Source organism: Pseudomonas sp. NFACC13-1 (assembly GCF_900104425.1).
GTDB lineage: Bacteria > Pseudomonadota > Gammaproteobacteria > Pseudomonadales > Pseudomonadaceae > Aquipseudomonas > Aquipseudomonas fluorescens_AA.
In genome coordinates this window covers 1-55,840 of sequence record NZ_FMXV01000031.1, presented here as the reverse complement: position 1 = coordinate 55,840, position 55,840 = coordinate 1, and the positions used below count along the sequence as shown (strand labels likewise).

Annotated in this window: 53 protein-coding genes (1 of these 53 cut by a window edge); 31 read left to right on the top strand and 22 right to left on the bottom strand. The window is 62.5% G+C overall.

Annotated elements, in window-relative coordinates:
* The 4 genes from BLQ55_RS27140 to BLQ55_RS27125 form a co-directional block, all read left to right on the top strand.
* Positions 1-66 carry the final stretch of a 7TM diverse intracellular signaling domain-containing protein gene (locus BLQ55_RS27140; protein WP_092258442.1) on the top strand. The gene continues 2,319 nt to the left of window position 1, outside the view, so only the last 66 of its 2,385 coding nucleotides appear in the window; its start codon lies beyond the left edge, outside the window; the stop codon is at positions 64-66.
* Between the two features lie 71 nt (positions 67-137).
* Positions 138-1,787 (top strand): acyl-CoA dehydrogenase family protein, encoded by a 1,650-nt coding sequence (locus tag BLQ55_RS27135; RefSeq protein WP_092258439.1) that lies wholly within the window; start codon positions 138-140, stop codon positions 1,785-1,787.
* A gap of 347 nt (positions 1,788-2,134) precedes the next feature.
* Complete coding sequence (gene amn, locus BLQ55_RS27130; protein ID WP_162491255.1) at positions 2,135-3,634, top strand: AMP nucleosidase; 1,500 nt, start codon at positions 2,135-2,137, stop codon at positions 3,632-3,634.
* Positions 3,635-3,773: 139 nt separating this feature from the next.
* Positions 3,774-4,340 carry a pseudouridine synthase gene (locus BLQ55_RS27125; protein WP_176814257.1) on the top strand — a complete coding sequence of 189 codons (567 nt, stop codon included), beginning with the start codon at positions 3,774-3,776 and terminating at the stop codon, positions 4,338-4,340.
* Here the strand turns inward: BLQ55_RS27125 and BLQ55_RS27120 are convergent.
* On the bottom strand, positions 4,335-4,544 hold the full coding sequence (locus BLQ55_RS27120; protein WP_003185724.1) for a DUF2788 domain-containing protein: 210 nt from the start codon (positions 4,542-4,544) through the stop codon (positions 4,335-4,337). The genes BLQ55_RS27125 and BLQ55_RS27120 overlap by 6 nt on opposite strands.
* A 240-nt stretch (positions 4,545-4,784) precedes the next feature.
* On the bottom strand, positions 4,785-5,264 hold the full coding sequence (locus BLQ55_RS27115; RefSeq protein ID WP_003185723.1) for an Lrp/AsnC family transcriptional regulator: 480 nt from the start codon (positions 5,262-5,264) through the stop codon (positions 4,785-4,787).
* A gap of 414 nt (positions 5,265-5,678) precedes the next feature.
* Between BLQ55_RS27115 and BLQ55_RS27105 the strand changes: the two genes are divergently transcribed.
* Positions 5,679-6,692, top strand: a complete 1,014-nt coding sequence (locus BLQ55_RS27105; protein ID WP_092258430.1) for a DUF6515 family protein — start codon at positions 5,679-5,681, stop codon at positions 6,690-6,692.
* Positions 6,693-6,870: 178 nt separating this feature from the next.
* On the opposite strand, the gene BLQ55_RS27100 is transcribed toward BLQ55_RS27105, so the two are convergent.
* Positions 6,871-7,764 carry a cation diffusion facilitator family transporter gene (locus BLQ55_RS27100; RefSeq protein WP_092205257.1) on the bottom strand — a complete coding sequence of 298 codons (894 nt, stop codon included), beginning with the start codon at positions 7,762-7,764 and terminating at the stop codon, positions 6,871-6,873.
* A 28-nt stretch (positions 7,765-7,792) separates the two neighbouring features.
* The gene (locus BLQ55_RS27095; protein ID WP_060740501.1) at positions 7,793-8,212 is read right to left on the bottom strand and encodes a hypothetical protein; all 420 of its coding nucleotides are present in this window, start codon (positions 8,210-8,212) and stop codon (positions 7,793-7,795) included.
* Between the two features lie 98 nt (positions 8,213-8,310).
* Here BLQ55_RS27095 and hrpB point away from each other — a divergent pair, with 98 nt between their 5' ends.
* On the top strand, positions 8,311-10,830 hold the full coding sequence (hrpB, locus tag BLQ55_RS27090; protein WP_092258427.1) for an ATP-dependent helicase HrpB: 2,520 nt from the start codon (positions 8,311-8,313) through the stop codon (positions 10,828-10,830).
* An 18-nt stretch (positions 10,831-10,848) separates the two neighbouring features.
* On the opposite strand, the gene BLQ55_RS27085 is transcribed toward hrpB, so the two are convergent.
* From BLQ55_RS27085 to BLQ55_RS27075, 3 genes are all read right to left on the bottom strand, one after another.
* Complete coding sequence (locus tag BLQ55_RS27085; protein WP_092258424.1) at positions 10,849-12,084, bottom strand: hypothetical protein; 1,236 nt, start codon at positions 12,082-12,084, stop codon at positions 10,849-10,851.
* A gap of 13 nt (positions 12,085-12,097) precedes the next feature.
* A complete protein-coding gene (locus tag BLQ55_RS27080) occupies positions 12,098-13,177 on the bottom strand; it encodes an endonuclease/exonuclease/phosphatase family protein (RefSeq protein ID WP_060740504.1) in 1,080 nt (359 codons plus the stop codon).
* A gap of 90 nt (positions 13,178-13,267) precedes the next feature.
* Positions 13,268-13,930: a YciC family protein gene (locus tag BLQ55_RS27075; RefSeq protein ID WP_092258421.1), complete on the bottom strand. Its 663-nt coding sequence runs from the start codon at positions 13,928-13,930 to the stop codon at positions 13,268-13,270.
* Between the two features lie 175 nt (positions 13,931-14,105).
* Here BLQ55_RS27075 and BLQ55_RS27070 point away from each other — a divergent pair, with 175 nt between their 5' ends.
* The 3 genes from BLQ55_RS27070 (at position 14,106) to BLQ55_RS27060 (ending at position 16,096) form a co-directional block, all read left to right on the top strand.
* Complete coding sequence (locus BLQ55_RS27070; RefSeq protein WP_092258418.1) at positions 14,106-14,855, top strand: DUF2076 domain-containing protein; 750 nt, start codon at positions 14,106-14,108, stop codon at positions 14,853-14,855.
* Positions 14,856-14,983: 128 nt separating this feature from the next.
* Complete coding sequence (locus BLQ55_RS27065; RefSeq protein ID WP_053182045.1) at positions 14,984-15,463, top strand: LabA-like NYN domain-containing protein; 480 nt, start codon at positions 14,984-14,986, stop codon at positions 15,461-15,463.
* Between the two features lie 21 nt (positions 15,464-15,484).
* Positions 15,485-16,096: a 3'-5' exonuclease gene (locus tag BLQ55_RS27060; protein WP_092205262.1), complete on the top strand. Its 612-nt coding sequence runs from the start codon at positions 15,485-15,487 to the stop codon at positions 16,094-16,096.
* Between the two features lie 117 nt (positions 16,097-16,213).
* Here the strand turns inward: BLQ55_RS27060 and BLQ55_RS27055 are convergent, their stop codons facing one another.
* On the bottom strand, positions 16,214-16,666 hold the full coding sequence (locus BLQ55_RS27055) for an Lrp/AsnC family transcriptional regulator (RefSeq protein ID WP_092205263.1): 453 nt from the start codon (positions 16,664-16,666) through the stop codon (positions 16,214-16,216).
* A gap of 161 nt (positions 16,667-16,827) precedes the next feature.
* Here BLQ55_RS27055 and yedA point away from each other — a divergent pair, with 161 nt between their 5' ends.
* Both yedA and BLQ55_RS27045 read left to right on the top strand, forming a co-directional pair.
* Complete coding sequence (yedA, locus tag BLQ55_RS27050; protein ID WP_060740508.1) at positions 16,828-17,730, top strand: drug/metabolite exporter YedA; 903 nt, start codon at positions 16,828-16,830, stop codon at positions 17,728-17,730.
* A gap of 58 nt (positions 17,731-17,788) precedes the next feature.
* Entirely contained in the window at positions 17,789-19,126 is a 1,338-nt protein-coding gene (locus BLQ55_RS27045; RefSeq protein ID WP_092258415.1) for an RNA helicase RhlE1, read from the top strand.
* A gap of 124 nt (positions 19,127-19,250) precedes the next feature.
* Here the strand turns inward: BLQ55_RS27045 and BLQ55_RS27040 are convergent, their stop codons facing one another.
* Both BLQ55_RS27040 and BLQ55_RS27035 read right to left on the bottom strand, forming a co-directional pair.
* A complete protein-coding gene (locus tag BLQ55_RS27040) occupies positions 19,251-20,495 on the bottom strand; it encodes a TIGR03862 family flavoprotein (RefSeq protein ID WP_092258412.1) in 1,245 nt (414 codons plus the stop codon).
* 281 nt (positions 20,496-20,776) lie between these two features.
* Entirely contained in the window at positions 20,777-21,697 is a 921-nt protein-coding gene (locus BLQ55_RS27035; RefSeq protein ID WP_092258409.1) for a histone deacetylase family protein, read from the bottom strand.
* A 73-nt stretch (positions 21,698-21,770) separates the two neighbouring features.
* Between BLQ55_RS27035 and BLQ55_RS27030 the strand changes: the two genes are divergently transcribed.
* From BLQ55_RS27030 to BLQ55_RS27020, 3 genes are all read left to right on the top strand, one after another.
* The gene (locus tag BLQ55_RS27030) at positions 21,771-22,340 is read left to right on the top strand and encodes a GNAT family N-acetyltransferase (RefSeq protein WP_092205279.1); all 570 of its coding nucleotides are present in this window, start codon (positions 21,771-21,773) and stop codon (positions 22,338-22,340) included.
* A 105-nt stretch (positions 22,341-22,445) separates the two neighbouring features.
* Entirely contained in the window at positions 22,446-23,315 is an 870-nt protein-coding gene (tesB, locus tag BLQ55_RS27025; protein WP_072411434.1) for an acyl-CoA thioesterase II, read from the top strand.
* On the top strand, positions 23,312-23,905 hold the full coding sequence (locus BLQ55_RS27020) for an HAD family hydrolase (RefSeq protein ID WP_092205280.1): 594 nt from the start codon (positions 23,312-23,314) through the stop codon (positions 23,903-23,905). The genes tesB and BLQ55_RS27020 overlap by 4 nt, the downstream gene beginning before the upstream one ends.
* A gap of 126 nt (positions 23,906-24,031) precedes the next feature.
* On the opposite strand, the gene BLQ55_RS27015 is transcribed toward BLQ55_RS27020, so the two are convergent.
* A complete protein-coding gene (locus BLQ55_RS27015) occupies positions 24,032-24,979 on the bottom strand; it encodes an alpha/beta fold hydrolase (RefSeq protein WP_092258406.1) in 948 nt (315 codons plus the stop codon).
* Positions 24,980-25,864, bottom strand: coding sequence for a KPN_02809 family neutral zinc metallopeptidase (locus BLQ55_RS27010; protein WP_092258403.1), 885 nt, complete (start codon positions 25,862-25,864; stop codon positions 24,980-24,982).
* A 252-nt stretch (positions 25,865-26,116) separates the two neighbouring features.
* Between BLQ55_RS27010 and BLQ55_RS27005 the strand changes: the two genes are divergently transcribed.
* On the top strand, positions 26,117-26,995 hold the full coding sequence (locus BLQ55_RS27005; RefSeq protein ID WP_092258400.1) for a DMT family transporter: 879 nt from the start codon (positions 26,117-26,119) through the stop codon (positions 26,993-26,995).
* Between the two features lie 177 nt (positions 26,996-27,172).
* Here BLQ55_RS27005 and BLQ55_RS27000 read toward each other — a convergent pair whose 3' ends face one another.
* On the bottom strand, positions 27,173-28,510 hold the full coding sequence (locus BLQ55_RS27000) for an MFS transporter (protein ID WP_092258397.1): 1,338 nt from the start codon (positions 28,508-28,510) through the stop codon (positions 27,173-27,175).
* 270 nt (positions 28,511-28,780) lie between these two features.
* Between BLQ55_RS27000 and quiC the strand changes: the two genes are divergently transcribed.
* Positions 28,781-30,682 carry a 3-dehydroshikimate dehydratase QuiC gene (gene quiC / locus BLQ55_RS26995; RefSeq protein ID WP_092258395.1) on the top strand — a complete coding sequence of 634 codons (1,902 nt, stop codon included), beginning with the start codon at positions 28,781-28,783 and terminating at the stop codon, positions 30,680-30,682.
* A gap of 103 nt (positions 30,683-30,785) precedes the next feature.
* On the top strand, positions 30,786-31,463 hold the full coding sequence (locus BLQ55_RS26990; protein ID WP_092258392.1) for a TetR/AcrR family transcriptional regulator: 678 nt from the start codon (positions 30,786-30,788) through the stop codon (positions 31,461-31,463).
* Between the two features lie 135 nt (positions 31,464-31,598).
* Here the strand turns inward: BLQ55_RS26990 and BLQ55_RS26985 are convergent, their stop codons facing one another.
* The 4 genes from BLQ55_RS26985 to BLQ55_RS26970 all read right to left on the bottom strand — a co-directional run bounded on the left by BLQ55_RS26985 (position 31,599) and on the right by BLQ55_RS26970 (position 35,556).
* Positions 31,599-32,450 carry a shikimate dehydrogenase gene (locus BLQ55_RS26985; RefSeq protein ID WP_371128553.1) on the bottom strand — a complete coding sequence of 284 codons (852 nt, stop codon included), beginning with the start codon at positions 32,448-32,450 and terminating at the stop codon, positions 31,599-31,601.
* Between the two features lie 5 nt (positions 32,451-32,455).
* Positions 32,456-32,896 (bottom strand): type II 3-dehydroquinate dehydratase, encoded by a 441-nt coding sequence (aroQ, locus tag BLQ55_RS26980; protein ID WP_092205478.1) that lies wholly within the window; start codon positions 32,894-32,896, stop codon positions 32,456-32,458.
* A 288-nt stretch (positions 32,897-33,184) separates the two neighbouring features.
* The gene (gene trmA / locus BLQ55_RS26975) at positions 33,185-34,264 is read right to left on the bottom strand and encodes a tRNA (uridine(54)-C5)-methyltransferase TrmA (protein WP_092205477.1); all 1,080 of its coding nucleotides are present in this window, start codon (positions 34,262-34,264) and stop codon (positions 33,185-33,187) included.
* Positions 34,261-35,556, bottom strand: coding sequence for an NCS2 family permease (locus BLQ55_RS26970; RefSeq protein ID WP_092205476.1), 1,296 nt, complete (start codon positions 35,554-35,556; stop codon positions 34,261-34,263). Before BLQ55_RS26970 ends, trmA begins: the two co-directional genes overlap by 4 nt.
* A gap of 204 nt (positions 35,557-35,760) precedes the next feature.
* Here BLQ55_RS26970 and BLQ55_RS26965 point away from each other — a divergent pair, with 204 nt between their 5' ends.
* The 5 genes from BLQ55_RS26965 to BLQ55_RS26945 all read left to right on the top strand — a co-directional run bounded on the left by BLQ55_RS26965 (position 35,761) and on the right by BLQ55_RS26945 (position 40,817).
* Positions 35,761-36,213 (top strand): DUF4879 domain-containing protein, encoded by a 453-nt coding sequence (locus BLQ55_RS26965; protein ID WP_092205475.1) that lies wholly within the window; start codon positions 35,761-35,763, stop codon positions 36,211-36,213.
* A 138-nt stretch (positions 36,214-36,351) separates the two neighbouring features.
* Positions 36,352-36,918 (top strand): DJ-1 family glyoxalase III, encoded by a 567-nt coding sequence (locus BLQ55_RS26960; RefSeq protein ID WP_092205474.1) that lies wholly within the window; start codon positions 36,352-36,354, stop codon positions 36,916-36,918.
* 178 nt (positions 36,919-37,096) lie between these two features.
* A complete protein-coding gene (locus tag BLQ55_RS26955; protein ID WP_072348445.1) occupies positions 37,097-37,618 on the top strand; it encodes a (2Fe-2S)-binding protein in 522 nt (173 codons plus the stop codon).
* Positions 37,615-38,616: an FAD binding domain-containing protein gene (locus BLQ55_RS26950; protein ID WP_092258389.1), complete on the top strand. Its 1,002-nt coding sequence runs from the start codon at positions 37,615-37,617 to the stop codon at positions 38,614-38,616. The genes BLQ55_RS26955 and BLQ55_RS26950 overlap by 4 nt, the downstream gene beginning before the upstream one ends.
* Positions 38,616-40,817, top strand: coding sequence for a xanthine dehydrogenase family protein molybdopterin-binding subunit (locus BLQ55_RS26945; protein ID WP_092258386.1), 2,202 nt, complete (start codon positions 38,616-38,618; stop codon positions 40,815-40,817). The genes BLQ55_RS26950 and BLQ55_RS26945 overlap by 1 nt, the downstream gene beginning before the upstream one ends.
* A gap of 139 nt (positions 40,818-40,956) precedes the next feature.
* Here the strand turns inward: BLQ55_RS26945 and BLQ55_RS26940 are convergent, their stop codons facing one another.
* Positions 40,957-42,195 carry an MFS transporter gene (locus BLQ55_RS26940; RefSeq protein WP_092205471.1) on the bottom strand — a complete coding sequence of 413 codons (1,239 nt, stop codon included), beginning with the start codon at positions 42,193-42,195 and terminating at the stop codon, positions 40,957-40,959.
* Between the two features lie 507 nt (positions 42,196-42,702).
* On the opposite strand from BLQ55_RS26940, the gene BLQ55_RS26935 reads away from it, so the two are divergent.
* The 3 genes from BLQ55_RS26935 to BLQ55_RS26925 are packed head-to-tail and all read left to right on the top strand — an operon-like array spanning position 42,703 to position 45,329.
* Positions 42,703-44,142 carry a cytochrome ubiquinol oxidase subunit I gene (locus BLQ55_RS26935; RefSeq protein WP_092258383.1) on the top strand — a complete coding sequence of 480 codons (1,440 nt, stop codon included), beginning with the start codon at positions 42,703-42,705 and terminating at the stop codon, positions 44,140-44,142.
* Positions 44,143-44,145: 3 nt separating this feature from the next.
* Positions 44,146-45,153 carry a cytochrome d ubiquinol oxidase subunit II gene (gene cydB, locus BLQ55_RS26930; RefSeq protein WP_053125566.1) on the top strand — a complete coding sequence of 336 codons (1,008 nt, stop codon included), beginning with the start codon at positions 44,146-44,148 and terminating at the stop codon, positions 45,151-45,153.
* An 11-nt stretch (positions 45,154-45,164) separates the two neighbouring features.
* Entirely contained in the window at positions 45,165-45,329 is a 165-nt protein-coding gene (locus BLQ55_RS26925; RefSeq protein WP_003205785.1) for a DUF2474 domain-containing protein, read from the top strand.
* A gap of 40 nt (positions 45,330-45,369) precedes the next feature.
* Here BLQ55_RS26925 and BLQ55_RS26920 read toward each other — a convergent pair whose 3' ends face one another.
* Together BLQ55_RS26920 and BLQ55_RS26915 are read right to left on the bottom strand one after the other, a co-directional pair.
* Complete coding sequence (locus BLQ55_RS26920; protein WP_092258380.1) at positions 45,370-46,509, bottom strand: methyltransferase; 1,140 nt, start codon at positions 46,507-46,509, stop codon at positions 45,370-45,372.
* A gap of 183 nt (positions 46,510-46,692) precedes the next feature.
* A complete protein-coding gene (locus BLQ55_RS26915) occupies positions 46,693-47,433 on the bottom strand; it encodes an autoinducer binding domain-containing protein (protein WP_256326653.1) in 741 nt (246 codons plus the stop codon).
* Between the two features lie 262 nt (positions 47,434-47,695).
* Here BLQ55_RS26915 and BLQ55_RS26910 point away from each other — a divergent pair, with 262 nt between their 5' ends.
* The gene (locus tag BLQ55_RS26910) at positions 47,696-48,472 is read left to right on the top strand and encodes a ferredoxin--NADP reductase (RefSeq protein ID WP_092258377.1); all 777 of its coding nucleotides are present in this window, start codon (positions 47,696-47,698) and stop codon (positions 48,470-48,472) included.
* Between the two features lie 2 nt (positions 48,473-48,474).
* On the opposite strand, the gene mscL is transcribed toward BLQ55_RS26910, so the two are convergent.
* A complete protein-coding gene (gene mscL, locus BLQ55_RS26905; RefSeq protein WP_003205779.1) occupies positions 48,475-48,888 on the bottom strand; it encodes a large-conductance mechanosensitive channel protein MscL in 414 nt (137 codons plus the stop codon).
* 282 nt (positions 48,889-49,170) lie between these two features.
* Between mscL and katB the strand changes: the two genes are divergently transcribed.
* From katB to radA, 3 genes are all read left to right on the top strand, one after another.
* Positions 49,171-50,712, top strand: a complete 1,542-nt coding sequence (gene katB / locus BLQ55_RS26900; protein WP_092205467.1) for a catalase KatB — start codon at positions 49,171-49,173, stop codon at positions 50,710-50,712.
* Positions 50,713-50,862: 150 nt separating this feature from the next.
* Positions 50,863-51,411 carry an ankyrin repeat domain-containing protein gene (locus tag BLQ55_RS26895; RefSeq protein ID WP_092258374.1) on the top strand — a complete coding sequence of 183 codons (549 nt, stop codon included), beginning with the start codon at positions 50,863-50,865 and terminating at the stop codon, positions 51,409-51,411.
* Positions 51,412-51,454: 43 nt separating this feature from the next.
* Positions 51,455-52,822: a DNA repair protein RadA gene (gene radA, locus BLQ55_RS26890; RefSeq protein WP_060740535.1), complete on the top strand. Its 1,368-nt coding sequence runs from the start codon at positions 51,455-51,457 to the stop codon at positions 52,820-52,822.
* Positions 52,823-52,960: 138 nt separating this feature from the next.
* On the opposite strand, the gene BLQ55_RS26885 is transcribed toward radA, so the two are convergent.
* A complete protein-coding gene (locus tag BLQ55_RS26885; protein WP_092205466.1) occupies positions 52,961-53,317 on the bottom strand; it encodes a PilZ domain-containing protein in 357 nt (118 codons plus the stop codon).
* A 158-nt stretch (positions 53,318-53,475) separates the two neighbouring features.
* On the opposite strand from BLQ55_RS26885, the gene BLQ55_RS26880 reads away from it, so the two are divergent.
* Both BLQ55_RS26880 and BLQ55_RS26875 read left to right on the top strand, forming a co-directional pair.
* Positions 53,476-55,542: a carbon starvation CstA family protein gene (locus tag BLQ55_RS26880; RefSeq protein ID WP_092258371.1), complete on the top strand. Its 2,067-nt coding sequence runs from the start codon at positions 53,476-53,478 to the stop codon at positions 55,540-55,542.
* A gap of 15 nt (positions 55,543-55,557) precedes the next feature.
* Positions 55,558-55,755 (top strand): YbdD/YjiX family protein, encoded by a 198-nt coding sequence (locus BLQ55_RS26875; RefSeq protein ID WP_003182142.1) that lies wholly within the window; start codon positions 55,558-55,560, stop codon positions 55,753-55,755.
* The last annotated feature ends 85 nt before the right edge of the window (positions 55,756-55,840 follow it).

Genomic DNA, 55,840 nt, shown 5'->3' with positions numbered 1-55,840 from the left:
GCATTGCAGGCCACGCTCCAGCGCCGGGTGCTTTGCCCGAGGCAGGGCGAAAGCGCCGATATTTAGGCGTATATGACACTTTGTTCGGCCTGGAGGCGGTGCTTAACTGAATCCCTGGCCGATCGAGGAGCCCTGTCATGAACCTGCACCAGTTCGCTGAAACCCACGACGTCACCAATCAACCGCCGTCTCTGGATGGCGCTAACCTGTACCGCATCGACCTGCCGTTGCAGCAGTGGTCGCAACGCTTTGGGGCTGGCTGGGCGCAGGCGCGGATCGATGCGTATGGGGCGCTGGCCGGCGGGCCGTTGATGGAAGCGGGCTTCCTGGCCAATCAGAACAAACCGGTTTTTTCCAGCCATGACCGCTACGGCCATCGCATCGACCTGGTGGAATTCCATCCCGCTTATCATCAGTTGATGCGCACCGCCGTCGAGCATGGCCTGCCGAGCTTGCCTTGGGCCCATCCACAGCCCGGCGCCCATGTCGCCCGGGCGTCGATGACCTATCTGCACAGCCAGGCCGAAGCCGGTACGGGGTGCCCGTTGACCATGACCTTCGCCAGCGTGCCGGCGCTGCGCCTGCAACCGGATCTGGCCGAACGCTGGCTGCCGAAGGTGCTCGCCACCGAGTACGACCCGCGCAACGTCGGCATGGCCCACAAGGCCGGGGTGACCCTGGGCATGGCGATGACCGAAAAACAGGGCGGCACCGATGTCCGGGCCAATACCACCAAGGCCTATCCGGTGGGTGCCAGCGGCCCGGGCCAGGCCTATGAACTGGTGGGACACAAATGGTTCTGTTCGGCGCCGATGTGCGACGCTTTCCTCACCCTGGCCCAGACCGACAAGGGCCTGACCTGTTTCCTGCTGCCGCGCCATCGCCCCGACGACACGCGCAATCAGTTCTACATCCAGCGCTTGAAGAATAAGCTGGGTAACTGTTCCAACGCCTCCAGCGAAGTCGAGTTCCGTGGCGCACTGGCCTGGATGATCGGTGAAGAAGGCCGAGGCGTGCCGACGATCATCGAGATGGTGGCCATGACCCGCTTCGATTGCATGGTCGGCTCCAGCGCCCTGATGCGCCAGGCGTTGACCCAGGCCAGCCATCACTGTGCGCACCGCAAGGTCGGTGGCAAGTTGTTGAGCGAACAGCCGCTGATGCAGAACGTCCTGGCTGACCTGGCGTTGGAAAGCGAGGCCGCCCTGGCCCTGAGCCTGCGCATGGGGCGGGCGCTGGACCATCTGAATGACGAGCATGAGGCCAGGTTCGCCCGGCTGGTGACGGCGGTGGGCAAGTACTGGATCTGCAAGCGCGCCCCCGCGATGATCAACGAAGCCGCCGAATGCATGGGCGGCGCCGGCTACGTCGAAGACAGCATCCTGCCGCGCCTGTACCGTGAAGCACCGGTCAACTCGACGTGGGAAGGCTCCGGCAACGTGCAGTGCCTGGATGTGTTGCGTGCCCTGTCCAAGGAGCCGGGTGTGCTGGAGGTCTTGTTCAGCGAATTGGGCGACGGCCACGGCGACAAGCGCCTGGCCGGCCACATCCACCAATTGCAGGCAGCTTTCAAGGATACCGACGACATCCAGTACCGCGCCCGGCAATTGACCGAAGACATCGCCGTGGGCCTGCAAGCCAAGCTGTTGCTGGAGGCGGGGAACAGTGAGGTCAGCGATGCTTTTATCGCCAGTCGCCTGGGTGCGACCGGCCGGGCGTACGGTGCCCTGCCTCGGGGTTTGAATGTCGAAGCCATCGTTACCCGCTCGACCCCGCACGCCCTTTAGAAACACCACATACCCCTGTGGGAGCGAGCTTGCTCGCGATGGCGTCGACCCATCCAGCCTCTATGGTGACTGACACACCGCTATCGCGAGCAGGCTCGCTCCCACAGTGGACCTGAGTTGTACACAACCTCTGATTACGCCATCGAACCTTGTGGGAGCGAGCTTGCTCGCGATGGCGTCGGTACATCCAGCCTCTATGGTGACTGACGCACCGCTATCGCGAGCAAGCTCGCTCCCACAAGGGCTGCGGTGAAATGAAAGTTCTGGGGCCACTGAAGATCAATTGTGGGTGAATGATCGAGCGCGCCAATACGCCACTGTTCCCGTCGGGCGGCGATGCAGGCAAGATGAAGGCCTGCAAGTCAGAACACAGGAAGCTGATCGTGACCGAAGCGTTTATTGTCGTTCAAACCGCCGAACAAGCCGTGGATCGTCTGGCGGCCCTGCACGAGCGTGCGACCACCGCGCTGAACCAGGCGCTGATGCGTTATCTCAAGGACCGCATCGAGCCGGATGCCGAACAGCGTGCATTGTTTCGCTACCCCGCCTTGCGCCTGACCTATCACTGCCACGGTGAAGTCCCGCAAACCACGCGGGCCTATGCCAAGGTCCAGTTGCCGGGCACCTACAGCGTCACCGTCACCCATCCCGCCGCGTTCCGTAAATACCTGCTGGAACAACTGGTCCCGCTGATGCACGACTTTACCGTCACCGTGGAGGTGGGCGTCAGCGAGCAGAACATCCCGTACCCGTACGTGGTGGAGCAGGGCGACGAACTGGCCGGTTCCGGCGTGACCGCCGCCGTACTGGCGCGGGTATTCCCCAGCACCGACCTGTCGGCCGCCACCGATGGCATCGCCGACGGCCTCTACGACTGGGAAAACACCGACCCGCTGCCCCTGGCGCTGTTCGATGCCGCGCGGGTGGACTTTTCCCTGCGCCGGCTGGTGCACTACACCGGCAGCGACTGGCGCCATGTGCAGCCGTGGATCCTGCTGACCAACTACCACCGCTATGTCGACCAGTTCATCGTCCATGGCCTGGAGCAGTTGCGCAGCGACCCGCGCTTTGTGCGCATGGTCCTGCCGGGCAACGTGATCATCGACAAGAACATGGACCATGGCGAAGCGTCGGCCATCGCTGCCGGCGTGGTCTGGCACCGTTACCAGATGCCGGCTTATCACCTGCAGACCAACGACGGCCATGGCGTGACGCTGGTGAACATCGGTGTCGGCCCGTCCAACGCCAAGAACATCACCGACCACCTGGCCGTGCTGCGCCCGCATTGCTGGCTGATGATCGGCCACTGCGGCGGGCTGCGGCAGTCCCAGACCATCGGTGACTACGTGTTGGCCCACGCCTACATGCGTCGCGATGGCATTCTCGACCGGGTAGTGCCGCCGAACATTCCGATTCCAGCCCTGGCCGAAGTGCAGATGGCGCTTCAGCAGGCGGCGGCGAACATCACCGGCGAGAAGGGCGATGAGCTGAAAAAGCGCCTGCGCACCGGCACCGTGCTCACGTACGACGATCGCAACTGGGAACTGCGCTGGGCCCAGGAGCGTCCGCTGATCAACCTGTCTCGCGCCGTGGCGGTGGACATGGAAAGCGGCACCATCGCCGCCCAGGGTTATCGTCTGCGGGTGCCCTATGGCACGTTGCTGTGTGTCTCGGACAAACCGCTGCACAGCGAGATCAAGCTGCCGGGCTCGGCCAACGCGTTCTATGAGCGAGCGGTCAACCAGCACCTGAAGATCGGCATCGAGGCGCTGGACCTGTTGCGCACCGAACTCAACTCGTTGCATTCGCGCAAACTGCGCAGTTTCGACGAGCCGCCGTTCCGCTGATCGGAGGGTGGTCATTTAACGGTCGGGCCACTAGCATGGTCGGCCCCGACCGTTAGATGTTGTATTCGCCATGCCCCGTCCTCCACGCCCTGCTTCCCGCCGCCCTGGCGCGAAGCTTCCCGCCGTTGCGCCGCGTCGTGTGGCCAAGGCTCCCCCGGCCGAGCCCAAGCTGATCCTGTTCAACAAACCCTTCGACGTACTGACGCAATTCAGCGACGGTGAGGGGCGGGCGACGCTCAAGGATTTTATCGACGTACCGGGCATCTACCCGGCCGGGCGGCTGGATCGCGACAGCGAAGGTTTGCTGTTGCTGACCAACGATGGGCAATTGCAGGCGCGTATCGCCGACCCCAAGCACAAGCTGGCCAAGACCTATTGGGTGCAAGTAGAGGGAGAGCCAAGTGCCGAACAGTTGCAGCGTTTGCGCGATGGCGTGGAACTGAACGACGGCATGACGTTGCCGGCCGAGGCGCGCCCATTGGACGAACCGCACTTGTGGCCGCGCAACCCGCCGGTGCGCTTTCGTAAAAGTGTGCCCACGAGTTGGTTGGAACTGGTGATTCGCGAAGGGCGCAACCGCCAGGTACGGCGCATGACCGCTGCGGTAGGCTTGCCGACACTGCGCCTGGTGCGGGTCAGGATCGGCGACTGGACGATCGAAGGGCTCGATCAGGGCCAGTGGAAGGAAGTGCCGGCGCGCTTATAACGCCCCAGACTCGATCAGGCCGATCACCACGCTCTTGATCACGAATGCTGCCACGCCAAGCCCCAGCACGAAAAACAGGATGAACGAGCCAAAACGCCCGGCCTTGGATTTCTTCGCCAGGTCCCAGACGATGAAGCCCATGAAAATGATCAGGATGCTGACCAGGCCGGTCATCATCCACTCTTCGAAAACAGCAGGATCCATCAGGACACTCCGGCGTGGGCGGGATTGAAAAGGCGCGGCGAGTATAAGGCATGGGCGGCGGGCGGGGGATTGGCCTGCGGCGGTGTGTCGCAGCTATTCATCGCCTTCTCGGTGGCGTGACTGCCCCGGACCCTGTGGGAGCCGAGCTTGCTCGCGATGGCGGCATTACGGCTGACAATGATTTGGCTGATCCACCGCCATCGCGAGCAAGCTTTGCTTCCACAGGGTTCATGGCGATATTCAGCTGCGCAGGTGAGTCAACGGCAACTCGGTGCTGTTGAGCACCTGGTTGAGCACAAAGCTGGAGCGCACGCTGGTGACGCCATCGATCCGGGTCAGGTGCCCCAACAGCAGTTTCTGATAATGGTCCATGTCCGGCACCACGACCTTGAGCTGATAGTCCGCGTCCATGCCAGTGACCAGGCTGCATTCCAGCACCTGCGGCAGGTTGCGGATGGCGGCCTCGAAGTTCTCGAAACGCTCGGGTGTGTGGCGGTCCATGCCGATCAGCACATAAGCCGTCAGGCTCAGGCCCAGTAGCTTGCGGTCGAGCAGGGCGACCTGGCGGGTGATGTAGCCGTCATCCTCCAACTGCTTGACCCGCCGCGAGCAGGGGGAGGGCGACAGGCCGATGCGTTCGGCCAGTTCCTGGTTGGAGATGCGCGCATCGCGCTGCAATTCCGCAAGAATGCTCAGGTCGTAACGGTCGAGTTTGCTCATCGGTCGGGCCTTTATCTTGATAATTGCGGAGGATTATCTATCCGGGGTTAAAAATTGCGCAAGTGATGTTTATTTCCGCAATCTTCGCAATCATCTGTCGGCACCCCTGGCTTATGCTTACCACCAAGATCACTGCTCGGACAAACAGTCCAGTGCGGCCCGCCCAATCAGGCCGGCTGCGGTCGCAGTACCCACCGGTACTGGCAGACCCCCGAGCTGCACACCGTCCAGAAGACGGCGTGAGGTGAGCCGACGTCATAAGCGTCGAGCACGGACGAAATTCTCAAGGGGAGGCCGACGGGTCTCCCTTTTTTAATGCCTGCGAAATAAACCCCGTGGCTGATAATCTGTCGCAGAACCGGCCTGGGCTTTCCCAGTCTTATCATCAGGCCCTGAACCGTTGTGAGGAATTTCATGAAGTCGCGCATCTGGCGTTTGGCAGGTGTTGGTCTGTTGTGGGCAAGTGTCAGTGCGCAAGGAATGGCCGACGATCAGCAAAACCGTGGCGGCCCGGACGGCGGTCGCGGCCAGGACGGGCGCGGCGGCAACGGCCAGGGTTACTCGGGCCAGCCGCGGCCGCAGAGCAACGAAATCATTCGGGGCGACAACAGTCGTCAGTTCGAGGTCACGCCGCAGAACCCGGGCGGACAACGCTACGATCGTCCACCGCAGGACCCTAACGCTCACGGGCGTCCGCCGCAGCCGTCGCCCGGCAACAACTTGCCCATCCAGGGCCGGCCCGACAGCGTGACCCAGACCCGCGACCCGCAACCGGGGTTTTACCGCGATATCCCTCGGCGCAACGATGGCTATCCGAATGCAGGTCCAGGTCCGCGACCAGACCATGACGGTCGTCCCGGCCAGCATTGGCCCGGTCGGCCGGATGGGCATGGCAACGGTTGGGGCCCTGGGCCGCAATACCGTCCGGGTTATGTGATCGACCGTTTCCCGGATCGCAACTACCGCGTGCCTTATCGCGGCCAGGACTATTTCTATTCCGGCGGCTACTGGTATCGCCCGCAAGGACCGCGTTACGTCGTGGTCGCGCCACCGCGGGGCATCCGTACCCGTTACCTGCCCGATTACGCCCGGGAAGTGTGGATCGGCAGTTCGCTGTTCTTCCTCGCGGCCGGCGCCTATTACATCTACGAAGCCAATACCCAGGATTATGTCGTGGTCGATGCGCCGGTCGCCAACCCGCAGCCGCAACCCCAAGGCAACAGTTTCGATGTGGTGGCCTATCCGGCCAACGGCCAGTCGCCCGAGCAGGTCAATCAGGATGGCTACGACTGCTATCGCTGGGCGGTGCAGCAGAGCGGCTTCGATCCGCGCAACTACACCTACCCGCCGGCACCGGAAGTGGTGCAGACCTATCGCCAGGCCCAGGGCAGTTGCTTGAGCAGTCGTGGGTATCAGGTGACGTACTGAGTCGCCACAACCGAATCAGTCGGACACCTTTTTTCTGTGGCGAGGGGATTTATCCCCGCTGGACTGCGCAGCAGTCCCAAAAGCAACCAACTCGATCTGGCAAACCGAGTGGTGAGGTTTCAGGACTGCTTCGCAGCCCAACGGGGATAAATCCCCTCGCCACGTTCTGTGTTCGGCATCACGCGCTGGCGCGCTTCACCACGTCCGACGGATCGGCATGCACCAGCACTTCGGCCTTCGGATAAGCGCGGTGGATGGCATCGGCGGCCTGGTCGCTGATGCCGTGGGCCACTGACAGGGTCAGGTCCCCCGGCAACTCCAGGTGCAGTTGCACGAACCAGTGGTTGCCCGAGACCCGCGTACGCAGGTCATGGGCGCCAAGCACGCCGGGCACGGCGCAGGCCAGTTCCAGCATGCGCTGGCTGACGTCCGGCGGCAGTTCTTCATCCATCAGCACCGCGAAGCTTTCCCGGGCGATCTGGATGGCGCTCCACAGGATGTACGCAGCGATCCCCAGGCCGAACCAGGCGTCGAGTTGATACCAACCGAACCCGGCCAGGACCAGCGCGACCAGGATGCTGCCGTTGAGCAGCAGGTCGGAGCGATAGTGCAGCGAATCGGCACGCACGGCGTTGGAGCCGGTGGCGCGGATGACCCGATGCTGCAACGCCAGCAGCGCCAGGGTCAGCCCCAGGGAAAACACAATCACACCGACGCTGAGCCAGGGCGCCTCCACCGGCACCGGGTTCTTCAGGCGTTCGAAGGCCTGCAAGGCAATCAATGTGGCACTGCCACCGATGAACAGTGCCTGGGCCATGCCGGCCAGGGATTCGGCCTTGCCATGACCGTAGCGATGGTCATCGTCGGCGGGGCGCAGGGCGTAATGCACCGCCAGCAGGTTGAGCAGCGAGGTGACGCCGTCCAGGGCCGAGTCGGTCAGGCCGGCGAGCATGCTCACCGAACCGCTGAGCCACCAGGCCAGGGCCTTGGCGATCACCAGTGTGAGGGCCACGGCCACCGAGGCGCGGGTGGCCAGGCGCAGCAGGCGAGCGTGTTCGGTGCTGGTGGTCATGGCGCGGTCGTTCCTTCAGTGGCGCCGGTCATGCGGCCGGTTTGAGGCCGAGGGTGGCCAGTTGCTGCGCGCTGCCTTTGTGCTGGATCAGTCGAGGATCGTCCAGCGGGAAGCTGCGGCCCAGTTCGCGCTCCAGGATCGCCTGCAGTTTTTGGTTATTGACCGTGCCGTCTGGGTTGATGGCCGGCTTGAGTTTCTCTGGCTCGATCTGGACGCTGCGGCCCGGTTCGAAATAGATGGCGCCGGTGGCAAAGTCCACCGCGAAGGCGATCAGGCCGGGGATGATGTAGAACAGCAGGCCGACGGCATCGAGGGCGGCGATGGCCGGGTCGATCTTGCCGTCGATCTGGCCGCGACGGTCCGGGTAGAAGATCGAGCCACAGGCGCTGATTTGAGTCAGCAGGGAGGCGACCAGCACGCCACCGATCACGCGAAAGGGAATACGCATAGCAATCTCCTGAACAGGTAGTAGAGGCGTTGCTGGTTGGAGTCCAGACCACGCTAAACAGTTCGCCGTTATACTCGGCCCTCTGTTTTGGAGCCAGCATGATTTCTTTGCCGATCGATGAAGTTTTACCCGCCCTGCGCCAAGCCTTGGCATCGCGCCACGAAGCCGTGCTCGAAGCACCGCCCGGTGCCGGTAAAACCACCCGTGTTCCCCTGGCCTTGCTGAACGAGCCCTGGCTGGCCGGACAGACCATCCTGATGCTCGAACCCCGGCGCCTGGCGGCACGGGCGGCGGCCGAGCGGCTGGCCAGCGAGCTGGGGGAAAAGGTCGGTGAAACCGTCGGCTACCGGATTCGTCTCGACAGCAAGGTCGGGCCCAGGACCCGCATTGAAGTGGTCACCGAAGGCATCCTCACCCGCCGCTTGCAGGACGATCCGGCGCTGGAAGGGGTGGGGCTGCTGATTTTCGATGAGTTCCACGAACGCAGCCTCGATGCCGACCTGGCCTTGGCTTTGAGCCTCAACGGTCGGGAGTTGTTTCGCGAAGAGCAGCCGCTGAAGATCCTGCTGATGTCCGCGACCCTGGAAGGCGAACGCCTGGCCGGGCTGTTGGACAACGCGCCGATCCTGCGCAGCGAAGGCCGCATGTTCCCGGTGACGGTACGCTGGGGGCGGCCGTTCCAGCCCGGCGAGTTCATCGAGCCACGGCTGGTGCAGACCGTGCTCGAAGCGCTGCACGATGAAGCCGGCAGTGTCCTGGTGTTCTTGCCCGGGCAGGCGGAGATCCGCCGGGTCCATCAGCAACTGGCCGAGGCCTTGGGCGAAGGCGGCAACGTCTTGCTCTGCCCGCTGCACGGCGAACTGGACCTCGCCGCTCAACGCGCCGCCATCGACCCGGCACCCGCCGGCCAGCGCAAGGTGGTGCTGGCCACCAACATTGCCGAAACCAGCCTGACCATCAATGGCGTACGGGTAGTGATCGACGCCGGACTGGCCCGGGTGCCGCGTTTTGACCCGGGCAGCGGCATGACCCGGCTCGACACCCAGCGCATTTCCCGGGCCAGCGCCACCCAGCGGGCCGGTCGCGCCGGGCGCCTGGAACCGGGGGTGTGCTACCGGTTGTGGTCCGAAGACCAGCATGAACAATTGGCCGCTTACGGTAGCGCGGAGATTCTGTCGGCGGACCTGGCCGGGTTGGCCCTGCAACTGGGGCGCTGGGGCGTGACGCCGCAGCAATTGGTCTGGCTCGACGTCCCGCCCGCCGCCGCGTATGCCCAGGCCCAGGACCTGCTGCAACGCCTGGGCGCGCTGGAGGGCGAGCAACTGACCCGCCACGGCCAGGCCATGGCCGAACTGCCGGCCCATCCGCGTATCGCGCATCTGCTGTTGCGCGGCCAGGCGCTGGGGCTGGCGGACATGGCCTGCAACGTCGCTGCGCTGCTGGGCGAGCGGGATATTCTGCGCGGTGCCGGCGCCGACCTGCACAGTCGCCTGGCCTTGCTGTCCGGCGAAGAACGAGCGGCGCGCGGCGCTCAGGGCGGGGTGCAGCGGGCGCGGCAATTGGCCCGGCAATATCGCGGCTATCTGCGGAGCAAGGCCGAAGAGGCCGTGGCCGATCCCGACCATCCGCGCTGGCTCGGCGCGTTGCTGGCGTTGGCCTACCCCGACCGCGTCGCCCAACAGCGCCGGCCCGGCGGTGCGGAATATCGCCTGGCCAACGGCCGGGCGGCGCTGTTTGCCGAGGCCGACAGCCTGATGAAACAGGCGTGGCTGGTAATCGCCGACCTGGGCAGCCGCCAGGGCCAGCGGGAAGAGCGGATCTACCTGGCGACGGATTTCGACCCGGCGCTGTTCGATTCGGTGCTGGCCGAACAGGTCCGTGTGGTGGATCAACTGGATTGGGATGAACGCGAAGGCGTGCTGCGGGCCGAGCGCCAGCGCAAGGTCGGCGAACTGGTGCTCAGCCGCGAACCGTTGACCGGCCTGGATGAGTCAGCCCGTAGCCAGGCCTTGGTGAACCTGGTGCGGCGCAAGGGCCTGGAATTGCTGCCCTGGACTCCGGAGCTGCGGCAATGGCAGGCGCGGGTGGCGTTGTTGCGTGACCTTGACCTGGAGGCCAAGGGCGAGAGCGAATGGCCAGACGTCAGCGACGCAGCGCTGCTGAACACCCTCGAACACTGGTTGATGCCGTATCTGGGGCGAGTCTCGCGCCTCAGTCATTTCGCCAACCTGGACCTGTCGAGCATCGTCCACAACCTGTTGCCCTGGCCGTTGCCGCAACGCCTGGACGAACAGGCCCCCCACCATTTGAGTGTGCCCTCGGGCTCGTCGATCCGCCTGGACTACAGCGAACATCCACCGATCCTGGCGGTGCGCCTGCAGGAGCTCTTCGGCCTGGCCGACACCCCGCGCATCGCCGGCGGCCGTCAGGTGGTCAAGCTGCACCTGCTGTCACCGGCACGCCGGCCGGTACAGGTGACCCAGGACCTGGCGAACTTCTGGCGCAGCACCTACGCCGAGGTGAAGAAGGATTTGAAAGGGCGCTATCCCAAGCATTACTGGCCGGACGATCCGCTGGTGGCGGAGGCGACCGCGCGGGTCAAGCCGCGTAAGGCCTAGCACCCCGTATCACAATGGCTACTGCAGATGCCTCGCGACGATATCTGCAATCAAAAGGCCTATTTTTTCGGAGAAGGCCACGGATACCTGGCCGTTGGCATACTGGATTCTGGCCGGTGCGAGGGATTCGTCGCTTTCGGTCACGCCCTTGACTGCGGCACAGCCATTGACCGAGACGGTCAGGCGAACTCGCTTGACCGGCAAGCCTTCTCCAAAGTCCTTTTGCAAGACGTCCGCTGGGACAATGCCTGAAATCCTCGGGTCCGACAGTGGCGAACTTGCGTCTCTCTCGTAGTGGTTGAAGAACCGCTCGATGAGTACCCCGTCTACCTGTTCGAAGGTGAACGCCAGGTTGTCGAAAAGTCGTTGGGGGTCAAATGCTTGTGTTCTCAGGCAGAACGTCAAGACCTTCAAGATGATTTGCGACCCTTTGAAGTCCGGGTCATCTACCGCTGGGTGGGTGCTTTCGGAGAAATGCAGCCGGGTCAGATACAGGGCATCGTCCTTGACCAGGATGTTCAAGTCGATCCTGGGGGGCGTGGGTTTTATCCCGATAGATTTAATGCCATACCATTCATAAAATCCGCCGAACCGGTCATGAATGGGGGTGTTGGGTTTGCGCCCGTTGTTGATGTCGGATTCGTAATACAACATGTTTGAACACAAGGACTCGGCCAATTCTTCAGTTGGCGAGATATGCGTCCAAGGCCATTCATCCAGGGGGGCGAAGCGTTCGTCTTCCGTTTCGATCTGGCTCTCTAGATAGTTTGTCCCGGAACCGGCGAGGTAGCAGGTACCAAAGTTCTGGGTGGTCATCGTGGCTTCGGGACGGTGGGTATAGGCGCACTTGCCACCTTTTCCATCCAGCAGAACGCCCAGCATGTGGAATGCACCCGCGGTCCGGCCCATGCCCATTAGAACCTGGTCGATCGTGTCGGCATCGATCATGGCGTCGGGTTGATAGCAGAGCTTGATGTCAATCGACTTCGCAAGCGCCACCCAGAACTCATAGGCCGATCGGCAATCCCCTGCAAAGGCGAGCATGCCGCTGTTGTTCGGCAGGATGTAGGTTTTTCGACCCATGCGCGCGATATGAAACGGCCCGTCAGCGTCATGCCAATCAGTGGGTATCAGCCCCAGCGAAGGAACCCACACGGACATCGACTGGCGCTTGTCTGGACCGTCCGCGCTGATCAAGCAGTCGGCGATCAAGTGTGGGTCATTCTCGGGGTTGATCAGGGCGATTACCGTCATGGTGAGATTCCTTTCAAGGCATGGCTGGCAACAAAAAACGCGCAATCACCGGTAAATGGTCGGAGATGCGCAAGGTGTCATCCTGGCGCACCTGGGCTTCGACCCGTTTGATTCGCGGGCTGTAGAACAGGTAGTCGACGGTGCGATCCGGGCCGTTGAGGCCGGGGTCGTTCGGGTAATGGGTCAGCCAGTGCTCGCGGTCGATGCCGCTGGCTTCGTTGTTGGTGGGAATCATCGGGTATTTGTCCCACAGCAGGTGCAGCGGGCTGTCGGCGGAATAGGGCGTGCGTTGCTCGGACGGCAGGCGTCGGTACTGGCCCAGGGGCAGCAGGTTGAAGTCGCCGCCGATCAGCCAGGGCGTGCCTGCGGATTCGAATTTGTCCAGTGCCTGGGTCACGGCGGTGATTTGTCTGGGCAGGGTTTCGTCCGGTTCAGTGGCCCGTTCCAGGTGCGTGTTGAGCACCGCCAGCTGGCTGCCGTCGCTCAGCGACAGATAGCTCACCAACAAGGCATTTTTCGGCTGGAACTGACGGCTGATGACGTTGGTGTCGGCCACCGGCAGTTGCACCCGTTCGGCATGGTCGATGCGGTAGCGGCTCAGGGTCGCCAGTTGCCGGCCGACGCTGCCGAAGATGTGCGGGTCGGGGATGAAGTCGGCTTTCCAGTCGAAGGCGCTGGTGCCGCACGGATAGAGGTCGGCGAGGCGTTCCTGCAACAGCTTGAGCTGGTCCTGGTAATCGCTGGCCTTGGCGCCCTTGTCCAGTTCCTGGAGCAACACGATGTCCGGTTGCTCGTCGCGGATGACCCGGGCCACTTCGTCGAGACTGAAGGCCATGTCTTCCAGGGTCGGGCTTTCATCGTCGCCCTGGGCCAGGTCGTGCCAGAACACGTAGCGCTTGCCGGCGAGGAACTGGACGTTCCAGGTCATCACCTTCAAGGCTTGGCCGGGTGCCAGCGCTGCCGCATTGGCGGTGCAACTGACCGGCACGCTTTCCCGGGGCTCTGGCCGCCAGGTCAGGCCGTAGATCGACAGGGCGGCCAGGCTGAGGATCAACAGCAGGCCCAGCAAGGTGTGGCGCAGTAGACGGGTCATGGCTCGGCTTATGGGCGAAACGCAAAAGTGCTCCCGAGCATAACCGAGAGCGGTTCTCAAGCCCAAGCCCAGGGCTATCGCCGAGTGCGATCAGCGGCGCTCGGGCTTGGCTTCGATCAGCATGAACAGGCGAAACAGCACCACGGTGGTGAACAGTTGCAGGAAGCTGTGGACGCTTTCGATCAGCAAGCTGACCGCGGGGTTCTGTGGCGACGGATACACCGAGACGCTGGCGCCCTTGAGCAGCCACAGCGGGCCCATCACCGCGAGAATGCACAGCAGGATCCGCCAGAAGTTGCCGCGGGACAGGTTCAGGCTTTCCTTCATCGCCGCCAGGGGAGGCAGGCCCCTGAGCACCAACAGGTATTCGCCGAAGGCCAGGGTCACCATCAGCCACAGGCCCGGCAGGAAGTACAACGACAGTCCCACCAGGATCAACAACGTGTTGAGGGCCGTCAGCAAGGCAAAGCGTGGCCACAGCGTGAGGGCCGTTGCGAGCAGGTCCCGGGTGCGTGGTGCTTCACCGCGGCTGCGGGCGTCGAGAAACAGGATCAGCGCGGCGGTGTACAAGGGGTACACCAGCAGCCCGACGATCACGCTGTAGCCGGGAAAGCCGTCGGGGCCGAGGGCGCTGTCCACGCCTTGCTGCAGCAATGCCTCGAGTATGACCAGCGGCAGGCACAACTGGGCGATCCGGCCCAGATGGCGCTTGAAGAAATACAAAGAGTCGCGCAGCACGTCAAACGGATTCATGAGTCGGTATCGCAGTTGAAAAAGCGGTCCGACACTTTAACCGATCAGGCGCCCGCACAAGCAAACGTAAACATCAGGTAAAGACCATTGAAAGCTTTCCGGCGAACCCCATTACTGATGGGCACCGGTCTTCGGGATCGGAATGGTTTCTACCCGGCAATCGAATGAGGTCGCCATGAACAGCGAAGAACAAACCCTGATCGATGGACTGTTTTCACGGCTGCAACAGGCCGAAAAGGATTCAGCCCCGCGCGACGCCCAGGCCGAGGCGCGGATCAAGGAACACCTGGCGAGCCAGCCAGCGGCGGGCTATTTCATGGCCCAGGCGATCCTGGTGCAGGAGGCCGCGATCAAGCGCCTCGATGAGCAGAACAGGCAACTCGCCCAGCAGGTCGAGCAATTGCAGGCTGAACTGCAACAAGCGCGCAAGCAAGCGCCGGCACCCAGCGGTGGCGGTGGTTTCCTCTCGAGTATTTTCGGCGGCAGCCCGCGGGATTCGCGCCCGGCGAGCGCGCCGGGCGCCAGCGGTGGCGGTTGGCGCGAACCGGCGCAACCGTCCTTCAATGCCCCTGCCCAACAGGGCTTCGGCGCGCCGCCCGGCAATTATGGCGCACCGCAGCAACAGGCCCCGGCAGCGGGCAGCTTCCTCGGCGGCGCCCTGAAAACCGCCGCGGGCGTGGCGGGCGGCGTGATGCTGGCCCAAGGCATCAGCAGCCTGTTCCACAGCAGTCAGCAACCGCAGGAGATCGTCGAGGTCATCAAGGAAGAACCGGCGCAACCGGTCAACGACACCGCAGGCAACGGCTGGGGCGATGACCCGCGCGTGGCCGACAACGACGCCTACGGCAGCGACCAGGGCGGGTTCAGCGACGCGGACTACAGTGACGATTCATCTTTCTTCGGCGACGACGACTCCTTCGTCTGACCTGCCATTCGTCCGGGGCGCCCTGGCGCCTCGGGCCGATTATTCGCGGAACAATCCTTCGGGCTGGCATACTGGGCGACTTTTCGGCCCTGGTGGGCTGCGTACGTGTGCATCCAAGAGGAAACGCGGTGAAAAAAATTGCAGTGTTCGCCGATGTCCAGAACCTCTATTACACCGTGCGCCAGGCTTACGGTTGCCATTTCAACTACGCCGCGCTGTGGGCCGATGTCAGCAAACAGGGGCAGATCGTCGAGGCCTACGCCTATGCGATCGATCGCGGTGACAGCAAGCAGCAACAATTCCAGCAGATCCTGCGCAACCTGGGTTTCGTCGTGAAGCTCAAGCCCTACATCCAGCGCAGCGACGGCTCGGCCAAGGGCGACTGGGACGTGGGCATCACGCTGGACATCATGGACGCCGCCGACCATGTCGATGAAGTGGTACTGGCCTCCGGCGATGGCGATTTCGACATGTTGCTCGAACGCATCATCCAGAAGCACGGTGTGCAAGCCGTGGCCTATGGCGTGCCGGGGTTGACCGCCAACTCGCTGATCCGCGCCGCCAGTCGCTATGTGCCCATCGAAGGCGCGTTGCTGCTCAAGAATTGATTTTCACGGAGTTCAAAAGGTTTGGAACGCATCGCAGTCATCGACTTTGAAACCACCGGGATTACTCCGAGCAGCAGTTGCCGGGCCACTGAGATCGCGGTGGTGATGCTCGAACAAGGCCGGATCGTCGACCGCTACCAGAGCCTGATGAATGCCGGTGTGCGCGTCCCTGCGTTTATCGAGCAACTGACCGGCATCAGCAACGCCATGCTGCGCAGCGCACCCTCGGCGGAGAGGGTCATGAACGAGGTCAACGAGTTCGTCGGCATCACGCCACTGTTGGCCCACAACGCCGCGTTCGACCAGAAGTTCTGGGATTTCGAGCTGGGACGTATCAAACGCACCCGCTTGCAGAATTTTGCCTGCTCACTGTTGCTGGCCCGGCGCCTGATGCCGGCGGCGCCGAACCACAAGCTCGGCACGCTCAACGCGTTCGCCGGCTTGCCCCACACCGGCCAGGCCCACCGGGCCATGGCCGACGCCGAAATGGCCGCCAACCTCACCGCGCACCTGGCTTCGCAACTGCGGCAAAAACATGGGTTGCGGGAGTTGTCCCATGATTTGCTGTGCAGTTTGCAGAAAGTGCCGGCGGCGAAGATCAACGAGCATCTCAAGCGCCATCGCGGTTTCTAAACACACCGCCGGACAACTGTGGGAGCGAGCTTGCTCGCGATAGCGTCGGATCAGTCAGCCGCTCTGTGACTGACACTCCACCATCGCGAGCAAGCTCGCTCCCACAGTTGATCAGTGTCATCTCCCATTGCCTTCCAACTGCCCCAACGGCACGCGCTTTTCAATGGCGCTGGACAGCACGATCGACGTCTTGCTGAAACCGAACTTGGCAATGCGGTTGATCAGCTCTTCCAGCTCGGGCATCGAGCCAACCGCCGCTTGCATGATCACGCACGGGTCCCCGGTGACCCGGTGGCATTCGGTCAGTTGTGGGATCTTGTACAGTTCGTCGTAGGTCTTCTGGTTGCCGTGCTGGTTCATTCGCAGTTCGATGACGCACTGCACCGGCAGACCGATCTTCGCCATGTCGACTTTGGCTTGATAACCGGTGATGACACCGCTGGCTTCCAGTTTGCTGACCCGTTCGGCCACGGCGGGGGCTGACAGGTTCACTTTGCGGGCCAGTTCGGCGTAGGACGCACGACCGTTTTCCAACAGAGCGCTGAGCAACATGCGGTCGTATTTATCCACGGTTTGGCTTCCTGTCGGCGCGACTTTCGAAAGCGCGCTTTATAGCGCTGATCGCCGTGTTTTGAAAAGTGTATGGCCTGGATAAACAGGTTTTGTAGCTTAATTTCCGCCTGTCGCCTTTCTAGAATAGCGTCTCTCATTGTCCTGACTTCGAGCTGAACATGCCTGGCCCTCGCCGTTTTCCCCTGCCATTGATCGCTGCCTTCTTTGCCTTGTACGTCATCTGGGGTTCGACCTACCTGGTGATTCGTATCGGTGTGGAGCATTGGCCGCCGCTGTTGCTGGCCGGGATTCGTTTTGTGCTGGCCGGTTCGCTGATGTACGGCTTCCTGCGCTGGCGCGGGGCGCCGGCGCCGACCTGGGCGCAATGGAAGGCCGGGGCCATCATTGGCGTGCTGTTGCTCAGTTTCGGTAACGGTGCGGTCAGTGTGGCCGAGCACACAGGTGTGGCGTCCGGGGTCGCGGCGTTGGCGGTGGCGACGGTGCCTTTGTTTACCTTGCTGTGCGGATATTTCTGGGGCGCGCGTAATACCCGTCTGGAATGGGCGGGGATTGTGCTGGGGTTGATCGGCATCGCCATGCTGAACCTCGGTTCCAATCTGCAATCCAGCCCGTTGGGGGCGACGTTGCTGGTGTTCGCGGCGGCCTCCTGGGCCTTCGGCTCGGTGCTCAGCAAACACCTGCCGTTGCCGGCCGGGGCGATGGCCAGCGCCGTGGAGATGCTGGTGGGCGGTGTGGTGCTGTTGATCGGCAGCGTGGCCAGCGGTGAACACCTGGACAGCATGCCGCCGCTGGAAGGCTGGTTCGCGCTGGCGTACCTGACCTTCTTCGGTTCGATCATCGCTTTTAACGCCTACATGTACCTGCTCAAGCATGTGCGTCCGGCGGCGGCCACCAGCTATGCCTACGTCAACCCGGCCGTGGCGGTGCTGCTGGGCATCGTATTCGCCGGTGAAACCATCGGCATCGAGGAGGCCTTGGCGATGCTGGTGATCATCAGTGCGGTGGTGTTGATCGGTTTGCCGCAGTGGCGCAAACCCAAGCCTGCGCCGGCCGTCTCCTGATTTAGGGTAAACTGCCGCGCATTGCACATCTTGCGCTGATTTTTCCTACGGTATTTCCATGACTTTCGCCACCCTTGGCCTGATCGAACCCTTGCTGCGCGCCCTCGAGACGCTCGGCTACCAGACCCCGACTCCGGTTCAGGCCCAAGCCATGCCGGCAGTGCTCGCCGGTCGCGACCTGATGGCCGCGGCCCAGACCGGTACTGGCAAGACCGCCGGTTTTGCGGTGCCGCTGTTGCAGTTGCTGACCACCGAAGGGCCGAAGGTCGCGGCCAACTCGGTGCGGGCGCTGATCCTGGTGCCGACCCGTGAGTTGGCGGAGCAGGTCCATGAAAGCGTGCGTCAGTATGCGCAAAACCTGCCGCTGAGCACCTACGCGGTGTACGGCGGTGTCAGCATCAACCCGCAGATGATGAAGTTGCGCAAGGGCGTCGACTTGCTGGTCGCCACGCCGGGTCGCTTGCTCGATCTGTTCCGCCAGAATGCGCTGAAGTTCAATCAACTGCAGACGTTGGTGCTGGACGAAGCCGACCGCATGCTCGACCTGGGCTTCTCCGAGGAGCTGGCGAATATCTACAAGGCCCTGCCGAAGAAGCGCCAGACCCTGCTGTTCTCGGCGACCTTTTCCGATGCGATCCGTTTGCTGGCCGGGCAGATGCTCAACGATCCGCTAAGCATTGAAGTGAGCCCGCGCAACGTGGCTGCCAACACCGTCAAGCAATGGGTGGTGACGGTGGACAAGAAGCGCAAGGCGGAATTGTTCGTGCACCTGATGCGCAAGCACAAGTGGAAGCAGGTGCTGGTATTCGCCAAGACCCGCAACGGCGTCGATGCGCTGGTGGAAAAACTCCAGGGCCTGGGGGTCAACGCCGACGGTATCCACGGTGATAAACCCCAGGCCACCCGCCAACGTGCGCTGGACCGTTTCAAGGCCAGCGAAGTGCAGATCCTGGTCGCCACCGATGTCGCCGCCCGTGGCTTGGACATCGAGGATTTGCCGTTGGTGGTGAACTTCGACCTGCCGATCGTGGCCGAGGACTACATCCACCGTATCGGCCGCACCGGCCGGGCGGGCGCTACAGGACAGGCGATTTCCCTGGTCTGCGCCGATGAAGTGAATTTGCTGTCAGCTATCGAGATGTTGACCCGTCAGACGTTGCCTCGCCAGATGGAACAAGACTTCGAGCCTGAGCACCGCGTGCCGGACACCGATGCCAGCGGCCAGGTGATCAAGAAGCCGAAAAAGCCGAAGAAACCGAAAGCCTCCGGGGGGGGCGGCAAGCGCAACCTGGGCAAGTGGGTGGACAGCGGCGATGCGGCGCCGGTGGAGCCTTCGGTCAAGCCGGTGCGCAAGGTGCCGGTGTTCAATACCGGGCCGCGTAAGCGTAAGCCTTGAAATCAAAGGCCACCTGGGAACTGTAGGAGCTGACGAGCGGAGCGAGGCTGCGATCTTTTTGATTCTTTCACTTGAGATTCAAGTGTCTGGGGAAAGATCGCAGCCTCGCTCCGCTCGTCAGCTCCTACGGATTCAAACCGTTCAAGAATTCCAGCATGCCTAGCCCCGCTGTCCGGCCACTGGCAAAGCACGCTGTGAGCAGGTAGCCGCCGGTCGGCGCTTCCCAGTCGAGCATTTCACCGGCGCAGAAAACCCCGGGCACTTGCTTGAGCATCAGGCGTTCATCCAAGGCTTGGAACGTCACGCCACCGGCGCTGCTGATGGCTTCGTCCAAGGGGCGGGGTTTCACCAGGGTGACCGGCAGGGCCTTGATTGCCTGGGCCAGCCGCGCCGGGTCAGCGAAGCACTCGGCCGGTGTGAGTTCGCGCAACAGCGCCGCCTTGACGCCGTCGAGCCCCAACTGGTTGTGCAAGTGCTTGGCCATCGAGCGTGAGCCCCGTGGTTTACTCAGGGCCTGGAGGATTTTATCCACAGGCCGGGCCGGCAACAGGTCCAGGTGAATGGTCGCGCTGCCATGTTGGTTGATCGCTTCGCGAATCGCTGCCGACAGGGCATAGACCAGGCTGCCTTCGAGGCCGGTGGCGGTGAGCACGCATTCGCCGAGGCGCGGTACATCGTCGTTCAGGCCCATGGCAATGTTCTTGAGCGGGGCCCCGGCGAATTTGCTGATCATCAGGTCGCTCCAGGCCGCTACCTCGAACCCGCAGTTGCTGGGTTGCAGTGGCGCCAGGGCTACGCCGCGTTGTTCCAGCGGTAGCATCCAGGCGCCGTCGGAGCCCAGGCGTGACCAACTGCCGCCGCCCAACGCCAGCAAGGTGGCCTTGGGGTGCAGGGTTTTATCGCCTTCCGGGGAGGCGATGCGCAAGCTGCCGTCCGGGTTCCAGCCGAGCCAGCGATGACGCGTGTGGATCACCACGCCAGCATCGCGCAGGCGCTTGAGCCAGGCGCGCAACAGTGGTGCGGCCTTCATGTCGGTAGGAAATACCCGCCCGGAGCTGCCGACAAAGGTGTCGATGCCCAGCCCGTGGATCCATGTGCATAATTCATCCGCCCCGAATGCCCGCAACAGCGGCGCGAGGTCTGGCGCGCGTTCGGCGTAGCGGGACAGGAAAGCCGGAAAGGCTTCGGAGTGGGTGATGTTCATGCCGCCCACGCCGGCCAGCAGGAATTTCCTGCCCACCGATGGCATGCCGTCGTACAGGTCGACTCGCAGGCCGGCCTGGCTCAACACCTCGGCCGCCATCAGGCCTGCGGGGCCGCCGCCGATGATGGCGATGTTTGAGGGGGACGGCTTGGCGGTCGAGGTCATGATTTGAACTGTGGAGGCTGGGGTAGGCGGGGCATTCTACCAGCACAGATCCCTGTGGGAGCGAGCTTGCTCGCGATAGCGGTGTGTCAGCGGCATTGATGTAGCTGACCCTTCGCTATCGCGAGCGAGCTCGCTTCCACAATTGGGTCGGTAGGTGTTGTTGAGAACTCTGATCAAAAAACAGTCAAGCCCCTGCAGGCTATAGGCAACCTGGCCTGTAGGTCGTTTCGCTCAGGTTATCCACAGGCCGCTCCACAGGCATTGTGGGTAACGCCCAGGTTTCAGTGACAACCTGATGACGTCCAGACCCTTTGTGCGCTGTGGTGCAGGATCCCGTGGCGGCGAGCCAGGGCCTGGCGGTCCTTGCTGTAGCCACCGCCGATCACGCCGACCACCGGGATGTCGCGGCCCAGGCAATGGCGCATGACGCTCTCGTCCCGGGCGGCTAGGCCTTCGTCGGTCAGTTTCAGGTAACCGAGGGCGTCGTCCTTGTGTACGTCGACGCCGGCGTCATACAGCACCAGGTCCGGCTGGTAGAGCGGCAGCAGGTAGTTGAGGGCGTCGTCCACCACCTTCAGGTAGGCGGCGTCCTCCATGCCCATCGGCAGGGGAATGTCCCAATCGCTGTGTGCCTTGCGTGCGGGAAAATTCTTTTCGCAGTGCAAGGAAACTGTCACGGCGTCCGGGGTGTCATGGAGTATTCGGGCGGTGCCGTCGCCCTGATGCACATCGCAATCGAAAATCAGCACCCGCGAGACCCGACCGCTGGCCAGGAAATAGCGGCTGATCACCGCCAGGTCGTTGAAAATGCAGAACCCGGCCGGGTGGTCGTAGTGGGCGTGATGGGTGCCGCCGGCCAAGTGACAGGCCAGTCCGTGTTCAAGGGCCTGTTCGGCGGCCAGCAGCGAACCGCCCACGGCGCGCACCGTTCGGCGGGCCAGGGCCTCGCTCCAGGGCAGGCCAAGTCGCCGTTGGTCTTCGCGGGACAACTCGCCGCCCATGTAGCGTTCGATATAGGCACGGTCGTGGGCCAGGGCGAGGATGTCCGGCGGACACAGCGCCGGACGCAACAGGTCCGCGTCGCGGGTCAGGCCGCTGTCCACCAGGTGATCGCGCAGCAGGCGAAACTTGTCCATGGGGAAACGGTGTTCCGCCGGGAATTCGGGGCTGTAGTCTTCGTGATAGATCAGCGGCAGTGGCATGGTGTTTTCAGTAGTGATTGAGTGACGGATCCTACCAGCGATGTAGACTCTGGAGCATGGAAAGGGAGTGAAGATGGAGCCGATACTGGAACTGGAAAGCGCACGGTTGCTCTTGCGGCAGTGGCGCGACGATGACTTGCCGGAATTTGCCGCCATGTGCGCCGACCCGCAGGTGATGCGTTATTTCCCGGCGCGCCTGAGCCGCCTGGAAAGCGCCGCCCTGATCGGCCGCGTGCGGGGGCATTTCGCCGAGCATGGTTTTGGTCTGTGGGCGCTGGAGCGCAAGGACACCGGGGACTTCATCGGCTTTACCGGGCTCGGTGTGGTCGGGTTCGACGCGCCGTTCACGCCGGCCATCGAAATCGGCTGGCGCCTGGCCCGGGAGCACTGGGGCCTGGGGTATGCCAGCGAAGCGGCGTGGACCGCCCTGCGTTGTGCCTTCGACCAGTTGACGCTGGACGAAGTGGTGGCGTTCACCGCCGTCGATAACCTGCCCTCGCAAAAGGTCATGCAGGCCATTGGCATGCATCACGACCCGGCGGACGACTTCGAGCACCCGACACTCGCCGTCGGTCATCCATTGCGTCACCATGTGCTCTATCGCATCAATCGTGAGCAGTGGTTGCAGACCCTGCATGGTTAGCCGACACGGACGTTTACAATGCCCGCCCAAATGGCCCGGGCCAACAATCGATCCACCGCCGCAGCGTAGACTGCGCGGTCATTGCGCTGTGTGAGGAAAGTCTGAATGAGCCACGTGTTGGAAGATCTGGTCGACCTGCTGACCCTGGAACCGATCGAAGAGAACCTGTTTCGCGGTCGCAGCCAGGATCTGGGGTTTCGCCAGTTGTTCGGCGGCCAGGTGCTGGGCCAGTCGTTGTCGGCGGCCAGCCAGACCGTGGAAGAGGCGCGCCATGTGCATTCGATGCACGGTTATTTCCTGCGTCCGGGCGATGCCGCGCTGCCGGTGGTCTACCAAGTGGACCGGGTGCGCGACGGGGGTAGCTTCAGCACCCGCCGGGTGACGGCGATCCAGAAGGGCAACCCGATTTTTACCTGCAGTGCGTCGTTCCAGTACGACGAACAGGGCTTTGAACACCAGAGCACCATGCCGCAAGTCGTCGGCCCGGAAAACCTGCCGTCCGAGCTGGAACTGACCCAGCAGCGCGCGCACCTGCTGCCCGAGCACATGCGCGAAAAACTGCTGTGCCCCAAGCCGATCGAGGTGCGCCCGGTCACCGAAAAAGACCCTTACAACCCGCAACCGGCCGACCCGGTGAAATACGTGTGGTTCCGTGCCGATGGCGCCCTGGCGGACTCGCCGGCCTTGCACAAATACCTGCTGGCCTACGCGTCGGACTTTGGCCTGCTGACCACTTCGCTGCTGCCCCATGGCAAATCGGTGTGGCACAAGGATATGCAGGTCGCCAGCCTCGATCACGCCTTGTGGTTCCATGCCGACCTGCGCGCCGATGACTGGTTGCTCTACGCCATGGACAGCCCGTGGGCCGGCAATTCCCGTGGGTTCTCCCGGGGCAGCGTGTTCAACCGCGCCGGGCAACTGGTGGCCTCGGTCACCCAGGAAGGCCTGATTCGCCACCGCAAGGACTGGGCATGAGCCTGTCCGAGGTTCGTCACTGGGTGTTCGACATGGATGGCACGCTGACCATCGCCGTGCATGACTTCGCGGCAATCCGCGTGGCCCTGGCGATCCCGGCCGAAGACGACATCCTCACGCATCTGGCAGGGTTGCCCGCTGAGGAAGCGGCGGCCAAGCATGCCTGGTTGCTGGAACACGAACGGGACCTGGCGCTGGGCTCCAAGCCTGCGCCTGGCGCGGTCGAGTTGGTGCGAGAGCTGGCCGGGCGCGGCTATCGCCTGGGGATCCTGACCCGCAACGCCCGCGAACTGGCCCACGTGACCCTGGAGGCCATTGGCCTGGCGGACTGTTTCGCCGTGGAGGATGTGCTGGGCCGCGACGAGGCACCGCCCAAGCCACATCCCGGTGGCCTGTTGAAACTGGCCGAGGCCTGGAACGTGGCGCCGGACACGCTGGTGATGGTGGGGGACTACCGCTTCGACCTGGACTGTGGCCGGGCGGCGGGGGCGCGGACGGTGTTGGTGAACCTGCCGGACAATCCATGGCCGGAGCTGACGGACTGGCATGCGCGCGATTGCGTTGAGTTGCGGCGGATGTTGTCGGCTTGATAGGACGGTTGACTGATTGATCGCCATCGCGAGCAAGCTCGCTCCCACAGTGGATATGCGGCGAATGCAGAAAACTTTGTGGGAGCGAGCTTGCTCGCGATGAAGCCCGTCCAGCCGATACAAAACTCACTGCCCAAACAACACCTTCAACCCCTCAGGCGAAGTCAGCATCCCATTGCCGTTATGCCCAACCCCCGGCACTTCGATCAGCCGCTGGTTCAGCCCCACGGGATGACGCCGGGTCAGGTAGTCGAAAAAGAAATGCCCGCGCAATAGCCGGTAGGGCCCCTGGGTTTGCGCTTCACAGCCCTTGTCCAGCGCCGGATGCTCCGGGTCGACGTCCTGCTGCCCGAGCAGATAAACGATGTCGCGTTTGACGTAGTTCTCCTCCAGGCGGGCGGGCGTCTGTCCGGCGGCATAGGCGGGCAGGTCCTGCAAGCCGTATTTCCAGCGATTGAAACCAGGGCAACTGGCCGGGTCGAAGGCCATGGGCCGTTGGGCATCGAAATAGGCATAGGACGACGGGTTGGCGATGACAAACCGCGGGTTGATCCGGTATCGGCCTTGGGCGAGCAGGGCATAGCGCTGCACAACCTGGGCGCCGCCGGAATGGCCGGCGATGACGATCTCCTTCACTTCGGGAAATTGTTGCCGGTCACTGACCCGCGCGACGATGTCGTCGAGGACTTGGAAGGAACTGACTGGATTGGGCCCTGTGGACAGGCCACCGGCCATCCAGTCGTTGCCCCGCCAGCGCAGTAGCTCATTGGGTAATGTGTGGCGAGCCACGTCCCGCTCGTTGAGGAATTGCGGGGCGATGATCAGGGTCGTGCCCTGTTGCCCGGCCTGTTCGGCAGCTTTTTCGGCGCTGTGCAGGTAGGTCTCGGCGTTGCGCAGCCGACCATGGAGGATGATCAGCACGCGCTGGATGGACGCCGGGGGCGGGCTGACGGCGACAGCCATGGCGCCGCCCTTGAGTTGCAGGCGCCCTGGGGCGACCACGTTGACGCCGTGTTCCTCGGCCTGGGCGACGGCGCAGCACAGCACCAGCCCGATCAGCGCGCGCCACTTCATCTACAGTTTTTTCGCCGCGAACGTGTCGCACTGGCTGACCTGGCCCTGGGCGAAGCCGGTCTTGAACCAGCGCACCCGCTGCGCCGACGTGCCGTGGGTGAAGGAGTCCGGCACTACGCGGCCCTGGCCTTGTTGCTGCAAGCGGTCATCGCCGATGGCGTTGGCGGCGGTCAAGGCCTCCTCGATGTCCCCCGGCTCCAGCCAGTTCAGGCGTTTTTGCGCATGGTTGGCCCAGACGCCGGCCAGGCAATCGGCCTGCAGTTCCTGGCGCACCAACAAGCCGCCGTCGCCTTCCATCTGCCGGCCTTGCTGGCGGGCTTCCTGGATCTTCGCCGATACACCCAGCAGCGTCTGCACGTGGTGGCCGACTTCGTGGGCAATGACGTAGGCCTGGGCGAAATCGCCCGCGGCGGCGAAGCGTTGGGACATTTCCTTGAAGAAGCTCATGTCCAGGTAGACCTGGCGGTCCGCCGGGCAATAGAACGGACCGGTCGCCGAGGAGGCCAGGCCGCAGGCCGAGTTGACTCGACCGCTGAACAACACCAGTTTGGGTTGCTGGTACTGGCGTCCGGCCTGTTGGAAAACCTGGCCCCAGGTGTCTTCGGTATCGCCGAGGATCGAGCGCACGAACTCGGCCTGTTCGTCGTTGGCCGGTGGCGCCTGGCGGGTTTGTGAAGTGGCAGGCGCGGACTGGTCCATCTGCCCGGCCAGTTGCCCGAGAATCTGCATCGGGTCCTGGCCCGTGATCCAGCCAATGCCGACGATCAGGAGAATGGCGGTCAGGCTCAATCCCTTGCCGCCACCGAAACGCATTCCGCCACCGCCCCCACCGTCACCACGGGCGTCCACCACGTTGTCACTGCGGCGACCTTTTCTCCATAACATGTGGGAATTCCTCTGAATGACCTGGCTAAAAATGACTGCTGTGGCGGTGAGTCTAGCTTTTAGGCGCCCAAGGTGCGCGTCGCGCTTGAGCTGTCAGGCAACGGACACGGGTTTTGGTTCAGCGGTGAGTCAATCCTGCCTGGCGCCGGAATTTTCATTACACTTCGGATTCAGAACTTATCGGCATGCTCGCGGGCCGAATAACTGCAACGTGCGTCACGGCCCCTACATCAAGCAACGCAGGTTTCCCTCATGACCCTCAGCACACCGCTCTCCGGCGTCAATCAGGCTTTCAAGGGCATCGTGCTTATTCTGGTCGCAACGTTCCTGTTCTCCAGTCATGACGCGTTGTCCAAATATCTGTCGGGTTTTTATCCGATCATCATGGTGGTCTGGGCACGTTACGTGGTGCACACCTTGTTGATGGCGGGTATCTTCCTGCCGCGTTCGGGGCTGCGGGTGCTACGTACCAAGCGCCCGTTGTGGCAGTTGGCCCGGGCGTTGTGCCTGCTGGGCACCAGTCTGTTTTTTACCACGGCATTGATGTTCATCCCACTGGCGGAGGCGACGGCGGTCAACTTCCTCGCGCCCGTGCTGGTGACCGCGTTGTCGGTGCCGTTGCTGGGCGAACACGTGACGCGCGGTCAATGGATCGCGGTGATCTTCGGTTTTATCGGGGTGTTGATCATCGTCCATCCCGGTGGCGATCTGTTCACCCCGGCGGTGTTGTTGCCCTTCTGTTCGGCGTTGTTTTTCTGTTTCTACCAGCTGCTCACGCGCAAGCTCAGCGAGATCGACAGCCCGACCACCAGCAATTTCTTCGCCGGCCTGTGCAACACGTTGGTGATGAGCGCGCTGGTGCCGTTCTTCTGGCAAGTGCCGAGTCTGATGCACGGGGTGATGATGTTGGCGCTGGGGGCCTGTGGGATGACGGCGCACCTGATGCTGACCCAGGCCTTTCGCTTTGCCGCCCCGGCGTTGCTCGCGCCGTTCGGGTATTGCCAGATCGTGTTTGCCGGCCTGCTGGGCTGGTTGTTCTTCAGCCATACGCCGACGCTGACCACCGTGGTGGGCATCGCCCTGATCTGCTTGAGTGGGTTGGCGGCGGCGTGGCAGCAGCGGCGGGTTTAGCACGGATTGTGGAGGGATCGATTGTGGGAGCAAGGCTTGCCCGCGATGAGGGCGATGCGGTCCTTGATGGACCGAGGCGCCTGTATCGCGGGCAAGCCTTGCTCCCACAGTAGAGGGTCATTCCCACAGCAGTGGCTTGGCTCCCACCGTTGGATGAATGATCCGGGCTGACTGGAATCAGTTTTCCAGGGTCGGCACCTTGCGCGGCGCCATGAAGTACAGCCAGGTCAGGGCAATGAAGTACATCGCCGGAATCAGGGTGAACAGCACGGTGTAGTTGTTGTTGGTGATCGTGAGGATGTGGCCCACCAACTGGGTCATGAACATGCCGCCAATGGCCGCGCACATGCCGCCAAAGCCGAACACCGTACTCATCATGTGCTTGGGCGTGTAGTCCATCACCAGGCTCCAGATGTTGGCGGTCCAGGCCTGGTGCGCGCCGATGGCCAGGGAAATGGCGAACACCGCCATCCACAGGTTGCTTGCGCCGGCGGCCATGATCACGCCGATGATGCAGCAGGCGAACAGCAGCATGGACACCAGTCGCGCCTTGATCGGATTGAGGCCGCGACCGATCAGGAACGAAGACAGGATGCCGCCGCCCACGCTGCCGAAGTCGGCGGTGAGGTAGATGATGATCAGCGGGATGCCCATCTGGGTCACGTTGATGCCCAGGTTGTATTGCTGGTTCAGGAACGGCGGCAACCAATAGAGATAGAACCAGAACACCGGCGCGGTGATCGAGTAGGCCAGGGCGAACGCCCAGGTGCCGCGCATGCGCAGGATGCGTGAGAACGGTACGCGGACCTGGTCCGGTTCGTCCTGGGCCTGGATGTAGTCCAGCTCCGACTGTTTGACGCTGGGGTGGTCTTCGGGGTTGAAGTATTTCAGGCCCCAGAACAGTAGCCAGATCCCGCCCAGGGCGGCCATGCACAGGAACGCGGCCTGCCAGCCCCACACGTGCAGGACCAGCGGCAGCAGCATCGGGGTGAACATCGCGCCAACGTTGGTCCCGGCGTTGAAAATACCGGTGGCCACGGCCCGTTCGCCCGCCGGGAACCACAGCCGGGTGGTCTTCACGCAGGCCGGGTAGTTGGCGGCTTCGGTGAGGCCGAGGATGAAGCGGCAGACCATGAAACCCACCGCCGAGGTCGCCAGGCCATGGGCGCCGGTCGCCAGGCTCCAGAGCAGCACGGCGCAGAAGAACACGCGCTTGACGCCGATCCGGTCGATCAGCCGCCCCTGCAACACGAAGCCGACGGCATAACCGACCTGGAACCAGAAGTTGATGTTGGCGTAATCCATCGCCGTCCAGTTCATTTCCTTGGCCAGGATCGGCTGCATGACGCCCAGGGCGGCGCGGTCGATGTAGTTCAGGGTGGTGGCGAAAAACACCAGGGCGAGCATACCCCAACGGGTCTTGCCCACGGCCATGGCGCCGCGGATCTTGTCACCGACGCTGCCGGTGGAGGCACCCAGGCCAGGGGCCAGGCGGGAACTTTGGGAAGGAATCATAGCGTGTACCCGTTTTTGAAATTCTTATGGTCGGTCTGGGTCTTTCCATTGACGTCGGCGATCAGGGCCTGCGTCGATGTGGGGAGCGATGGTGCGCAGTGAGCAAAAAATCGTCAATTCGGCAATCGGCATTTTGTTCGATAATCGCCCAAAAAACTAACCGGATGGTACATATTAAATTGCTGAAAGAAACCGGCAGCTCAATAATCGGCTGACTCTTTCAAAAGCGGCGCACCTTTTGTAGCCGATGCCTGTCCGGGAGCCGAAGTCATGCAGCGTTCCATTGCCACCGTATCCTTGAGCGGTACCTTGCCGGAAAAACTCGAAGCCATTGCCGCCGCCGGTTTTGACGGGGTGGAAATCTTCGAGAACGACCTTCTCTATTACGATGGCAGCCCGCGGGAAATCAGGCAGATGTGCGCCGACCTGGGCATCGCCATCACCCTGTTCCAACCGTTTCGTGACTTCGAAGGCTGCCGTCGCGATCGTCTGTCGCGCAACCTGGAGCGGGCCGAGCGCAAGTTCGACTTGATGCAGGAACTGGGCACCGACCTGGTGCTGGTGTGCAGCAACGCCTCGGCCGACAGCGTCGGCGATGAACGGATCCTGATCGATGACCTGCGCCTGCTGGCTGAACGGGCCGGTGCGCGGGGCTTGCGCATCGGTTACGAGGCGTTGGCCTGGGGCCGCCACGTGAATACTTATCAACAGGTCTGGAACATTGTGCGCCAGGCCGATCACCCCAGCCTTGGCGTGTTGCTCGACAGCTTCCATACCTTGTCCCTCAAGGGCGATCCGAGTGCGATCGCCGAGATCCCTGGCGAGAAGATTTTTTTCGTGCAAATGGCCGATGCGCCAATCCTGGCCATGGATGTTCTGGAGTGGAGCCGACATTTCCGTTGTTTCCCGGGGCAGGGCGAATTCGACTTGCCGGGGTTTCTGGCACCGATCATCAAGAGTGGTTATACCGGGCCGCTGTCGCTGGAGATCTTCAACGACGGCTTCCGCGCCGCGCCGCCACGGGCCAATGCCGCCGACGGTCTGCGCTCGCTGCTGTACCTGGAGGAAAAGACCCGCCAGCGCCTGGCCGAAGAAGCGAGCGCCGTTGGCAATGCCGACATCCTGTTCGCTACCCCGCCGGCCAGCGAATATGACGGCATCGAATTCCTCGAGTTCGCCGTGGACGATAGCCTCGGTGCCAAGCTCTCCCATTGGCTGGAGCGGCTGGGGTTCGTCAAGGCCGGCCAGCATCGTTCGAAGAATGTCAGCCTGCTGCGCCAGGGCGATATCAACCTGATCCTCAACAGCGAACCGTACTCCTTCGCCCACAGTTTTTTCGAAGCCCACGGGCCTTCGTTGTGCGCCACCGCCGTGCGCGTGAAGAACAGTGCCAGCGCCTTGGAGCGGGCCGTTGCCTACAAGGGCCAGCCCTATCGCGGGCTGGTGGGGCCCAACGAACTGGAGTTGGCGGCGGTGCGCGCCCCGGACGGCAGCCTGATTTACCTGGTGGACCAGGAAGCCGACGTCTATGGCACCGATTTCAACCTGCAGCCGGGGGCTGTCATCGGGGCCGGGCTCAAGCGCATCGACCACATGGCAATGGCGCTGCCGGCCGACAGCCTCGACAGTTGGGTGCTGTTCTACAAGAGCCTGCTGGATTTCGAGGCCGACGACGAAGTCGTCTTGCCCGACCCCTATGGCCTGGTGAAAAGCCGTGCGCTGCGCAGCCGCTGCAGTTCGATCCGCTTGCCGCTGAACATTTCCGAGAACCGCAACACCGCGATCTCACACGCGCTGTCGAGTTATCGCGGTTCCGGCGTGCATCACATTGCTTTCGATTGCGACGACATCTTCGCCCAGGTCAGTCGTGCCAAAGAGGCGGGCGTGCCGTTGCTGGACATCCCGCTCAATTACTACGACGACCTGGCGGCGCGTTTCGATTTCGATGACGAATTCCTGAGCGAACTGGCCTATTTCAACGTGCTGTACGACCGCGACGCCCAGGGGGGCGAGCTGTTCCACGTTTACACCGAGCCGTTCGAGGGGCGGTTTTTCTTTGAGATCATCCAGCGCAAGAACGGTTACGCCGGTTATGGTGCCGCCAATGTCGCGGTGCGCCTGGCGGCCATGGCCAAGTCCCGCAGCGGTGGCTTGCGGCACGCCAAGTTGTAGAGAAATCGTAAACGCGGCGGTAATGGGCCGTGTCGTGGCTTCCTTCAGTGCACGGTGCGGCCCATAATCGCCAGCCTGTGCAGTGATGGCCGTGAGCCCCGCAATGACTATGAATCCAGAGCTTTCCGCAGCGCTCGACGAACCTGTCGCCACGCCGCGCAAGAGTCGCAAGAACAACCCGGAAAAGACCCGGGAAAACATTCTTCAGGAAGCCATCGTCGAGTTCGTCCAGCAAGGCCTGGCCGGCGCCCGGGTCGATGCCATCGCCGAGCGCATCCACACGTCCAAGCGCATGATCTACTACTACTTCGGCAGCAAGGAGCAGTTGTACGTCGAGGTGCTGGAAAAACTCTACGGGGATATCCGCACCACCGAGAGCCGCTTGCACCTGGCGGAGCTGGCGCCGGTCGACGCGATCCGGCGCCTGGTGGAGTTCACCTTCGACCACCACGACCGCAACGTGGATTTCGTGCGCATCGTCTGCATCGAAAACATCCACAACGCCGAGTACGTGAAGCAGTCAGGCACGATCAAGGCGATGACCAACACCATCCTCGATTCCCTGGGGGTGATCCTGCGTCGCGGCGCCGAAGAGGGCGTGTTCCGTGCCGGCCTCGAGCCGCTGGATATACACCTGCTGATCAGCTCGTTCTGTTTCTACCGGGTGTCCAACCGGCAGACGTTCGGTGAGATCTTTCAGATCGACCTGTCGGCTGAAGCGGTCAAGCAGCGGCATCGGCGGATGGTTTGTGAGTCAGTGTTGCGCTACCTCCAGCCCTGACCCGTAATTCTTGTGGGAGCGGGCCTGTGTGGGAGCGAGCTTGCTCGCGATAGCGGTCGATCAGCCAACACCGATTGCGACTGACACACCGTCATCGCGAGCAAGCTCGCTCCCACAAGGGATTATCACCAGGCTTTAGTGGTTCATGCTCTGGAAGTGTTCCAGCATCCGTTGCGCATCCGGCGCCACGCCACTGAACAGTTCGAACGCCTTCACCGCCTGGAACACCGCCATATTGCCGCCATCCAGGGTACGGCAGCCGATGGCGCGGGCGTTGCGCAGCAGTTCGGTTTCCAGTGGGAAGTAGACGATTTCCGCGACCCACAGGGTGCCCCGCAACAGCTCGACCGGCACCGGCGTGCCCGGTAGTTTCGCCATGCCCATGGGCGTGGTGTTCACCAGGCCGTCGGCCTCGGCCATGGCGGTGGGCAGGTCATGCCCGGCGCGAGCGCGGCCAGGGCCGAAGTGTTGGTTCAAGTTGTTGGCCAGCGCCTCGGCACGGCTGACCTCGACGTCAAAAATGCTCAGGGTTTCCACGCCCTCCAGCAGCAACGCGTGGGCCACCGCCGCGCCGGCGCCCCCGGCGCCCATCTGGACCACGCGCTGGCGCGCCACATCCCCCAGGCCACGGCGAAAACCTTCAGCGAACCCCAGGCAGTCGGTGTTGTGGCCGATGCGCTTGCCGTCCTTGAGCACCACGGTATTGACCGCGCCGATGCCGCGGGCCTCGGGCGACAACTCATCCAGCAGCGGGATGATCGCCTGCTTGCAGGGGAAGGTGATGTTCAGGCCGGTGAAGTCCATGCGTTCGGCGGCCACCAGCAAGTCAGCCAGGGCGCCGCTGTCGAGTTTCAGCGCGTCGAGGTCGATCAGCCGATAGAGGTAACGCATGCCTTGGGCATCGCCTTCCTGCTCATGTAGCGCAGGCGTGCGAGACGCCTGGATGCCCGCACCGATCAGGCCGGCCAGCACAGTGATATTCGACATGCTCATCAACCCTTCAACCGCTGACTGAAATGTTCAAGGGCCAGGCGATAACCATGGCTGCCAAACCCGCACATCACGCCTATGGCGATGGATGAGACGAAGGAGTGATGGCGGAATGTTTCGCGGGCGTGGACGTTGGACAGATGGACCTCGATCACCGGTACTTCGCTGGCCACCAAGGCGTCGCGGATCGCCACGGAGGTGTGGGTCCAGGCCGCCGGGTTGATGACGATACCGGCGCATCGGCCCCGGGCGCCGTGAATCCAGTCCAGCAGCTCGCTTTCCTGATTGGTCTGGCGAAACTCCACCGCCAAGCCGAATTCTTCAGCGGCGCGGCCACACAGTGCCGAGATGTCGGCCAGGGTTTCATGGCCGTAGGTTGCCGGCTCGCGGGTGCCGAGCAGGTTCAGGTTCGGGCCGTTGAGCACCAGAACGATCGGAGGCATCGCAATTTCTCCACATTTTTATTGTTGGTGTCGGCGGGATTTCAGCCGGTGGAGATAAATTGTACTAGATGGTTAATTTGGTCAAATAAAGCCGATGACGTCGGGCAATAAGTGTTCGATGATCGAACAAACTCCGTTTGATGGGCATTTGGGAATGGCGAGGGAATGTATCCCCTGTAGGAGCTGGCGAAGCCTGCGATCTTTTGCTCTGGACTTAATGTGCAGTGGAAAGATCGCAGCCTCGTTTCACTCGGCAGCTCCTACAGGGCAGCCCTGTATATGAGGGGGTCAGCGTCGAGTCAACAACACCCCGGACTCCATGTGGTGGGTCCACGGAAATTGATCGAACAACGCGCAGCGCGTGATGCGGTGGGTGTCGTTCAGCTGCGCGATGTTCGCGGCGAGGGTGTCGGGGTTGCAGGAGATGTACAGGATGTTGTCGAAGCGCCGGGTCAGCTCGCACGTATCCGGGTCCATGCCGGCGCGAGGCGGGTCGACGAAGACGCTGCCGAATTCGTAGCTTTTCAGGTCGATGCCCTGCAAGCGGCGGAACGGCCGGACTTCGTTCAGGGCTTCGGTCAGCTCTTCGGCGGACAGGCGCACCAGCGTGACGTTGTCCACAGCGTTTTCGCTGAGGTTGCTCAGCGCGGCGTTCACCGAGGTCTTGCTGATTTCGGTGGCCAGTACTTTGCGCACACGTGTGGCCAGGGGCAGGGTGAAGTTGCCGTTGCCGCAGTACAACTCCAGCAGATCGTCGTTGCGCTCCCCCAATGCCTCGTAGGCCCAGTTGAGCATCTTCTGGTTCACCGTGCCGTTGGGCTGGGTGAAGGCGCCTTCGGGCTGGCGATAGCTGAACGTGCGGCCGCCGACTTCGAGCTGCTCCACCACATAGTCATGGCCGATCACTTCCCGCTTGCCCTTGGAGCGGCCAATGATGCTCACGCCCAGGTCGGTTGCCAGTTTCGAGGCGGCCGCGTGCCAGTGCTCGTCCAACGGGCGGTGATAACACAGGGTGATCATCGCGTCCCCCGCCAGGGTGGTCAGGAACTCCACCTGGAACAGCTTATGGCTCAGGGGGGCGCTGGCCTGCCAGGCGGCCTTGAGTTGCGGCATCAACTGGTTGATGCGCAGGCTGGCGATGGGAAATTCCTCGATGAGGATCGGCGTGCGCTTGTCGTCCTGGGAGAACATCGCGTAATGCCGTTCGCCGGCCTCGCGCCACAGGCGGAACTCGGCCCGCAGGCGAAAGTTTTTCAGGGGCGAATCGAACACCGCCGGCTCCGGGGCCTCGAACGGGGCCAACAGGTCACGCAAACGGGTGACCTTGTCCTGCAACTGAGCGGCGTAGGCCTGGGAATCAAAAGTCATGCGTTGAACCAACCCAACTTGATCACGAACAGGATCGACAGAATGACCAGCGCCGGGTTCAGCTCACGGCCACGGCCAGACACCAGTTTGATGGCGGTCCAGGCAATGAAACCGAAGGCGATGCCGTTGGCGATGGAGTAGGTGAATGGCATCGCCAGGGCGGTGACCACCACCGGGGCGGCGACGGTGATGTCGTCCCAGTCGATTTCCGCCAGGCCCGAGGTCATCAGCACGGCGACGAACAGCAAGGCCGGCGCAGTGGCGAAAGGCGGGACGCTGGCGGCCAGTGGCGAGAAGAACAGCGCCAGCAGGAACAGGATCGCCACCACGATGGCGGTCAGGCCGGTGCGCCCGCCGGCGCTGACGCCCGCGGCCGATTCGATGTAACTGGTGGTGGTAGAGGTGCCCAGCAGCGACCCGGCCATGGCGGCGGTGCTGTCGGCGATCAGCGCACGGCCCATCTTCGGCATGTGGCCGTCCTTGCCCATCAGCCCGGCGCGCTTGGCGACGCCGATCAGGGTGCCGGAGTTGTCGAACAGATCGACGAACAGGAAAGCGAAGATCACGCTCACCAGGCCGATGTCCAGGGCGCCCTTGATGTCCAACTGCAGGAAGGTCGGGGCTAGGGAGGGCGGCGCGGAGATGACGCCGCCGAACGGGGTGAAACCCATCAGGATCGAGACAAGGGTGACCGCCAGGATGCCGATCAGCACCGCGCCGCGCACTTTCAAGGCTTCGAGGGCGACGATCAGGACAAAACCGAGGGTGGCGAGGATCGGCGCCGGTTGCTTCAAGTCGCCGAGGCCAACCATGGTCGCCGGGTTTTTCACCACGATGCCAGCATTGTTCAGGGCGATCAGCGCCAGGAACAGGCCGATACCCGCAGCGATTGCCGAGCGAAGCGGCAGCGGGATGCTGTTGATGATCCACTCGCGGATGCGAAAGATCGACAGCAGGAAGAACAGCACGGCGGAGATGAACACCGCGCCCAGCGCCACTTGCCAGGTATGGCCCATGTGCAGGACCACGGTGTAGGTGAAGAAGGCATTCAGGCCCATGCCCGGGGCGAGGGCGATCGGGTAGTTGGCGATCAAGCCCATGACCGTGGAGCCAATGGCCGCCGCCAGGCAGGTGGCGACGAACACCGCGCCTTTATCCATGCCGGTTTCGCCAAGGATGCTCGGGTTGACGAACAGAATGTAGGCCATGGCCAGGAACGTCGTGACGCCCGCCAGGATCTCGGTCCGCACGTTGGTGTTGTGTGCCTTGAGTTGAAACAGCCTTTCCAGCATGTCTGCTCCCCGTGGCGCGCCCGGCGCCGTGAATGTATCGACCTCAACAGCAAAGCACAGGTCGCCAGCGGCGCCCGGGAATTTTCTGCGGGTCGGAAAAAGCCGCGCATCATACCAGCAGCGTAGCGTTGTGGCTGCGATCGTCGTCGATGTTTTGCCAACGCGCCAAGTGGGCCATACTGCGCGCGGTTCCGGGAGGTCTCTATGCTTCAGATGAATAAAAAGCTGCTGGCGGTCGTGGGGTGCGCGCTGGGCCTGTGGTTGCCCGGCCAGGCCGCCCATGCCGCGTCGGCGCCGCCCTTGAGCGAAGTCAAGGTGCTCAAGGTCGAGTCGCCGGCCTGCGGCTTCGAGGACATCGTCCCGGGGCAGGCGCAGACGCGTTGCGATCACGGCCCGACGATCAAGGTCTATGTGCTGGAGGTCGGCTATGGCCGTCAACCCCATGTCACCCTGGACGGCTTTGAAGTCGACGGCACCCGCTCGCCGGTGTGCGCGTACAGCAATGGCAATCTCAATGACTGCTCCGTGCGGACCAAGGTCGTCGGCTATTTGTACATCTTCGACCTGAAGGGCAAGCAAGAGGGCACCTTCAGCTTCAGCAACCAGTCGATCAACGCACCGGGCAACCGGATGTCGACCCAGCTGTACATCAAATAGCCGCTGGCTCCTGTGGGAGCTGTCGAGCGAAGCGAGGCTGCGATCTTTCCCCCCGACGCTTGAATCTCAAGCGCATATCAAGAGATCGCAGCCTTCGGCAGCTCCTACACTACAAGCATCACCCAGCGGAGAGCGCCCATGATTCCTGGAACCAAGATCCCCCGAGCCCTGATAGCCGTCGCCGAGGGTGTCGACGACTTGCAGACGGTCACCGTGATCGACGTGCTGCGTCGGGCGCAGATCGAAACCGTGGTGGCGAGCATCGAAGGGCGGCGCATGCTCACCTGCGCCCGCGGCACGCGCCTGACGGCCGATGGGATGCTGGTGGACATGCTCGCGCAGGATTTCGACCTGGTCGTCCTGCCAGGCGGCATCATCGGCGCCCAGCACTTGGCGGCTCATCAGCCGCTGCAACAGCGGCTCAAGGACCAGGCCGCCGCCGGACGTTTCTTCGCCGCCATCGCCGAAGCCCCGGCCCTGGCGCTACAGGCGTCCGGCGTCCTGCGCCAGCGCCGCATGACCTGCCTGCCCGCAGTGAGCCAGCAACTGTCCGGTTGCAGCTTCGTCGATCAGCCTGTGGTGGTGGACGGCAACTGCATCACCGCCCAAGGCTCGGCCGCCGCCCTGGCGTTTGCCTTGACGCTGGTGGAGCAACTTTGTGGCAAGGGCGTGAGGAGCGTGGTGGCGGCAGAGCTGCTGGCCTGACACGCTTGATCCACATCGGCCTGTGGCGAGGGAGCTTGCTCCCGCTCGGCTGCGAAGCAGACGCTGGCATTCTTTCATCGCGCATTTGCCTTGAACGCTCACCCCCACCCTGAAGTCGTACCCCTTATGACGGCGGTTTTCCAAAACGCCGCGAGTACGACCAACCGTGAGGTGTTCCATGAGCGCGACCCTGTCCGAAGCGACGCAGGCGTCCTTCGTCCGTCATCCGATCCGTCTGACCCTCAATGGCCAAGTGCGAGAGTTGCAAGTGCTGGCCTGGACCACGTTGCTGGACCTGCTGCGCGAGCAGTTGGACCTGGTGGGCAGCAAGAAAGGCTGCGACCACGGCCAATGCGGTGCCTGCACGGTGCTGCGCGACGGCAAGCGGATCAACGCCTGTCTTACGCTGGCCGTCATGTGCGACGGCGCAGAACTGATCACTGTCGAAGGCCTGGCCAGCGACGACCAGTTGCATCCCATGCAGCAGGCTTTCATCAAGCACGACGCGTTCCAGTGCGGTTATTGCACGCCAGGGCAGATCTGCTCGGCGGTGGGCTTGGCCAACGAGGGCCGGGCGCAGACCCGTGGGCAGATTAGCGAACTGATGAGCGGCAACCTGTGCCGCTGCGGCGCCTATACCAACATTCGCGATGCCATCGAAGAAGCGCTGCCACTTTGCCAGCAGGGAGGTGATCAATGAATCCCTTCCAATACAGCAAGCCCGACACCGTGCAGGCCGCTGTCGATTTGTCGAGCCCGGTTTCCCGCTTCATCGCCGGCGGCACCAACCTGCTGGACCTGATGAAGGAAAATATCACCCGTCCCGAGCACCTGATCGACATCACCGGGTTGCCCCTGGCGGACCTCAGTGAAACCCCTTCCGGCGGGGTGATGATCGGGGCCCTGGTGAGCAATGCCGACCTGGCCTGGCACCCGTGGATCGAGCGCCGTTATCCACTGCTGGCCCAGGCCATCCTGGCGGGTGCCTCGCCCCAACTGCGCAACATGGCCAGCACCGGCGGCAACCTGCTGCAACGCACCCGTTGCTACTACTTCTATGACGCGAGCGTACCGTGCAACAAACGCCGACCCGGCAGCGGTTGCCCGGCCCGGAACGGTTTGAACCGGATCCACGCGATTTTCGGTGCCAGCGATCAATGCGTGGCCACCCATCCTTCCGACATGTGCGTGGCCTTGGCGGCCCTGGAAGCAGTGGTCCATGTCCTGGGCCGGGGTGGGGCGCGGACCATCGAGTTCGCCGACTTCCATCGCCTGCCCGGCGACGCCCCGGAGCGGGATAACCAACTGGCCGACGATGAGCTGATCACCGCTATCGAATTGCCTGCCGCCGGTTTTGCCGACCATAGCCACTACCTGAAGATCCGTGATCGCGCTTCCTACGCCTTTGCGCTGGTCTCAGTGGCGGCGGCGCTGGAGCTGGACGGGCCGGTGATTCGCCAGGCACGCCTGGCCCTGGGGGGCGTGGCGCACAAACCCTGGCGCGACCGTGCCGTGGAGAGCTGGCTGACCGGGCAGACCGTCAGCCGCGAAACCTTCACCGCCGCTGCCGACGCGCTGCTGCAAAACGCTGAGCCGCTGGAGCACAACGGCTTCAAAGTCAGACTGGCGCGCCGGGCGATTGTCCGTGCCTTGAGTGAAGCCGCATTGGGTTGCGCACCCCAGGGAGGACACGCCTGATGAACGCTCCGAGCAAATCCATAGGACAACCCCTTGACCGGGTCGACGGCCTGCTCAAGGTGACGGGCCAGGCCCGTTACGCTGCTGAATACCCCGAGGACGGCTTGCTGCACGGCAGCGTCGTCTCCGGTACGGTCGCCCGTGGTCGCGTAGTGCGCATCGATGCGTCCCGAGCCCTGGCACTGCCCGGCGTGGTCGCGGTCATCGACCATACCAACCGGCCGAGGATTGCCAGCTACGACGAGCCCTACCAGGATGCCGATGCGGCGGACGGCTCGCCGTTCCGGCCGTTGTACAACGACCGGGTGCTCTACAGCGGCCAGCCGCTGGCCCTGGTGGTGGCGGAAAACCTTGAGCTGGCCCGGTATGCCGGTTCGCTGGTGGAAATCGAATACGACGCCGAGGCGCATCAGACCGATCTGATCACCTTGCAATATGACGCCCATCCGGCACCGGCTGAGCTGCCCCAGCCCCGTGGGAATTTTCAGGGCGAGTACGCCAGCTCCGCGCTCAGCGTGGATGTGTCCTACAGCACGCCGGTCGAACACCACAACCCGATGGAGCCACACGCCTCCACCGTGTTGTATCAGCCTGATGGCAGCCTGCACATCCACGACAAGACCCAAGGCACGCAGAACTGCCAAGCCTATGTGCAAAAGGTCTTCGGCCTGGAGAAAGAACAGGTGCGGGTGTTTGCCGCGTTTGTCGGCGGCGCCTTCGGTTCCGGGCTACGCCCGCAGTATCAATTGCCGTTGGCCGTGATGGCGGCACTGGCCCTCAAGCGCTCGGTGCGGGTCAGCCTGACGCGCCAGCAGATGTTCACCTTTGGCTATCGGCCGCGAACCCTCCAGCGCGTGCAACTGGGGGCGGCGGCCAACGGTCGCTTGCTGGCTGTGGCACACACCGCTATAGGCCAGACCTCGCGTTTCGAGGACTTCACCGAACACGTGGTGGAGTGGAGCGGCATGCTTTATCACTGCGACAACGTGGCGTTGACCTATAAGTTGGTGCCGCTGGACGTCTATACGCCCTTGGACATGCGCGCGCCCGGTGCCGCCCTCGGGCTGATTGGCCTGGAATGCGCCATGGATGAACTGGCCTGTGCCCTGGCGATCGATCCGATCCAACTGCGCTTGATCAACTACACCGAACGCAACGAGAACGAAGGCAAGCCGTATTCCAGCAAGGAACTGCGTGAGTGTTATGCCCAAGGTGCCCGTCGTTTCGGCTGGGACAAGCGCAACCCGGAACCACGCAGCATGCGTGAAGGCCGGCAACTGGTGGGCTGGGGCATGGCCGGTGGCGTGTGGGAAGCCATGCAGCAGAAGGCCAGTGCCCAAGCCTCTCTGGATACAAATGGCAAGCTGACCGTCAGCAGCGCCACCACGGACATCGGCACCGGGACCTACACGGTCATGACCCAGATTGCCGCCGAGGCGTCAGGCGTTTCCCTTGAGGACGTCACGTTTGTCCTGGGGGATTCGTCGCTGCCCACTGCGCCGCTGCAGGGTGGTTCGTTCACCGTCTCGTCGGTGGGCAGCGCCGTGCAGCAGGCCTGTGAAGCGCTGAAGGAAAAACTCCTGGCCGTGGCCCGCCAGGCCTGTCCGGCCTTCGGTGGCGCGACCCTTGAGCAAGTGACGTTTGCCGATGGCCAACTGCGGCTGGGCGAAGCGAGCGTGGCGTTAGCGGAGCTGGCGCAAAAAAGTGGCGAGACGCCGTTGCAGGCCCAGGTCACCGCCGAGCCGGATGCAAAACGCCAGGCCTACGCCACGGCTACTCATTCGGCGGTGTTTGTCGAAGTGTGGGTGGATGAGGACTTGGGAACGGTGAGGGTCAACCGAGTGGTCAGCGCCATTGCCGCCGGGCGGGTCGTCAACCCGAAAACCGCCCGCAGCCAGATTCTCGGTGGCGTGGTGTGGGGCGTCGGCATGGCCCTGCACGAAGAAACCCTGACCGATCACGCCCTGGGGCGTCACATGAACCACAACCTGGCGGAGTATCATGTGCCGGTCAGCGCCGACATCGGTGATATCGAGGTGATTTTCGTCGAGGAACAGGACGAAATCGTCAATGCGCTCGGGTCCAAGGGCGTCGGCGAAATCGGCGTCGTCGGGGTGGCCGCGGCGGTGGCCAATGCGATTTACCACGCCACTGGCAAGCGGGTGCGGGACTTCCCCATCACCCTCGACAAGTTGCTCTAGGCTTTGTACGAAAAGTGCCTGCGCGACGATCATGCTGCGTTGAAAACAGGCTCGGAATGCTCATTGACAGCCAGTCAACTCCGCTTCCTCGCCTGTTTTCGCCTTGCCTGATCGCCGCTCGGCGACTTTTCGTCCAAACCTAGGCTTTTGCTTCATCCACCGGTTCGTGCATCCGGTCACGGTTGGCCAGGGTCGGGAACAGCTTGATCCAGGTCCCGGTCACCAGCAGCGTACCGACACCGCCCATGACCACCGCCGGCACGGTGCCGAACCAGTGGGCGGTGAGGCCGGATTCGAACTCGCCCAGCTGGTTCGACGCGCCGATGAACAGCCCGTTCACCGCGCTGACCCGGCCGCGCATTTCATCCGGGGTTTCCAGTTGCACGAACGAGGCACGGATCACCATGCTGATCATGTCTGCCGCGCCTAGCACCACCAGCACCGCCAGGGAAAACCAGAACGAGGTGGAAAGGCCGAAGGCAATGGTGGCGACGCCGAATACGCCCACGGCGGTGAACATTACCCGACCGACCTTGCGCTCCACGGCAAACCGCGCCAGCCACAACGACATCAGCAGGGCCCCGACCGCCGGTGCCGAACGCAACAGGCCCAAGCCCCAGGGGCCGGTGAGCAGGATGTCCTTGGCGAACACCGGCAGCAGCGCCGTCGCGCCGCCGAGCAACACCGCGAACAGGTCCAGGGAGATCGCCCCGAGAATGTCCGGGCGGCTGCGAATGAAGCGAATCCCGGCCAGCAAAGAATCCAAGGTCGCCTTGCCTTTGTTCAGTGGCGTCTGCCGGGCGGGCAGGTTGAGCATCAGGCAGCAGGCGATGATGTAGAGCAGCACCGTCGGCCCATAGACCCAGACGCTGCCGAAGGCGTAGAGCAAGCCGCCGAGTGCCGGCGCGACGATGGTGGCCGATTGCTGGGCCGATTGCGCGGCGGCCACGGCGCGGGGAAACAGGCTCGCCGGCACGATGCTCGGCAGCAACGCCTGGGTGGTCGGCATTTCGAAGGAGCGAGCGGCGCCCAGCAGGAAGGCGAGGATGAAGATCATCTCCCGTGTGACGTTGTCGGTGGCGCTGCCAATCGCCAGCGCCAGGGCAATCATGGCCTGCAATGATTGGCAAATGGCCGCGACCTTGCGCCGGTCATAGCGGTCCGCCACATGCCCGGTATGGAGCATGAACAGCACGCGCGGGGCAAACTCCACCAACCCCACCAGGCCCAGGTCCAGGACGTTGCCGGTCAGTTGATAGAGGTTCCAGCCGATGGCCACGGTGAGCATCTGGAAGCCGCTGGCGGTGAATATCCGGGCCAGCCAGAAGGCGATGAAGGGACGATGGTGACGGAGCAGCAGCGGCGCTTGACTGGGCATCTAGGGCGGGTCCGGTGATGAAGGCATCGAGATTATCGCCGAGCTGTAACCGGAAATTACGCCCGTTGGAAAAAATAGTTAGCCAAGCATCGATTTTGCGCGATGCGCGATTCCTGTGAAGAGGGGATTTATTGTGGCGAGGGGATTTATCCCCGTTCGAGTGCGTAGCGCTCGCCAATTGGATTCTGGCTGAAATGGGTGGGTCTGCTTCGCAGCCCAGCGGGGATAAATCCCCTCGCCACAAAAGATTTCCATTGGCGTCAACTCCTGAGACAACCTGTCACGCGACAAAAGACCACGCCGTCCATCGGCAAGATTGCGACTACTCTTTGAGCATTGCTTGATCCAGATCAATACCCTTCGGGGCGTTGGGCTGGCGGCCATCCGGCCAGAGTCCTGCGTTGTGACGGTTATAAAAAGAACGATTTGAAAAGCATCGCACTCCATATCCCTGGGGCCCGATGCAAGCCCCGCCCGCAGCCGGTTTTACCTGACAGAGGAAGACTTATGTTCGGTTTGGAGGCGCTCGATCTCGCCCGAATCCAGTTCGCGTTCACGATCTCGTTCCACATCCTGTTCCCGGCCATCACCATCGGCCTGGCGAGTTACCTGGCGGTGCTCGAGGGGTTGTGGCTCAAGACCCGCGATGATACCTACCGCGACCTGTACCACTTCTGGTCGAAAATCTTTGCCGTCAACTTCGGCATGGGGGTGGTGTCCGGGTTGGTCATGGCCTATCAGTTCGGGACCAACTGGAGCCGCTTTTCGGACTTCGCCGGCGCGGTGACCGGCCCCTTGCTCACCTACGAGGTGCTCACGGCGTTCTTCCTCGAAGCGGGTTTCCTGGGCGTGATGTTGTTTGGCTGGAACCGCGTCGGCCGTGGGCTGCATTTCTTTTCCACGGTCATGGTGGCGATCGGCACCCTGATCTCGACCTTCTGGATCCTGTCCTCCAACAGCTGGATGCAGACCCCCCAGGGCTACGAAATCATCGACGGCCGGGTGATCCCGGTGGACTGGCTGGCGGTGGTGTTCAACCCCTCGTTTCCTTATCGATTGCTGCACATGTCCACCGCGGCGTTTGTCGCCACGGCGTTCTTCGTCGGCTCGTCGGCGGCCTGGCACTTGCTGCGCGGCCGCGATAACCCGGCCATCCGCCGGATGCTGTCGATGGCGATGTGGATGGCGCTGCTGGTGGCGCCGATACAGGCGGTCATTGGCGACTTCCACGGACTCAACACCCTCAAGCATCAGCCGGCGAAGATCGCGGCCATCGAAGGCCATTGGGAGAACGTCGGCAACGAACCGACCCCACTGATCCTGTTCGGCCTGCCGGACATGAAGGAGGAACGGACCAAGTTCGCGGTGGAGATTCCCTACCTGGGCAGCCTGATCCTGACCCACAGCCTGGACAAGCAGGTGCCGGCCCTGAAGGAGTTTCCACCTGAAGACCGGCCCAATTCGACCATCGTATTCTGGTCGTTCCGGGTCATGGTCGGCCTGGGCCTGCTGATGATCTTCACCGGCCTGTGCAGCCTTTGGTTGCGCCGCAACGACAGGCTCTATCAGTCCAGGCCGTTCCTGCACATGGTGCTGTGGATGGGACCGTCCGGCTTGATCGCGATACTGGCGGGTTGGTTCACCACCGAAATCGGCCGTCAGCCCTGGGTGGTCTACGGCTTGATGCGCACCGCCGATGCTTCGTCCGGCCATAGCTTTGCGCAGATGAGTATCACCCTGGTGTTGTTTGTCGTGGTGTATTTCGCCCTGTTCGGTGCAGGCCTGAGCTACATGATGCGCCTGGTACGCAAGGGACCGGAGGCTCACGAAGCCGAGCCGACCGATGGCGGGCCCGGCCAGAAACGCACCCCGGCCCGGCCATTGTCGGCCGCCAACGAAGGCGACGACGATGTGGACCACAACAACCGCTCGAACAAGGGGAATTGAGTCATGGGTATTGATCTTCCGCTGATCTGGGCCGTGGTCATCATCTTCGGCATCATGATGTACGTGATCATGGACGGCTTCGACCTGGGGATTGGCATCCTCTTCCCCTTCGTCAAGGGCGAGCGCGACCGTGATGTCATGATGAACACCGTGGCACCGGTCTGGGACGGCAACGAAACCTGGCTGGTGCTGGGCGGTGCCGGGCTGTTCGGGGCGTTTCCGTTGGCCTACTCGGTGGTGCTGTCGGCGCTGTACCTGCCGTTGATCCTGATGCTCATCGGCCTGATCTTCCGCGGCGTGGCCTTCGAGTTCCGCTTCAAGGCCAAGGCTGAGAAGCGCCACCTCTGGGACAAGGCATTCATTGGCGGTTCGCTGACGGCCACTTTCTTCCAGGGCGTGGCGCTGGGGGCGTTCATCGACGGCTTTGAAGTGGTCAATCGCCAGTTCGCCGGCGGTTCCCTGGACTGGTTCACGCCATTCACGGTGTTCTGTGGCCTGGCGCTGATCGCGGCCTACGCGTTGCTCGGCTGCACCTGGCTGATCATGAAGACCGAAGGCAAGTTGCAAGAGCAGATGCATGACCTGGCCCGGCCGCTGGCGTTCGTGGTGCTGGCCGTGATCGGTATCGTCAGCATCTGGACGCCGCTGGCCCACGCGGACATCGCGGCCCGCTGGTTCACATTGCCGAACCTGTTCTGGTTCCTGCCGGTGCCGATCCTGGTGCTGGTGACCATGTACGGTTTGTTTCGCGCGGTGGCCCGCAATGCCAACTACACGCCCTTCATCCTGACCCTGGTGCTGATCTTCCTCGGCTACAGCGGCTTGGGCATCAGCCTGTGGCCGAATATCGTGCCGCCGTCCATCTCGATCTGGGACGCCTCGTCACCGCCCCAGAGCCAAGGCTTCATGCTGGTGGGCACGCTGTTCATCATTCCGTTGATCCTGGTGTACACCTTCTGGAGCTACTACGTGTTCCGCGGCAAGGTGACCCATGACGACGGCTACCATTGAGGGCGTCGAGCATGGCCAAACCTGACTTGAAAGACATCGAGGCCGCCGAACGCAAGCCTCTCTGGCAGCGGCTCGGCTGGCTGGCGTTGATCTGGGCTGGCAGTGTGCTGGCGTTGTTCATCGTCGCCAGCCTGATGCGGATGTTCATGAATGCCGCGGGGCTGACCACCCACTGATTTCCCTGCGGGAGCGGGCTTCGCTCCCGCAGCGGACGATCTATTTGCGGGCTTTGAGAATCACGAATTTCGGTGTGGCGGCCACTTGCTCGACGCCTCGGAACAACCGCGCCAGTTTGCTGTGGTAGCCCAGGTGCCGGTTGCCGACGATGTACAGCGCGCCGCCCACCACCAACGCTTCGCGAGCCTGCTGAAACATGCGCCAGGCGAGGAAGTCACCCACCACCTGCTGCTGGTGGAAGGGCGGGTTGCACAACACCACATCCAGTGACTGCGCTTCTTGTCCGGCCAGGCCATCGCCGGCCCGGATCGTCACTTCGCGGTCGCCGAGGGCCGCACGCCAGTTCTCTGCCGCCGATTGCACGGCCATATACGACTCGTCCACCAGGGTGTAGCGGGCCTCGGGGTTTTGCAGGGCACTGGCGATGGCCAGCACGCCATTGCCGCAGCCCAGGTCCGCGACCCGGGCCGTGCCGAGGTTTTTCGGCAAATGTGGCAGGAACGCCCGCGTGCCGATGTCCAGGCCTTCGCGGCAGAACACGTTGGCGTGGTTGAGCAGTTCGATCTTCGGCTCGTCCAGCCAGTAGCGCGTGGGGTAGGGCGACACGGCCGGCGTACTGCCGGGTGAAGAGGCGGTGGACGGTGTGGCGATCAACAGCCGCGCTTTTTTCACCGCCAGGGAGGCTTGCACCGGGCCGATGTAACGCTCCAGCAAATCGCCGGCGGCCCGGGGCAGGTGCTTGATCATGGCCCCGGCGATCACCTGGGCGCTCGGCGCCAGTTGGCCTTGCAGGCGAATCAGTTGTTCCTCCAGCAGGGCCAGGGTTTTCGGTACTTTGATCAGGACGCGATCGAACGGGCCGGTCAACGGTTCGCTGGCGGGCAGCGTTGGCACCGCATCGAAGGGCCGGCCATTGCGCACCAGGTTTTTCTCCAGTGCCTGCAATGCCAGGAAAGAATCACCGCTGCTGGTCACCAGGACGCTGCCGGCCAGGCTGGCAGCCAGGGCGCCGAAGCCGTCATTGAGCACCAGGACCCGAGTCTGCGCGGCCGGTTGTTGCTCGGCCAGATACGCGAGCAGGTATTCATCGGCCGCATCGAAGGCTTGCAGCGGTTCGTTCTGCTGTTCGGGTTGGCGGATCAGGTCGAGTTGGGCAAAAGGGCTGTCAAACAGGGGCATGGCTGGGGACTCTGGAAATCAACGAATGTCCCGCTGCCTGGAGGCAGGTGTCTGTGCGGGACCGCCTGAATGAACTGCGTCGCGTGTAAGAAAGCGGCATCATTCAAGAGGGACCGTAAATGGTACGTTTTTTTGTTGCACATTACTCGCAGGTTTTTCAGCTCGGCAGTGCCGCGCCACGGGTCAGATCACATGGATCTGGGCAGCCTTGGCCACCGCTGAAATTTTATTGCTGACGTTCAGTTTTCGCATGCAACTGCACACATGGAAATTCACGGTTCGTTCGGAAAGGCAGAGAATCCTGCCCACTTCCGAAGCCGTCTTGCCTTCGGCCGACCACCTCAGTACTTCGATTTCTCTCGGCGACAAGTGATAGTTTTGCTTGACTACGATGGCGTCAGACAGTTTTTTACTGGCGAGCGCATGCAGCTTTTGACTGGCAAAGATGGCGTAGCCGAGATTGCCATAGTGTTCCTCGATATCAATGGGACAATGGGTTCTTGCAAGGCTGAACAGGCTGCACTGTGCCCCTTGGTCGTCATGAACGGCCTGGGTCCAGCCGTACTTGAGTCCCTGTCGATTAAGTTCTCGCCATAACTTGGGGGCCTGAGCGAAAACAGTCTCGTCCCACAAGATCGGGAGCGGTGATTGATTGCAATGTGCTACTAATGGATCGCTCGACGCATAACCGTTTTGTTCATAAAGCCGGTCCCATCCATAAGGGTAGTTATTCAGGTTCACCTTGCTGGTGTGTTTGTCGGGGCTTCCGAGATAGGCTGCAAATGCGCAATATTCAAATCCCTGATTGTTAAAGAAATTCAATACCAGACGATAGGCCGTCTGCAGGTCTTTTTCACAGGATAGCTTTCTCAGTAACAAGTCCTTCCACCTGTCCATCGCGTTCTCCTGGGTTGATTCGTCCATGCGGATCCAATCCATGATGCGAAATTTTAGTGTAGGACTATTCCTAACTTGCAGTGGGTTTTTTTTAGATTGCTTACATTTGGAAATATCTAAGGAGTAAATTTTTATCTGGTTTATTTTACATGGCTATAACTTTGTATAAGTTCAGTGAAGGATTTATCAAAGAAGGCGGCGACTGTAGCTAAAATGCCATTACTTGCTGTCGGTGGTGAAGACGCTCACTTTGCGGGACACTGCACCTCTTGTCCCCTGGGAGTGGCTCATGACCGACAGCGCAGAGAAGTTCACCCGACAAACCTTGCTTGATGTCCAGCCAGTGACGTCTCATTTGTTTACGTTACGCACGACCCGGGATCGCGGCTTTCGCTTCCGGGCGGGTCAGTTCGCCCGGCTGGGCGTCGCCAAGGCGGACGGCACCACCGTCTGGCGGGCGTACTCCATGGTGTCGTCGCCCTTCGACGAGTTCCTCGAGTTCTTTTCCATCGTGGTTCCCGATGGCGAATTCACCAGCGAACTCAGCCGCCTGCGGCCGGGTGACGAACTGTTGGTGGATCGCCAGGCCTTTGGCTACCTGACGCTGGACCGCTTCGTCGATGGCCGGGATTTGTGGTTGCTGTCCACGGGGACGGGTGTGGCGCCGTTTCTTTCGATCCTCCAGGATTTCGAGGCCTGGGAAAAATTCGAGCGGATCATCCTGGTGTACAGCGTGCGCGAGGCGCGGGAGTTGGCGTATCAGGACCTGATCAAGGAACTGCCCCAGCGCGACTACCTGGCCGAGTACGCTCACAAGTTTCGTTTCATTGCGACCGTCACCCGTGAGCAGCACCCGGGGGCGCTCAGTGGGCGCATTACCACGTTGATCGACAACGGCGAGTTGGAGCGCGCGGCCGGTGTAGCACTGACACCGGAGTATTCGCGGGTGATGCTGTGTGGCAACCCGCAAATGATCGACGACACGCGCAAGCTGCTCAAGGCCAGGGGCCTGCAACTGAGCCTGACCCGTCGTCCGGGCCAGGTGGCGGTGGAAAACTACTGGTAGGCTCAGGGCCGCTCGTTCTGAGCCTTGAGCAGGTCGCGAATCTCGCTCAGCAACAGCTCTTCCTTGGTCGGAACCGGGGGCGCGCTGGGGGCTACGGCTTCTTCACGCTTGAGGCGGTTGATGGCCTTGACGCCCATGAAAATGGCGAACGCCACGATGATGAAGTCGATGGTGCTCTGGATGAATTTACCGTAGGCCAGCACCACGGCAGGCGCATCACCCTGGGCGGCCTTGAGGGTGATGGCCAGGTCACTGAAATCCACGCCACCGATCAGCAGGCCGATCGGCGGCATGACCACGTCGCCCACGAATGACGAAACGATCTTGCCGAAAGCGGCACCGATGATGATCCCGACGGCCATGTCGACGACATTGCCTTTGACCGCGAAGGCCTTGAACTCGCTTAGCACGCCCATGAGTTATTCCTTGTAACAGATGAAAGATGAGTGGCAGTGTAAATCAGCCCAACGAGTCTTGCTCGAAACGCCTGCTTACAAAGCTTCAGTTATCGACCGGGGCTCGGATGAAAAGTTTACAAAGTGCCATCAATCGCGCGTGATACGCGGTTTCGGCCCGGGGCCCTATAACGTTTTTTCTATCGGTACGGTACGGCATTTCTATTTAGGTTTTTCTTTCCCCGGCACTAGCCTCTGGATGGCGCACATGGATGCGCTCTATAACATCAGAGGAACATGCCTATGAACACTTCTCTTGGCCACGGGGCTTATTCCCATCGCCGCGCTCTTTTTGTGCTGACCGCGAGCCTTCTATCCTTGTCTGTCAACGCGGCCACCCTCACGCGGGACAACGGTGCGGCGGTCGGCGATAACCAGAATTCGCAGACGGCAGGTCCCAACGGTCCGACCCTGCTGCAAGACGTGCAGTTGATCCAGAAGCTCCAGCGCTTCGATCGTGAACGCATCCCCGAGCGCGTGGTGCATGCCCGTGGTACCGGTGCCCATGGCACATTTACGGTGTCCGACGATCTCAGCGACCTGACCAAGGCCAAGGTCTTCGCCGCAGGCCAGGTCACCCCGGTGTTCGTACGTTTTTCGGCCGTGGTGCACGGTAATCATTCGCCGGAAACCCTGCGCGACCCCCGTGGCTTCGCCACCAAGTTCTACACTGCCGACGGTAACTGGGACTTGGTGGGCAACAACTTCCCGACTTTCTTCATTCGCGATGCCATCAAGTTTCCGGACATGGTCCACGCGTTCAAACCCGACCCGCGGACCAACCTTGACGATGATTCGCGCCGTTTCGATTTCTTCTCCCATGTTCCAGAGTCGACCCGTACCCTGACCGAGTTGTATTCCAACTCCGGCACACCGGCCAGTTACCGTGAAATGGACGGTAACGGTGTGCATGCCTACAAGCTGATTAACGCCAAGGGTGACGTTCATTACGTGAAGTTTCATTGGAAAAGTTTGCAGGGCTTGAAAAATCTCGATCCGAAAGAAGTTGTGAAAGTTCAGGGTCAGGATTACAGCCATATGACCAATGATCTGGTGAGTCACATTAATAAGGGCGACTTCCCGAAGTGGGACTTGTACGTCCAGGTGCTCAATCCACAAGACCTTGCCAAGTTCGACTTCGACCCACTGGATGCGACCAAGATCTGGCCGGGCGTGCCTGAGCGCAAGGTCGGGCAAATGGTCTTGAACCGCAATCCGGCGAATGTCTTCCAGGAAACCGAGCAGGTGGCGATGGCGCCAGCGAATCTGGTGCCAGGCATCGAGCCTTCCGAGGACCGTCTGCTCCAGGGACGGGTGTTTTCCTATGCCGATACGCAGATGTACCGCCTAGGCGCCAATGCCCTGCAATTGCCGATCAACGCCCCCAAGGTGGCGGTGAACAACGGTAACCAGGACGGTGCGATGAACCCAGGCAGCACCAGCACCGGCGTGAATTACCAGCCGAGCCGCCTGACGCCTCGTGAAGAACCGCAGGCGGCACGCTACAGCCAGGCCGCGCTGAGTGGCAGCACCCAGCAGGCGAAAATCCAGCGCGAGCAGAACTTCAAGCAGGCCGGTGATTTGTATCGTTCGTTCAGCAAGAAAGAACGTGATGACCTGATCGAAAGCTTTGGTGGTTCTTTGGCGACCACCGATGACGAGAGCAAGCACATCATCCTGTCGTTCCTCTACAAGGCTGACCCTGAGTACGGCACTGGCGTGGCCCGTGTTGCCAAAGGTGACTTGGCCCGGGTCAAGGCTCTGGCGGAAAAACTGACTGACTGATCCACCGCCGGCAGGTGCATAACCTGTGGGAGCAAGACTTGCTCGCGAGGCGGACGCCGGGGTCGGAAGCCAGACCGAGTCGTCTGCATCGCGGGCAAGCCTTGCTCCACAACCCTGCTCCACAGTCTTGAGTCATGGGGAGACGTCATGATGGGTAAATTCTTTTTGTCGATGCTTGCGACCTGGTCACTGAGCGTACTGGCCGATCAGCCAATACCCACCGAACCGGCTGCGGTCCAGGAACAGTTGCAAAACTATTATTTCGACGCCGCTCGCCGGGGCGATGTGCCGATGCTCGATACGTTTATCGAGGCCGGTTATTCGCTCGATACCCGGGATGAGAAGGGCTACACCGCGCTGATTCTGGCGGCTTATCACGGCCACGCTCCGGCGGTGGAGCGGTTGCTGGCCGCGGGGGCCGATGCCTGTGCCCAGGACAAACGCGGCAATACGGCGCTGATGGGCGCCATTTTCAAGGGCGAAGTGCAGATTGCCCGTCGCTTGCTGTCCACCGATTGCAGCCCGGACCAACGCAACGGCGCCGGACAGACCGCCGCGATGTACGCCGGGCTGTTCAAGCGCACCGAATTGCTCGACGCCTTGAAGGCCAAGGGGGCGGATCTGCAGGCCCAGGACCCATTGGGTAATACCGCAATGGATCTGTCCAAGGGCGAAATCAGAATGCCGGCCCCGCGCTAGCCACTGCCTGGGCTATCATCGCGGTTTTTACCCCGGAGTTCAGATGGCCAAGGCAAAGCGCATGTACGGCTGCACCGAGTGCGGCTCGACCTTTCCCAAATGGGCCGGCCAATGCAGCGAATGCGGGGCCTGGAACACCCTGACCGAAACCATGGTGGAAAGCGGCGGCGCGGCGGCCCCCACCGGGCGTACGGGCTGGGCCGGTCAGCAGGCGCAGATCAAGACCCTGGCCGAAGTCAGCGTTGAAGAAATCCCGCGATTTTCCACCGCGTCCGGCGAACTGGACCGGGTGCTGGGCGGCGGCCTGGTGGACGGTTCGGTGGTGCTGATCGGTGGGGACCCGGGCATCGGCAAATCCACCATCCTGCTGCAAACCTTGTGCAACCTCGCCACCCGCATGCCGGCGCTGTACGTCACTGGCGAAGAGTCCCAGCAGCAGGTCGCCATGCGCGCCCGGCGCCTGGGCTTGCCCCAGGACCAGTTGCGGGTCATGACCGAGACCTGCATCGAGACCATCATCGCCACCGCGCGCGTGGAAAAGCCCAAGGTGATGGTGATCGACTCGATCCAGACCATTTTCACCGAACAGCTGCAATCGGCCCCGGGCGGCGTGTCCCAGGTGCGAGAAAGCGCGGCGTTGCTGGTGCGTTATGCCAAGCAGAGCGGCACGGCGATTTTCCTCGTGGGCCACGTCACCAAGGAAGGTGCGTTGGCGGGACCACGGGTGTTGGAGCACATGGTCGATACCGTGTTGTATTTCGAAGGCGAATCCGATGGCCGCCTGCGTTTGCTCCGGGCGGTGAAGAACCGCTTTGGTGCCGTCAATGAATTGGGCGTGTTCGGCATGACCGACAGGGGCCTGAAAGAAGTCTCGAACCCCTCGGCGATCTTTCTGACGCGTGCCCAGGAAGAAGTCCCGGGCAGTGTGGTCATGGCGACGTGGGAAGGGACCCGGCCGATGTTGGTGGAAGTGCAGGCGCTGGTGGATGACAGCCACTTGGCGAACCCACGGCGGGTCACCCTGGGCCTGGATCAGAATCGGCTGGCCATGCTACTGGCGGTGTTGCACCGACACGGCGGGATTCCGACTCACGACCAGGACGTGTTCCTCAACGTCGTGGGCGGGGTCAAGGTACTGGAGACCGCGTCCGACCTGGCGTTGATGGCGGCGGTCATGTCCAGTCTGCGCAACCGGCCGCTGCCCCATGATTTGCTGGTGTTTGGCGAAGTGGGCTTGTCGGGGGAAGTGCGACCGGTGCCCAGCGGGCAGGAGCGGCTCAAGGAAGCGGCCAAGCACGGTTTCAAGCGCGCCATCGTGCCCAAGGGGAACGCGCCGAAGGAGGCGCCGCCGGGGTTGCAGATTATCGCGGTGACCCGTCTGGAACAGGCATTGGATGCGTTGTTCGAATAACACTGGCAATTGCGCAAGGACTGTATGTGGGAGCAAAGCTTGCTCGCGATGCAGGCGACTCGATTTTGGAGGGCCGCATTGCAGCCATCGCGGGCAAGCCTTGCTCCCACATGAATCTCTCGCCAAGGGGATGGCGGCTCAAGTCTGGATCAACGCCGCCAATTCCCGCTCCAGCTCATCATGGTCGCCCAGGTTCAGCGCTATCAATCGGCGCAGGTGTGCGATGGATGCCAGGTCGATATGCTCGCAGACGAAGCCCAGGTGACCATGGTCATCATGGGCCAGGCGAACTTCCATTTTGATCTCGGCATCGGGACTCAAATGGATATCGGCCATGAAGGATTTTTCGGGATCGCCAAGCCAGGGTTCGGGCTTCTTGATCAGCAGCCCCTTGAGGGACAGGTCCAGCAGTTCCACCGACCAGATATAGGGGCCTTGGCTCAGCTCGGTCCTGGCATGGAAATCAACTCGTACGAAGCGGCGACGCTCGCTCATGACGCATTCCCTCTGAAGATTCATTGACTATAGACCCAACTGACGGGGCATCGTCACCGTTCGGCAACAGACAGACGAATGTCGAGTATGGCCTTTGCCCGGGTTAGCGCTAAACTCCAATGGCTACCTTTCTTGTCCACCCTGGCTGGAATATAAAAATGAAAAACAATAATAGCCTGCTGCGCCATCTGCCCTGGCTACTGCTGGCCGTCGTAGGCGCGTGCGCCCTGGGCGTCGTGGCATTGCGCCGAGGCGAGGCGATCAACGCCCTCTGGATCGTCGTCGCCGCCGTGGCCATCTACCTGGTCGCCTACCGCTACTACAGCCTCTTCATCGCCAACAACGTGATGCAACTCGATGCGCGCCGGGCCACCCCCGCCGTGCTCAACAACGATGGCCTGGACTACGTCCCGACCAACAAGCACATCCTCTTCGGCCACCACTTCGCGGCCATTGCCGGCGCGGGGCCGCTGGTCGGGCCGGTGCTGGCGGCGCAGATGGGCTACCTGCCCGGCACGCTCTGGCTGATCGCCGGCGTGGTGCTGGCCGGTGCCGTGCAGGACTTCATGGTCCTGTTCCTGTCCACGCGCCGCAACGGTCGCTCCCTGGGCGACATGGTGCGCGAGGAAATGGGCCGTATCCCCGGCACCATCGCGCTGTTCGGCTGCTTCCTGATCATGATCATCATCCTCGCGGTGCTGGCGCTGATCGTGGTCAAGGCCCTGGCCGAGAGCCCGTGGGGCATCTTCACGGTGATGGCGACCATCCCGATCGCGATGTTCATGGGCCTGTACATGCGCTACATCCGCCCGGGCCGCATCGGTGAGATCTCGCTCATCGGCGTGCTGTTGCTGCTGGGTTCGATCTGGCTGGGCGGGCAAATCGCCGCCGACCCGGTCTGGGCCAAGGCCTTCACCTTCACCGGGATCCAGATCACCTGGATGCTGATTGGCTACGGTTTCGTCGCGGCGGTGCTGCCGGTGTGGCTGATCCTGGCCCCGCGGGACTACCTGTCGACCTTCCTCAAGATCGGCACCATCGTCGCCCTGGCCATCGGCATCCTGGTCACCATGCCCGAGCTGAAAATGCCGGCGCTGACCCAGTTCACCGACGGCACCGGGCCGGTGTGGAAGGGCGGGCTGTTCCCGTTCCTGTTCATCACCATCGCCTGCGGCGCGGTCTCGGGCTTCCATGCGCTGATCTCGTCGGGCACCACGCCCAAGCTTTTGGATAACGAAACCAACGCCCGCTACATCGGTTACGGCGGCATGCTGATGGAGTCCTTCGTGGCGATCATGGCCATGGTGGCCGCGTCGGTGATCGAGCCGGGCGTGTACTTCGCCATGAACAGCCCGGCGGCCATCGTCGGCGGTGACGTGGTGGCCGTGGCCCAGACCGTCAGCAGTTGGGGTTTTGCCATCACGCCCGAGGCGCTGCAGGCGGTGGCCAAGGACATCGGCGAGACCACCGTGCTGGCCCGTGCCGGCGGTGCGCCGACCCTGGCGGTGGGGATCGCGCAGATCCTGCACTCGGTGCTGCCGGGTGAGAACACCATGGCGTTCTGGTACCACTTCGCGATCCTGTTCGAAGCGCTGTTCATCCTCACGGCCGTGGACGCCGGCACCCGTGCCGGGCGGTTCATGCTCCAGGACTTGCTCGGCTCGTTCGTGCCTTCGCTCAAGCGCACCGAATCCTGGCCGGCCAATCTGATCGCCACCGCAGGCTGCGTGGCGCTGTGGGGGTACTTGCTGTACCAGGGCGTGATCGATCCGCTGGGCGGCATCAACACCTTGTGGCCGCTGTTCGGCATCTCCAACCAGATGCTGGCCGGTATCGCCCTGATGCTCGGCACCGTGGTGCTGATCAAGATGAAGCGCCAGCGCTACGTCTGGGTCACGCTGCTGCCGGCGGCCTGGTTGCTGATCTGCACCACCACCGCGGGCCTGATCAAGCTGTTCGACGCCAACCCGGCGATCGGCTTCCTGGCCCTGGCGCGCAAATACAACGATGCCCTGGCCGCCGGCCAGATCCTGGCCCCGGCCAAGAGCATCGAGCAGATGCAGCACGTGGTGTTCAACGCCTACACCAACGCAACGCTGACGGTGTTGTTCCTGTTCGTGGTCTTCAGCATCCTGTTCTACGCGCTCAAGGTCGGCATCGCTGCCTGGGGCACCAAGGAACGCACGGACAAGGAAGCGCCATTCCAGGCCCTGCCGGACGCTTGATAGAGGATTGCAACAATGTTCAATGACTTGAGTCGCCTGGGTAAATACCTCGGTCAGGCCGCCCGCCTGATGGTCGGCATGCCCGACTACGACAACTACGTCGAGCACATGCAAACCAAGCACCCGGACAAACCGATGATGGACTACGAGGCGTTCTTTCGCGAACGCCAGGAGGCCCGTTACGGCGGCAAGGGTGGGCCCAAGTGCTGTTGAACTGATGGCCGGTGGATGATGCAACCCTTGTGGGAGCGAGCTTGCTCGCGATGGTGGTGGGGCAGTTGACGATGATGTCGACTGA

Excerpts from the sequence above, each read along its gene's own strand:
- BLQ55_RS27135 (WP_092258439.1), top strand. The coding sequence starts at position 138 with ATGAACCTGCACCAGTTCGCTGAAACCCACGACGTCACCAATCAACCG.
- amn (WP_162491255.1), top strand. The coding sequence starts at position 2,135 with ATGAAGGCCTGCAAGTCAGAACACAGGAAGCTGATCGTGACCGAAGCG.
- BLQ55_RS27120 (WP_003185724.1), bottom strand. The coding sequence starts at position 4,544 with ATGGATCCTGCTGTTTTCGAAGAGTGGATGATGACCGGCCTGGTCAGC.
- BLQ55_RS27115 (WP_003185723.1), bottom strand. The coding sequence starts at position 5,264 with ATGAGCAAACTCGACCGTTACGACCTGAGCATTCTTGCGGAATTGCAG.
- BLQ55_RS27105 (WP_092258430.1), top strand. The coding sequence starts at position 5,679 with ATGAAGTCGCGCATCTGGCGTTTGGCAGGTGTTGGTCTGTTGTGGGCA.
- BLQ55_RS27100 (WP_092205257.1), bottom strand. The coding sequence starts at position 7,764 with ATGACCACCAGCACCGAACACGCTCGCCTGCTGCGCCTGGCCACCCGC.
- BLQ55_RS27095 (WP_060740501.1), bottom strand. The coding sequence starts at position 8,212 with ATGCGTATTCCCTTTCGCGTGATCGGTGGCGTGCTGGTCGCCTCCCTG.
- hrpB (WP_092258427.1), top strand. The coding sequence starts at position 8,311 with ATGATTTCTTTGCCGATCGATGAAGTTTTACCCGCCCTGCGCCAAGCC.
- BLQ55_RS27085 (WP_092258424.1), bottom strand. The coding sequence starts at position 12,084 with ATGACGGTAATCGCCCTGATCAACCCCGAGAATGACCCACACTTGATC.
- BLQ55_RS27080 (WP_060740504.1), bottom strand. The coding sequence starts at position 13,177 with ATGACCCGTCTACTGCGCCACACCTTGCTGGGCCTGCTGTTGATCCTC.
- BLQ55_RS27075 (WP_092258421.1), bottom strand. The coding sequence starts at position 13,930 with ATGAATCCGTTTGACGTGCTGCGCGACTCTTTGTATTTCTTCAAGCGC.
- BLQ55_RS27070 (WP_092258418.1), top strand. The coding sequence starts at position 14,106 with ATGAACAGCGAAGAACAAACCCTGATCGATGGACTGTTTTCACGGCTG.
- yedA (WP_060740508.1), top strand. The coding sequence starts at position 16,828 with ATGCCTGGCCCTCGCCGTTTTCCCCTGCCATTGATCGCTGCCTTCTTT.
- BLQ55_RS27045 (WP_092258415.1), top strand. The coding sequence starts at position 17,789 with ATGACTTTCGCCACCCTTGGCCTGATCGAACCCTTGCTGCGCGCCCTC.
- BLQ55_RS27040 (WP_092258412.1), bottom strand. The coding sequence starts at position 20,495 with ATGACCTCGACCGCCAAGCCGTCCCCCTCAAACATCGCCATCATCGGC.
- BLQ55_RS27035 (WP_092258409.1), bottom strand. The coding sequence starts at position 21,697 with ATGCCACTGCCGCTGATCTATCACGAAGACTACAGCCCCGAATTCCCG.
- BLQ55_RS27030 (WP_092205279.1), top strand. The coding sequence starts at position 21,771 with ATGGAGCCGATACTGGAACTGGAAAGCGCACGGTTGCTCTTGCGGCAG.
- tesB (WP_072411434.1), top strand. The coding sequence starts at position 22,446 with ATGAGCCACGTGTTGGAAGATCTGGTCGACCTGCTGACCCTGGAACCG.
- BLQ55_RS27020 (WP_092205280.1), top strand. The coding sequence starts at position 23,312 with ATGAGCCTGTCCGAGGTTCGTCACTGGGTGTTCGACATGGATGGCACG.
- BLQ55_RS27015 (WP_092258406.1), bottom strand. The coding sequence starts at position 24,979 with ATGAAGTGGCGCGCGCTGATCGGGCTGGTGCTGTGCTGCGCCGTCGCC.
- BLQ55_RS27010 (WP_092258403.1), bottom strand. The coding sequence starts at position 25,864 with ATGTTATGGAGAAAAGGTCGCCGCAGTGACAACGTGGTGGACGCCCGT.
- BLQ55_RS27005 (WP_092258400.1), top strand. The coding sequence starts at position 26,117 with ATGACCCTCAGCACACCGCTCTCCGGCGTCAATCAGGCTTTCAAGGGC.
- BLQ55_RS27000 (WP_092258397.1), bottom strand. The coding sequence starts at position 28,510 with ATGATTCCTTCCCAAAGTTCCCGCCTGGCCCCTGGCCTGGGTGCCTCC.
- quiC (WP_092258395.1), top strand. The coding sequence starts at position 28,781 with ATGCAGCGTTCCATTGCCACCGTATCCTTGAGCGGTACCTTGCCGGAA.
- BLQ55_RS26990 (WP_092258392.1), top strand. The coding sequence starts at position 30,786 with ATGACTATGAATCCAGAGCTTTCCGCAGCGCTCGACGAACCTGTCGCC.
- BLQ55_RS26985 (WP_371128553.1), bottom strand. The coding sequence starts at position 32,450 with ATGTCGAATATCACTGTGCTGGCCGGCCTGATCGGTGCGGGCATCCAG.
- aroQ (WP_092205478.1), bottom strand. The coding sequence starts at position 32,896 with ATGCCTCCGATCGTTCTGGTGCTCAACGGCCCGAACCTGAACCTGCTC.
- trmA (WP_092205477.1), bottom strand. The coding sequence starts at position 34,264 with ATGACTTTTGATTCCCAGGCCTACGCCGCTCAGTTGCAGGACAAGGTC.
- BLQ55_RS26970 (WP_092205476.1), bottom strand. The coding sequence starts at position 35,556 with ATGCTGGAAAGGCTGTTTCAACTCAAGGCACACAACACCAACGTGCGG.
- BLQ55_RS26965 (WP_092205475.1), top strand. The coding sequence starts at position 35,761 with ATGCTTCAGATGAATAAAAAGCTGCTGGCGGTCGTGGGGTGCGCGCTG.
- BLQ55_RS26960 (WP_092205474.1), top strand. The coding sequence starts at position 36,352 with ATGATTCCTGGAACCAAGATCCCCCGAGCCCTGATAGCCGTCGCCGAG.
- BLQ55_RS26955 (WP_072348445.1), top strand. The coding sequence starts at position 37,097 with ATGAGCGCGACCCTGTCCGAAGCGACGCAGGCGTCCTTCGTCCGTCAT.
- BLQ55_RS26950 (WP_092258389.1), top strand. The coding sequence starts at position 37,615 with ATGAATCCCTTCCAATACAGCAAGCCCGACACCGTGCAGGCCGCTGTC.
- BLQ55_RS26945 (WP_092258386.1), top strand. The coding sequence starts at position 38,616 with ATGAACGCTCCGAGCAAATCCATAGGACAACCCCTTGACCGGGTCGAC.
- BLQ55_RS26940 (WP_092205471.1), bottom strand. The coding sequence starts at position 42,195 with ATGCCCAGTCAAGCGCCGCTGCTGCTCCGTCACCATCGTCCCTTCATC.
- BLQ55_RS26935 (WP_092258383.1), top strand. The coding sequence starts at position 42,703 with ATGTTCGGTTTGGAGGCGCTCGATCTCGCCCGAATCCAGTTCGCGTTC.
- cydB (WP_053125566.1), top strand. The coding sequence starts at position 44,146 with ATGGGTATTGATCTTCCGCTGATCTGGGCCGTGGTCATCATCTTCGGC.
- BLQ55_RS26925 (WP_003205785.1), top strand. The coding sequence starts at position 45,165 with ATGGCCAAACCTGACTTGAAAGACATCGAGGCCGCCGAACGCAAGCCT.
- BLQ55_RS26920 (WP_092258380.1), bottom strand. The coding sequence starts at position 46,509 with ATGCCCCTGTTTGACAGCCCTTTTGCCCAACTCGACCTGATCCGCCAA.
- BLQ55_RS26915 (WP_256326653.1), bottom strand. The coding sequence starts at position 47,433 with ATGGACGAATCAACCCAGGAGAACGCGATGGACAGGTGGAAGGACTTG.
- BLQ55_RS26910 (WP_092258377.1), top strand. The coding sequence starts at position 47,696 with ATGACCGACAGCGCAGAGAAGTTCACCCGACAAACCTTGCTTGATGTC.
- mscL (WP_003205779.1), bottom strand. The coding sequence starts at position 48,888 with ATGGGCGTGCTAAGCGAGTTCAAGGCCTTCGCGGTCAAAGGCAATGTC.
- katB (WP_092205467.1), top strand. The coding sequence starts at position 49,171 with ATGAACACTTCTCTTGGCCACGGGGCTTATTCCCATCGCCGCGCTCTT.
- BLQ55_RS26895 (WP_092258374.1), top strand. The coding sequence starts at position 50,863 with ATGGGTAAATTCTTTTTGTCGATGCTTGCGACCTGGTCACTGAGCGTA.
- radA (WP_060740535.1), top strand. The coding sequence starts at position 51,455 with ATGGCCAAGGCAAAGCGCATGTACGGCTGCACCGAGTGCGGCTCGACC.
- BLQ55_RS26885 (WP_092205466.1), bottom strand. The coding sequence starts at position 53,317 with ATGAGCGAGCGTCGCCGCTTCGTACGAGTTGATTTCCATGCCAGGACC.
- BLQ55_RS26880 (WP_092258371.1), top strand. The coding sequence starts at position 53,476 with ATGAAAAACAATAATAGCCTGCTGCGCCATCTGCCCTGGCTACTGCTG.
- BLQ55_RS26875 (WP_003182142.1), top strand. The coding sequence starts at position 55,558 with ATGTTCAATGACTTGAGTCGCCTGGGTAAATACCTCGGTCAGGCCGCC.